Here is a 56,759-nt window from a genome sequence, read left to right as displayed (position 1 = left end):
TCGGCGTAAAGGAAAAACGGCCGAAGCCCATGGCGGAGGCCATCATCAGCGCACCGGCGAAACCGAACGCTGTCAGATGTCTGGCGGAAAGTGGCTTGTCGATGCTCATGCATGGCTTATCGCAACGGGGAGGATAAGGGACAAGCGAGTTATTTTGATCGCGTTATAAGCAGTCGTTATCGGTCAAGCGGTGAGCATCGAGGGTGCCGCGTATTTCCTCTCCCCGCCAGGGAGAAAGTGGCTCGAAGGGTCGGATGAGGGGGCCAGGTTGCCGGATTTCGGAGAGCTTGCCCCCTCATCCCGCTGCCGCGGACTTCTCCCCGCCGGGGAGAAGAAACAAGCGGCACGCGCCCGCTCCGACAGCGAAAACGAGGCGGCTAAGGAGGCGTCGTCAGTCCGCGAGCGTCAGCACCAGCGGTCCGTTCTTGGTCGCGACCACGGTATGCTCATACTGTACCGTCGGCGCGCTTGGATCGCTGTAGAGCGTCCACGGATCATCATCGCCGTCTTCCGCCCAGTAAGCCCCCGTCGAAAGAAATGGCTCGACAGTGAAGACCATGCCTTCCTGCATGATGCGTCGCTCATCCTTGTCCGGCCAGGTCGCCAGTTCCTTCGGCTCCTCGTGCAGCGAACGGCCAATGCCATGGCTCGCCAGATTGGTGATCAGCGTGTAGCGGTTTTTCTTGGCGAAAGCGCCGATGGCATTACCGATATCGGCAAAGGGCCGGCCTGTCTTCACCTGCTGCAGGCCTGTCCACATGGCGCGCTTGCCATCGCGGCACAGCCGCTCGATTTCCTTTTTGACCGGCGGCACGGCGAAAGACGAACCCGTGTCGCCGAAAAAACCGTTCTTCACGGCCGAGACATCGATATTGACGAGGTCGCCCGCCTTGATGATGCGCGCTCCCGGAATGCCGTGGGCCACTTCCTCATTGACGCTGATGCAGGTCGCACCGGGAAACTTGTAGCAGAACTCCGGCGCCGATTCCGCATCGTTATCCTCGAGCACCTTGCGGCCGATGGCATCCAGTTCGGCCGTGGTGATGCCCGGTTCCAGCGCATCCGCCATGGTCTGCATGGCAACGGCGCATATGCGGCCGATATCCTTCAGCATGACCAGTTCTTCGTCGGTGGAGATAACCATATGTCTTTCCGTCATTGTGAATGGCGGGTCTCGTGGCGCCCGCCTTGGTAATCATGAGGCCGTGGCTTTCACCGGATCGGCGCTCCCCGTCAATTCTTTTCTGACGATCGGAGCGACTTTCGTACCATAAAGCTCGATGCCGCGCATGATCTGATCATGTGGCATCAGGCCGATGGCCATCTGCAGCAGGAAGCGATCATTCCTGAATACCCCATGCGCCTTGATGATCTTTTCTGCCACCAGCTCCGGCTCGCCGAGAAAAAGATTGCCTTCCGGGCCACGCGCTGCATCGAAATGGGCGCGGTTGGTCGGCCCCCAGCCGCGCTCGCGGCCGATGCGGTTCATCACCTCCGCCTGCGGACCGTAAAACTGATCGGCCGCCTTGTCGGTGGTATCGGCAATGAAGCCATGCACGTTGATGCTGGTGCGCAGTGTCGTCTTGTCCTGACCGGCCCGCCGGGCAGCCTCGTGGTAGAGATCGAAGAGCGGCGCGAACCGGCGATATTCGCCCCCGATAATGGCGAGCGCTACCGGCAGCCCCATGGCGCCGGCGCGGGCGACCGATTGCGGCGTGCCGCCAACGGCGATCCAGACAGGCAGACGTTCCTGCAGCGGTCGCGGATAAACGCCCCGACCGTTGATGGCCGGGTGCTTGGTGCCCGACCAGGTGACGATTTCCTGTTCGCGCAGCGCCAGCAGCAGATCGAGCTTTTCGGCAAACAGCACGTCGTAATCTTCCAGATCATAACCGAACAGCGGATAGGATTCGATGAAGGAGCCGCGCCCCGCCATGATCTCGGCACGGCCGTTCGACAGGAGATCGACGGTGGAAAACTGCTGGAACACGCGAACGGGATCATCCGAACTCAGCACCGAAACGGCGCTCGTCAGACGTATGTTCTTCGTCGTCACCGCCGCCGCAGCAAGCACGGTGGAGGGCGAGGACACAACATAGTCCGGGCGGTGATGTTCGCCGAGCCCGAACACATCGAGACCTACCTGGTCGGCAAGTTCGATTTCCTCCAGAAGCTCCCTGAGCCGGCGCGCGCCTTCCGGCCCCCGGCCATCGGCGGGGTTCGGGTTGACATCCGCGAAAGTGTAAAGACCGAGTTCCATGAACATACCTCTGTTTGCCTGTCCGAGAGATAGGGACTGAGGCCCCCGCAGACAAACGCATAATATGGAAGTTTAGCTTCGAAAAAATGGATGGGCGCCGCCGGATCCGTGTCCTGTGACCCCGGACAGAAATGGCGATTGCCAGCCTGCCTTCTTGGGCATACGCTGGTTAAATATGTGCGAAGTAATGCAAAAAGGGGAAAGCATGCATCGGACAGTTATCGTGACAGGCTCCACGAGCGGCATCGGCCTTGCCATTGCCCAGAGATTTGCAAGGGAGGGCGCAAATGTCGTGCTGAACGGTTTCGGCGACGAGGACGAGATCGAAAAACTCCGTCTGGTGCTGGAAGCCGAAAGCGGCGGGCGCGTGCTTTACCATCCCGCAGACATGACGAAACCGGACGAGATCGCCGATCTCATCCAGTCGTCGCACGATAAGCTCGGCTCGGTCGACGTGCTCATCAACAATGCCGGCATCCAGCATATCGCGCCCATCGAGGAGTTTCCGACGGAAAAATGGGACTGGATCATCGCCATCAATCTGACCAGTTCCTTCCATACCATGCGCGCCGCGATACCGCTGATGAAGAAGGCTGGCAAAGGCCGCATCATCAACATTTCCTCGGCCCATGGCCTCGTAGCCTCGCCGTTCAAATCGGCCTATGTGGCCGCAAAGCACGGCATCATGGGCCTGACGAAAACGGCGGCGCTGGAGCTTGCGCAGACCGGGGTTACCGTCAACGCCATCTGTCCCGGTTATGTGCTCACCCCGCTGGTGGAAAAACAGATACCTGAGATGGCCAAGGTGCGTGGCATCAGCGAAGAGGCGGTGAAGAACGACGTGATGCTGGAATTGCAGGCGACGAAGCAATTCGTCACCGTCGATGATGTCGCGACCGCGGCCATATTCCTGGCCAGCGACGCCGCCAGCAACATCACCGGCACGCATATTTCCGTCGACGGTGGATGGACAGCACAATAATCGCCAAATTTTCTTTCCGTTATGGAAAGAATGAATTGCCAAAACGGAAATCGATATGCCTGCCGGGGCGTGCATAGATGAACAACAAGAAACCGGCTCGGCGGCCGGACAAAAAGCAAGGCATTGCATGAACGACGCGATCAGCTTCATCCTCAACAGCGAAACGATCTCGCTTAGGGATTTCGGACCGACAGACACGCTTCTCGATTACCTCCGCATCAGCAAGCGGTTGACCGGGACCAAGGAAGGCTGCGCGGAAGGCGACTGCGGCGCGTGCACGGTGCTGGTTGGGCGGCTGCTGGACGGTTCGCTGCGTTATGAAAGCGTCAATGCCTGCATCCGTTTTCTGGGCTCGCTGCACGGCACCCATATCGTGACGGTGGAGCATCTGGCAGCCCGCGACGGCACGTTGCACCCCGTGCAGCAGGCCATGGTGGATTTCCACGGCTCGCAATGCGGTTTCTGCACGCCGGGCTTCATCATGTCGCTTTACGGCCTGTGGCTGACCAGCGAAAACCCCGGCCGCGCCGATATCGAGAAGGCGCTGCAAGGCAATCTCTGTCGGTGCACGGGTTACGAGCCGATCGTGAAGGCCGCCGAAAAAATCGCTGCCGCCCGCCCGAGCGCCCTGTTCGACCCGCTGCAACGGGACCGCACCGATATCATGGCACGGCTTTGGGCGATCCGCGAAAACGAGACGATCACCATCGTCAGCGGCGAAGACCGCACCATAATTCCGGCAACGCTTGCTGATCTTACCGAAATCTACGCCGCGGAGCCGAAAGCGACCATCGTTGCCGGCTCAACCGATGTCGGCCTGTGGGTGACGAAGCAGATGCGGGCGCTGAACCCTGTCATTTTCATCAATAATCTCGGCGACCTGCAGACCATCACGGTGGGCGAAGACGGTATCACGCTCGGCGCGGGCGTCACCTACAGCCAAGCCTTCAAGACCATCGCAGAGCATTTCCCGCCGCTTGCCCGGCTGTTCGATCGTCTCGGCGGCGAGCAGGTGCGCAACATGGGCACCATCGGCGGCAACATCGCCAATGGCTCGCCTATCGGAGATACACCGCCGGCGCTGATCGCGCTTAACGCGACGCTGACTCTGCGTTCTTCCTCGGGAAACCGCAGCCTGCCGCTGGAAAGCTATTTCATCGATTACGGCAAACAGGACCGGCTCAGCGGCGAATTCGTCGAAAAGCTCTTGATTCCGTTCCAGAAGCCGGAAAGCCACTATGCCGTCTACAAAATTTCCAAACGCCGCGACGAGGATATTTCCGCGCTGTGCGGAGCGTTCAATCTGACGCTTGATGCTGAGGGCGCAGTCGAAGACATCCGCATCGCCTTCGGCGGCATGGCCGGTACGCCGAAACGCGCTGCACATCTGGAGGCGGCGCTTCTCGGTAAAGCGTGGTCGCAGGACACGATTGATGCCGCGCGCGATGCGTTGGACGAGGATTTCACCCCGCTGACCGACTGGCGGGCGACCGCCGAATATCGGCAACTGACGGCCAAGAATTTGCTGACACGGTTTTTCCTCGAGACAGCAGGGGAAAAGCAGGAACTTGCCCGCTTCTCGCTGGAGGAGGCTTGAACCATGGACACCACAAGCTTCGACAAGACCAAGACCGAAATCGACGGCCCGATGCACACCTCGCTCCGTCACGATTCCGCCCACAAGCACGTGACGGGCAGCGCCGAATATATCGACGATATTCCCGAACCCGCGGGCCTCATCCACGGCGCGCTGGGCATGGCGGACCGTGCCCACGCGGAAATTGTGTCGATGGACCTCTCCGAGGTCGAAGCCACACCAGGCGTTCTCTGGGTGATGACCGGCAAGGACGTGCCCGGCGAAAATGACATTTCCTCCGGCGGCCGTCACGACGAGCCGCTGCTTGCCGAAACAAAGGTGGAATTCCACGGCCAGCCGATCTTCGCGGTCTTCGCCGAGACGCGCGATATTGCTCGCAAGGCCGCCCGGAAAGCAAAGATCACCTATAAGGATCTGCCGCATTTCACCGACATCGATACAGCGATTGACAATGGCGGCGCGCTCGTTATCGATCCGATGACGCTGAAGCGTGGCGATGCAAAGCTGGAAATGGATGTCGCGCCACGCCGCCTCACCGGCACGATGCGGATCGGCGGACAGGAACATTTTTACCTCGAGGGCCACATCGCCATGGCGGTGCCGGGCGAAGACGATGATGTGGCGGTGTGGAGCTCCACCCAGCATCCGAGCGAAATCCAGCACATCGTCAGCCACATCCTGCAGGTTCCATCCAATGCAGTCACCGTGCAGGTGCGCCGCATGGGCGGCGGTTTCGGCGGCAAGGAAACGCAGGGCAACCAGTTCGCCGCGCTCTGCGCCATCGCCGCCAAGAAGCTGAACCGGGCCGTGAAAATCCGGCCGGACCGCGACGAGGACATGACGGCAACAGGCAAACGCCACGATTTCCGCGTCGATTACGAGCTGGGCTTCGATGACGAGGGCCGCATCCACGCCGTCGATGCCACCTATGCCGCCCGCTGCGGTTTTTCCTCCGATCTATCCGGCCCGGTCACGGACCGCGCGCTGTTCCATGCGGATTCCAGCTATTTCTATCCGCATGTGCACCTCACCTCGCGGCCGCTCAAAACCCACACCGTCTCCAACACCGCCTTTCGCGGTTTCGGCGGCCCGCAGGGCATGCTCGGCGCGGAACGATTTATCGAAGAAATCGCCTATGCCGTCGGCAAGGACCCGCTCGATATCCGCAAGCTGAATTTCTACGGCGAGACCGGTTCCGGCCGCACCACGACGCCCTATCATCAGGAAGTCGAGGACAACATCATCGCCCGCGTTGTCGAGGAGCTGGAGACGTCAAGCGACTATCGCGGACGACGCGAGGCGATCATCGAATTCAACAAAACCAGCCCGGTCATCCGCAAGGGCATTGCGCTCACCCCTGTCAAATTCGGCATCTCCTTCACCATGACCGCCTTCAACCAGGCCGGAGCGCTGGTGCATATCTATAATGACGGCTCCATCCATCTAAACCATGGCGGCACCGAAATGGGCCAGGGCCTTTACACCAAGGTGGCGCAGGTCGTGGCCGATGCCTTCCAGGTGGATATCAACAGGGTGAAAATCACCGCCACCACCACAGGCAAGGTGCCGAACACGTCAGCCACCGCCGCCTCGTCAGGCACCGACCTGAACGGCATGGCCGCTTATGACGCCGCACGCCAGATCCGCGATCGGCTGATCAAATTCGCCGCCGAGAACTGGAACGTGCCGGAAGAGGAAGTCGTCTTCCTGCCGAACCGGGTCCGCATCGGCCTTGAGGAAATCGCCTTTAACGACTTCATCAAAAAGGCCTATTTCGCCCGCGTGCAGCTTTCCGCCGCCGGTTTTTACAAGACGCCGAAAATCCACTGGGATCGCGCCGCCGGCCGTGGCACGCCGTTTTATTATTTCGCCTATGGCGCGGCGTGCTCGGAAGTATCGATCGACACGCTGACCGGCGAATATCTGATGGAACGTACCGATATCCTCCACGATGTCGGCAAGTCGCTCAACCCGGCCATCGATATCGGCCAGATCGAGGGCGCCTTCGTGCAGGGCATGGGCTGGCTGACCACGGAGGAATTGTGGTGGGACGGCAAGGGGCGGCTGCGCACCCACGCGCCTTCCACCTACAAGATCCCGCTCGCCTCCGACCGGCCGAAGAGCTTCAACGTCAGGCTGGCGGAATGGTCGGAAAATGCCGAACCCACCATTGGCCGCTCCAAGGCTGTGGGCGAACCGCCCTTCATGCTGGCCATCTCGGTTCTCGAAGCCCTCTCCATGGCCGTCGCTTCCGTGGCAGATTACAAGGTCTGCCCACGCCTCGACGCGCCAGCGACGCCGGAGCGGGTGCTGATGGCGGTGGAACGGTTGAAAAAGGTTTGAGGGAGGACGTATCCATGCGGCCGAGCCCCCCCATCCGTCCCTTCGGGCCACCTTCTCCCGGTCGGGGAGAAGAAAGATGCCGCATCGCCTCACCCTTCCTGCAAGCACGTAAGATGGACGGAGCCAGTGCTCCGGGTTTCTTCTCACCGCCGGGGAGAAGGTGGCGCGCAGCGCCGGCTGAGGGGGCCAGCCCCAATGCCTGACGCCTCCCTCTCCACTTTCCTCGCCCGCTACACCTCCACAATCCTGGTGGAAATCGAAGCCGTGAAAGGCTCGTCACCGCGCGAGGCCGGCACCTTCATGCTGGTCAGCCAGGAGGCCATCTGGGAAACCATCGGCGGCGGCCAGTTCGAATATATGGCGATAGACCATGCCCGCGCCATGCTGCGCAGCGGTGTTGCCGAAGACCGCATGGATATACCGCTTGGCCCCGAAATCGGCCAATGCTGCGGCGGGCGCACGCTCCTGCGCTTTCGGCTGGTCACGGCGGATATTGCCGCCGCGCTTGAGGCAAGGCAGAAGGGCGAAGCCGAGCAGCAGCCCGCCGTTTTCATTTTTGGTGCTGGCCACGTGGGCAAGGCGCTGGCTGAGGCCCTGTCGCTGCTGCCCCTGACCCTGACCGTGGTCGAAACACGCGAAAACGAACTGCGCGATCTTCCGTCGGCAGCGGCGTCCATACTCACCCCCATGCCGGAAGCATTCGTTCGGAAAATCCCGGCAAATGGGGCCGCGGTCATCGTCACCCACGATCATGCACTCGATTTCATGATCGCGAAGGAGGCGCTCGCCCGCAACGATCTCGCCTATGTCGGCATGATCGGCTCGAAGACCAAACGCGCTACCTTTGCCCATTGGCTGGAGCGGGAAGACGAGCCGCCTTCCCGCCTTGCGAAACTCACCCTGCCCATCGGCGGCAGCGGCGTCAGGGACAAGCGTCCCGCCGTTATAGCGGCCCTTGTGGCAGCCGAGTTGCTTCAAGCATTTTCCGCTGCCGAAACCCGCCGCAGCGGTAATCGATACGGCCATCCTCAAGGCCTAGATCTCGCTTGAGCGCGTCCGGCAGGCTTTCATCCGCCAGATTGTCGGGTTGGAGGCTCTCTAGGGTAAACCGTTCCGCTGTCCGCAGGCCCGCGCGCAGGCGGGACCACGCGCGCAAGAGTGCTGTGCGCATGTTCGTCTCCGTTCAAAAATGTCAGAAGGTCAGTTGATGAATTGCGCTAAAAATGCTCTGATTTCCAAATTAAAACCAATGAAACCTTCGGCAATTGGCATAAAGAGAACTTATCCATGAAAATGTCACGCCAGTTCCCCCTGAATGCCCTGCGGGTGTTCGAAGCCGCCGCAAGACACATGAGCTTCACCAAGGCCGGCGAGGAATTGGGCATGACGCAGACGGCAGTCAGCTATCAGGTGAAACTGCTGGAGGAGAATATCGGAGAGCCGCTCTTCATAAGAAAGGCGCGGCAAGTCTCGCTGACCGAGGCTGGAGAAAAATTAGCGCCGAAAGTTGCGGAAGCCTTTAATACCTTAAAGGAGGCTGTCGATAGCGTGCGCGACGCGCCCGATGCAACGCTGACAATCCACTCAACCGCCACCTTTGCGTCGCGCTGGCTTTCGCGGCATCTGGGCGCTTTCCAGCTTGAACATCCCTCAATCGCGGTGCGGCTTGATACATCGAGCTCACTGATCGATTTTTCCCAATCAGACTGCGATGTCGCCATTCGCTGGAGCAAAGATAACGGTAAAGGGCTGATCTACCATCAACTGCTGCGCGGCGTTTATACGCCGATGCTGCATCCAAGTCTTGCTGACAGCATCGGCGGATTGCACCGCCCGGAAGATCTGCTGCGCCTGCGCATCATTGATCCCGGCGATATCTGGTGGAGCCAGTGGTTTCAGGAAGTGGGCGTTGAAAATCCCGGTCTCGACCGTTATCCCCGCAGCCGCCTCAATGTGCAGGCCTTCGAGGCCGCAGCGGCGATCGCCAGCCAGGGCGTCGCCATGCTCACCCCGGAACTCTATGCCGATGAGATTGCGCTCGGCCGCCTTTATCAACCCTTCGAGCATCTTAGCAGCGAGGGCAAGAACTACTGGCTGGTCTACCCCGAAAACCGCCGGAACATTCGCAAGATAAGGCTGTTCCGCGACTGGATTTTGAAGCGGATCGAGGAAAGCCGGCCGCAGCAGCAGCCTCAATACCCCATATCCGGCGCATAAAAGCATCGCGGCGTATCCTCATCCGGGAACAGACAGAGGTGATATTCCCCGTCTTCGGATCGACGCGCCTGACTCTGGGACCAGTTGAAAACGTGACGTCGCGTGACCATGCGGTGATCACCGGGCGCAAGCGAGACCTCGTAACCATCAGACGTCACCCGAACGCTGCGCGTCGGGATCATCTGGCAGTCGCCAGTTTCGGCATCGCCGTTACAGCAGTAGCTTTCATATTTGAATCCCTTGTGGGATTCATGGGCAAGCGCGGTGGCGCTGAATGCAAAAAGCAGAAAAAGAACCGTCAGAACAAGGCGCATCGGCACGGTCTCCGTTGAAAACAACGGCGGCAGCCGGAAGATCATTGCGTCCCTTAACTTAAAATCTCATATCACTCACACCCGGACACAATGGCACCGGGAACTGCGACACCTGCCCCCTGATCTGCTCCGCCCAGGGTTCGCAGCGCCCGCTTTCGGAAAAACCGCCAGCGAAACATGTCATGGGAGCCCTGCGCATCGGCGCGAGAGTCCACAGCCTGATATTCTAACACATCAGCAGGCTGCACACAGGATCATAGCTGAGTCGCCTTAGCCAGCTAAGCACAAACTCAACGACAGGATAGACCGTTTCCAGCTTTCGAGGGCTTGATCGCCCAGCCGGAACGGACCGGCCCAGGATTGCAGACACAACCGCTTTGCATTGTGAACAATCTCTGCCAGGTCTCTGCTTTTCCCTTCCCTAAAGGCCAAATTTCTCGCAAGGTGCGCTGCACAAGGATCAGGGGAACCGCATGTACGAATACGCCATTGCGTGGGAATGGATGGCCTTTGCCGTCCGCTGGCTCCACGTCATCACCGCCATCGCCTGGATTGGCTCATCCTTTTATTTCATCGCGCTCGATCTCGGGCTGGTCAAACGGCCGCATCTGCCGCCCGGGGCCTATGGCGAGGAGTGGCAGGTGCATGGCGGCGGCTTTTACCACATCCAGAAATATCTGGTCGCCCCTGCCCAGATGCCCGAGCACCTGACATGGTTCAAATGGGAAAGTTACGTCACCTGGCTTTCCGGCTTCGCCATGCTCTGCATCGTTTATTATGGCGGGGCGGACCTGTTCCTCATCGACCATTCCGTACTTGATCTCACCCAGTTCCAGGCCATCGCCCTGTCGCTGGCATCGCTCGCCATCGGCTGGCTGTTTTATGATTTCCTCTGCAAATCGCCGCTCGGCAACAATACCTGGGGCCTGATGATCGTGCTTTATGTCGCGCTGGTGGCGATGGCCTGGGGTTACACGCAGGTCTTCACCGGTCGCGCCGCCTTCCTGCATCTGGGTGCGTTTACCGCCACCATCATGTCGGCGAACGTCTTTTTCATCATCATCCCCAACCAGAAGATCGTCGTCGCAGACCTGATCGCCGGGCGAACGCCGGACCCGAAATATGGCCGCATCGCCAAACAGCGCTCGCTGCACAACAACTACCTGACGCTGCCCGTCATCTTCTTCATGCTGTCGAACCATTATCCGCTGGCTTTTGCCACGCATTTTAACTGGATCATCGCAGCGCTGGTGTTCCTGATGGGCGTCACTATCCGCCACTGGTTCAACACAACCCATGCCCGCAAGGGCAAGCCGACATGGACATGGCTTGCGACCGCCCTCATCTTCATCGTCATCATGTGGCTTTCCACCGTGCCGAAAGTGCTGACCGGCGAACAGGAAGAGAAGGCTGCCACCCTCTCACCCATGCAGCAGCAATTCGTCAGCGATGCCCATTTTACCAAGGCCCGTGACGTCGTTCAGGGTCGCTGTTCCATGTGCCATGCCGCCGAGCCGGCGTGGGAAGGCGTGCCGTTCACGCCGAAATCGGTAAAGCTCGAAACCGACCAACAGATCGCCGCTCACGCGCGCGAAATCTATTTGCAAGCCGGGCGCAGCCATGCCATGCCTCCCGGCAACATCACCGCCATCACCCCGGATGAGCGCAAGGTGCTCACCGCATGGTATGAAAGTGCGGTTTCCGGGGCTGGAAAAGCCGAAGGAAAGACTGAATGAGCCTGGTTCTGCTGCGTGGCCGCCTGCTGAGCTTCCGCCGCGCGCCGCTCGCAATCGACGATACGCAAAGCTATCTCTATATCGAAGATGGCGGCCTGCTTCTCGAAAACGGCAAGATCGCCGCCATCGGCGAATACGGCGATATCCGTAAGACAGCACCCGAAGACGTCGAGGAAAAGGACCACCGCCCGCACCTTATCGTGCCGGGCCTCATCGACATGCACCTGCATTTCCCGCAGATGCAGGTCATCGGCTCCTATGCCGCCAACCTGCTGGAATGGCTGAACACCTATACCTTCCCGGAAGAATGCCGCTTCGTTGAAACCGCGCATGCTCAACGCATCGCCACACACTTCTACGACGAGCTTCTGCGCCACGGCACGACAACGGCCGCCGCCTATTGCTCCGTGCACAAAACCTCCGCCGACGCCTTCTTCGCGGAAGCCATGAAGCGCAACATGCTGATGGTCGGCGGCAAGGTGATGATGGACCGCAATGCCCCGCAGGGCCTGCTGGACACGCCGGAAACCTCTTATGACGAGACACGCCAGGTCATCGCCGACTGGCACGGCAAGGGCCGCAACCACGTCGCCATCACCCCGCGCTTCGCCATCACCTCCACACCGAAGCAGATGGAAGCAGCACAGGCGCTGGCGCAGGAGTTTCCCGATCTCTTCATCCAGACGCATCTGTCTGAAAATCTGGACGAGATCAAATATACCTGCGAGCTTTACCCTGAAGCGACCGACTACACCGACATCTATGTGCGTTACGGCCTGATGGGCAAAAAGACCCTTCTCGGCCATGCCATTCATTTGTCCGATCGCGAGGCGGATGTGCTGTCGGAAACCGGCGCGGTGGCAGTGCATTGCCCCACATCGAACCTCTTCATCGGCTCCGGCCTCTTCCCGATGAAAAAGCTGCAAAGGCGCGAAAAGCCTGTTCGTATCGCGGTTGCCACCGATATCGGCGGCGGATCGAGCTATTCCATGCTGCGCACCATGGACGAGGCGTACAAGATCCAGCAATTGCTGGGCGAACGTCTCAACCCGCTGGAAAGCTGGTATCTGATGACCCGTGGTAATGCAGAAGCGCTCTCCATGGTCGACCGCATCGGCACGTTGGAGGCCGGCACGGATGCCGACATCACGGTGCTGAACGCCTCCTCGACGTCAGCCATGGCCCTGAAGATGGAAGTGGTGAAAAGCCTCACGGAAGAACTCTTCCTGATGCTGACCATGGGCGACGACCGCACAGTGGTAGAGACCTATGTGGCCGGCCAGCCGATGAAGAGCGTGCTGGCATAGTTCGGCTGCGGCCGAAACATAAAGCTGCTAACTGGTTTACATCCGTCACATATTGGATCGAGCGTGTGCCGCCTCTTTCTTCTCCCCCCGGGGAGAAGGTGGCCCGAAGGGTCGGATAAGGGGGCAACGTTGCCGGATTTCGGAGAGCGTGCCCCCTCATCCCGCTGCCGCGGACTTCTCCCCGGCGGGGAGAAGAGACAAGTGGCACTCGCTCGCTCCACATGATTGCCTGACGCCATTTCGGCCGAATGCGAATGACCTCTGGAGTGCCCGGTGCCGAATCTAGACACAACCACCCTGATGATGATCCTCACGACCTTCGTCATTGCCGGCATCGTCAAGGGCGTGACCGGCATGGGGCTGCCGACTGTTGCCATGGGCGTGCTCGGCCTCTTCATGCCCCCGGTCATCGCCGCCGGCCTGCTCATCCTGCCCTCCTTCATCACCAATATCTGGCAATTGCTGGCCGGGCCTGATTTCCGGGCCATCGTGAAGCGGCTGTGGCCGATGATGATCGCTATCACCCTCGGCACCATCATCGGCATCCGGCTGATGACGGCGGGCACCGGCGTCTGGACCACCTCAGCGCTCGGCCTGTGCCTCGCGGTTTACGCAGCCTACAGCCTGCTTGCCAGACCGATCTCAATACCGGCAAGGCTGGAACCAAAACTCTCCCCCATCATGGGGTTGGTGACGGGCCTTCTGACCGGCGGCACCGGAATTTTCGTCGTACCCGCTGTGCCCTATATCCAATCGCTGGGTTTTAGCCGAGACGATCTGGTGCAGGCACTCGGCCTTTCCTTCACCATTTCCACCCTTGCACTTGCCGCCGGTCTCGCTTCTCAGAATGCTTTTCATGTCGAGCATCTGTCGCTTTCCGCACTCGCCGTCCTGCCAGCGCTTCTCGGCATGTGGCTCGGCCAGAAAATCCGCCATATCGTTAGCCCGGCGACATTTCGGCGCTGGTTCCTCATCTGCCTGCTCGTACTTGGCTGCGAACTGTCCCTGCGCGCTTTTTGGTGAAACACCAATGACGATTTCGATGTCGCAACCCTGCTATTCATGTTAAGTGAAGCCATCATTCAAATGTGAAGGCTTTATCCATGGGCAAAATCCTGACCATAGCTGACCTGAAAAACCAGGCGCAGCGCCGTGTGCCGAAAATGTTTTTTGACTATGCCGATAGCGGCGCATGGACGGAAAGCACCTACCGCGCCAATGAGGATGATTTTGCCAAGATAAAGCTGCGCCAGCGCGTGCTGGTGGATATGACCGACCGATCGCTCGCCACCGAAATGGTCGGCGAGAAGGTTTCGATGCCGGTAGCGCTTTCCCCTACGGGCCTTACGGGCATGCAGCATGCCGATGGCGAAATGCTGGCTGCCAAGGCGGCGGAGGAATTCGGCGTGCCTTTCACGCTCTCCACCATGAGCATCTGCTCCATCGAGGATGTGGCCTCCGTCACTTCGAAACCCTTCTGGTTCCAGCTTTATGTGATGAAGGACCGTGACTTCGTCAACAACCTCATTGACCGCGCCAAGGCCGCCGGGTGCTCGGCGCTGGTGCTGACGCTCGACCTGCAGATCCTTGGCCAGCGGCACAAGGATCTGCGCAACGGCCTCTCGGCCCCGCCGAAATTCACCCCGAAACACATCTGGCAGATGGCGACCCGGCCCAAATGGTGCCTGGACATGGCGCGCACCAAGCGCCGCAGCTTTGGTAACATCGTCGGCCACGCCAAGAACGTCTCCGACCTCTCGTCGCTCTCTTCCTGGACGGCCGAGCAGTTCGATCCGCGTTTATCCTGGAAAGACGTTGAATGGATCAAGGAACGCTGGGGCGGCAAACTTATCCTCAAGGGCATTCTTGACGAGGAAGACGCCCGCGCTTCACTCGATACCGGCGCCGATGCCATCATCGTCTCCAACCATGGCGGCCGCCAGCTCGACGGCGCGCACTCCTCCATCGCCATGCTGCCGAAAATCGTCGATGCTGTGGGCGACAGGGTCGAGGTGCACATGGATGGCGGCATCCGCTCCGGTCAGGATGTGCTGAAGGCCGTGGCGCTTGGCGCAAAGGGCACCTATATCGGCCGGCCCTTTCTCTATGGCCTCGGTGCGGATGGCAAGCAGGGCGTGACGACAGCGCTCGAGATCATCCGCAAGGAAATGGATGTCAGCATGGCGCTCTGCGGCAAGCGGCTGATTACCGATGTGGATCGCAGCATTCTGGCGTGATGTCAGAAGGGCAGAACTTCCGGCATGGCAACCACAGCTCGCGGACCTCTCTACGGTCATGCCGGACTAGATCCGGCATCCAGCCGCGGCGCGTCTGCGCCGCGAAAGAGTCTCTCGCGATCAAAGACTTGATCGCGCCGGATCCCGGCTCAAAGCCGGGATGAGGCGGTCGGTATAGCCTTCGCGCTACACCACCCAGCCCCTCAATGCCCCACCGTCTTCGAAAATACATTCACGATCACCACGCCGGTGATGATGAAGCCGAGGCCGATGACGGCGGCAATATCCAGCGTCTGGCGGAACACGAAATATCCGATGCCGGAAATCAGCACGATGCCAAGCCCGCTCCAGATCGCGTAGGCCACGCCGACCGGCAGCGCCCGCAGCGTGAACGACAGAAGATAAAAGGCTGCACCGTAAAACAACGCCATCAGCACTGTCGGCACCAGCCTGGTGAACTGCTGCGATTGCTGCAGGAAGGAGGTGGCGATTACCTCGCAGACAATGGCTGCGACGAGCGCGCCATAAGTGAAGACCGCGGTATTCATCGTCACCTATCCTTCTTCGTCTGGGCGATCATCCGGGCCCGCAGAGCCGCCCTGTCGCCACCCGCTTTGCCATCGTCGGCCAGCAGATCGGCAAACCAGATGCCGTCGGCAGCCAGCCGCACCATCTCCAGTACCACCCCGTCATCCGTTTCTTTATGACGGACAAGACGACCCTCGATCCAGCTGTTCCACATGCGTCGAAGCGACGGTTCGCCGACCATCGAAACCGAGATCGCTGCCCATTGCCGACCCGAATCCCTGCCCCGATCAGAGAAAACCGCGTTTACATAGGCCCGCGTAAAGCTTCCAGAAGCTTCACGATCCTGTGAGATGAGAGCATCGATCTCGTTGTCCAGCGCCGCCAGAAGGTCAGTCATGACGGCTTCGAGCAAGACCTGCTTGGAAGGAAAATGGTGAAACAGCCCGCCCTTGGTCACTCCCGCCGCATCCGCCACCGCCTGCACGGAAAGTGCTGCAACCCCTTGTTCAGCAGCAAGTTTCGCCGCGCAATCGAGTAGATTGCGGCGCACCACCTCAGGCTGCTTCTTGCGTTCATGAGCGTTTGTCATGTCACAAACATACCGGATGGTTGGTTTCTTTTCAAGGAAATTGTGAGGGTAGCTGTCGGGTTGAAATTCATACTTAATTAAGCACGAAAGCGATCTCTAAAGTTTTAGCGGTTTTGTTGCCGGAAAGTGTCAGTAAAACTTTGCCCAGCGCGGCGATCGAACAAAAGGGGTGAACTATGTCGGGAATGATCAAACGGGGAATGGCGGGTGCCTGGATTTTTGCACTCGCCTTCTTTTGCGCGATCCTCTCGCTCCATGCGTCGCCGGCGCAGGCGGGCTATGCCCATTTCATCATGGACGCCAATACCGGCAAGGTTCTGGCCGCCCGCAATGCCGATGTGCTGAACCACCCCGCCTCGCTCACCAAGATGATGACGCTTTACCTGACCTTTGAGGCGCTGCATGCCGGCAAACTTCGCTGGGACCAGAAGATAACCATGTCCAAGAATGGGGCATCGGTCATTCCCTCGAAGCTCTATGTGCGTCAGGGCCAGACCTTCACAGTGCGCGAAGCCGTCTACGGCATGATCGTCAAATCCGCCAATGACATGGCCGAAGGTATGGGCGATCACCTCGGCGGCTCCGAGGCACGGTTCGCCGAAATGATGACCCGCAAGGCCCGCCAGCTCGGCATGACCAAAACGGTCTTCCGCAACGCGTCCGGCCTGCCCAACAAGTCGCAGGTGACGACGGCACGCGACATGGCGAAGCTCGGTCTTGCCTTGCAACGGGATTTTCCCAAAGAATACAGCCTCTTCGCCACGCAATCCTTCAATTTTCGTGGAAAGCGCATCCGTGGCCACAACAATCTGATGTATCGTTATCAGGGGATGGATGGCATCAAGACCGGCTATACCAACGCCTCCGGCTTCAATCTCGTCAGTGCAGTCAATCACAATGGCCGCCGCGTCGTCGGCGTCGTGCTGGGCGGCAAGACCGCGCGCAGCCGCGATGCCCAGATGGCTGCACTTCTCGACAAGGCCGTGCCGCAGGCATCGAGAGGCCGCAACACCGAACAGCTCGTCGCCAGTGCCAATGTCAGCCGCACCTTCGATGTTGCCGCCGCCGTGCCGCCGGCTGCCGTGCCGCTGCCAATGTTCGCCGAGCGCCGGGCAGATCCGGTTGCCATGCAGATTGCCACCGCAAACGCCGATGTGGCGGACATGATGCAGGTCTCGGCCATCCCGCGGCCTGCTCCCGCTGCGGCCCCTTCCGGCCAGCGCAGCCGGTGGGAGGTGCAGATCGCCGCCACCGACAGCGAAGCCGCCGCCCGCTCGCTGCTCGCCAATGCGCGTTCCAATATCGGCAACTATTCCGGCATCGCCCCCTACACCGAAGCCGTGCAGAGCGGATCGGCGACGCTCTACAGAGCCCGCTTCACCGGCTTCGAAGACCAGTCCTCGGCAGTCTCCGCCTGCAAGGCGCTGAAGGCACGCTCTTATGCATGCGTGGTGATGACCAGTGAGGGGTGATCCCTAGCGCTTCAGCCAGCCGTTTTCCAACGCATCGGCCAGATAAGGAATACCGTTGACCCGAGCCATTTCGGACATGGCCAGGTTGTCGTAACGGATATTGCGGAAATAGACCTGCCAGCCGCGTGCGGTTTCTTCGAGAACCGCATAGGTGGCGAGCGGGTGACCGGCTTCAACGTGGTGATCGAAAGGCGTATCGTCCCTCCACCCAGGACAGCCGACGCTGCCCGGATTGACGATCAGCCGGCCATCTGAAAGCTGCACGGTGCGTGGGATATGGGTATGGCCGCAAAGCATCAGCGGCTGCGTGATACCCTCAGCCATGGCTTCGATTTCGGCCAGAGGCCGCAATTTCAGGACACCTTCAGGCGACAGCGTTTCCAGCCAATATTCCAGATCGTCACGGGGCGAACCATGACAGCAATAAGCGACGTCCTTGAACACCATGCTGAACGGAAGAGTTTGTAACCAGTCCCGGTGCGCAGTGCTCAGCTGCGCATGGGCGGGCCTTTCCCAGCTCCCCATCTCCTCCGGCGCACGCTCGATCAGTTCCCGGTCGTGATTGCCGCGGATGCTGGGAATCCAGTTGCCGACCAGCACGTCGCCGGTAAAACCGGCCTCCAGCGGACCGCTGAAACAATCGCCGAGATTGACAATGTCCTCGATACCGAGCCTGGCGATATCCTCAAGCACCGCCTCCAGCGCGGCGCAGTTTCCGTGAATATCGGCAATGGCGGCAAAGATCATCGGCGTCAGCTTCCTCGATAGGTGGAATAGCTATAAGGCGAAAGCAGCAAGGGCACATGGTAATGACCGCTCTCGTCGGCAATGCCGAAACGGATCGGGATAATATCGAGGAAGGCCGGCTTCGGAAGCACGACACCCTTTCCTCGCAGATAATCGCCGGCATGGAAAACCAGCTCATACTCACCGGCCCTGAAACTGTCGCCAACGAGCAGCGGCCCGCCATCGACACGGCCGTCGCCATTTGTCTGCACCGTCTTCAGCTTGTCACGGCGATCACCGGAGAGCCGGTAGAGATCGATCACCAGCCCCTCGGCAGGCGTGCCGTGCGCGGCGTCGAGAACATGGGTTGTCAGACCGGTCATAGGCTGGGCTCCGCGATTACATAGGGCCTGTCGAAAAAATACTCTTCCAGATTGTTGCCCGGCCCGTCACGGTCGGCAACCAGAAAATCCGAAACCGCCTGCAACGGCATCAGCGGATAGTGCCAGACATTGCGGCGGTAATTCACGCCCTGATCGCCCCGCGCCAGAAACACCCGAGGCCGCCCCGGCCGGCCGCCATCGTCTTCGGCAACGACCACGAGGAAGGGCCGGCCGGAAAGCGGCGAAAAACTCTGGCTGCCGAGCGGATGCCGCTCCATCATCTCGATTTCATGCGGAAAGGCGCGCGGCTGCCCGCGGAAGATATTGAGGATCACACGTGCCCCCTCGCCTGCCGCCTCCGGCGCTGCGAGCGCATGATGCCGCTCCGTCTGGCCGCCATTGATGTACCGCATGGAAGAAGGTGTTGTTTCGATCACGTCGCCGAAGGACGCAAACGCCTCCTTAGTAAGAGGTTGTATGTTGAGAAAATCAGTCAAATGTCATTCACCTTGGGCATGCCAGTTTCGGAGAAGGGAGAGGCGCGCCTGCAAATCCGGAATACTCTGCGTTATCGTTTTCCAGACGACCGAGAGTTCTGCTCGGAAGTAATCATGCACGATCAGATTGCGCATACCCTTCATCTTGATCCAGGGGATTTCCGGGTGCTGCTGTAAAAACGCTGGGTAGTGCCTGTCGAGCTTGGCGACCGCCTCGCCAATCAGGGCAAGACCCATCATCACCGCCATCTGCGTGCGCGTGTCGGAAGAAAAAGCGGCCTCATCCATATCCTGAATGAAATCCCGTATCCTGGAAGCAGCAACATCCATCTCCTTCAGATAGAGCAGAAGCCGATCCGTACTCATACCGCTTTGGCTTCCTTCAGAACGCGCGCCCGAATATCCGAATGCAAGCCGCCCGAGGTGACGACATCGACCTCGACACCAAGCATCGTCTTCAGTTCCTCCAGCAAACCGCCGAGATCAAACAGCGTCGTACCCGGCAGCGCGTCCACCAGAATGTCGAGATCGCTGTCCGGCCTGTCCTCGCCGCGGGCGACGGAGCCGAACACGCGGGGATTTGCCGCATTGAAGCGTTTCGTCGCTTCGCGGATCGCTTCCCTGTTCTTTTCCAGCACCTCGGAAGGTCTCATCGTCATCTCCAAACGGCGCGATTCTAGCAGAATGGTCGCAACGCGCCAATCATCCCTCCGGCAGCATTGCGCAAAGACGAAGCCAGGCGATCTTTTCAACCTGCGCCGTGGCGGTCGCGAATTCTTCGGCTGCGCCGTTACCTATGCGTGTCTCGAAGGCCGAGAGTATATCGTGCCTGTTCAGCCCCTTGACCGCGATGATGAAAGGAAAACCGAATTTATCGGTATAGGCGCTGTTCAATTCGGTAAAACGGGCGTGCTCTTCCGGGGTAAGCCTATCGAGCCCGGCACCGGCCTGTTCGTTGCGGCTGTCTGCCGTCAACTCGCCGGCAATTGCCAGCTTCCCGGCAAGATCGGGATGCGCCCGCAAAACGCCAAGCCTTTCCGCCTCGGAAGCCGCGCGAAACTGCGCGCTAAGCGCGGCATGAACCGCCTTCGCCGTCAGTTCCAGGCCGGCCCCACCAGCGTCATAGGCCCGCTCGGCAATGAATGGCGAATGTTCGAACACGCCGCCAAAACGGGTAACGAAGTCCTCACGCGTCAGCATCAAAGCGCCTCCGGCTTGTGATGCTCATGCCAGTGACGGGCGATCTCGATGCGCTGCGGGATCCACACCTTTTCGTGGCCAAGCACATATTCGATGAAGCGGCGAAGTGCCGCTGCGCGACCCGGACGGCCGACAAGACGACAATGCAGGCCGACACTCATCATCTTCGGCGCACCTTCGACACCTTCCTGATAAAGCACGTCGAAAGCGTCCTTCAGATAGGTGAAGAACTGGTCGCCGGAATTGAAGCCCTGCGGCGTGGCAAACCGCATGTCGTTGGTCTCAAGCGTGTAGGGAATGATCAGGAAAGGCTCATCCTTCACACCCTTCACCCAATAGGGCAGATCGTCGGCATAGGAGTCCGACGAATAGAGAAAACCACCCTCCTCCATGACAAGCCGCAGCGTATTGTCCGAGGGCTTGCCCTGATACATGCCATAGGGACGTTCGCCGGTGACCTCCGTGTGCAGACGGACCGCTTCGACGATGTGCTTACGCTCTTCCTCCTCGGAAAAATCCTTGTATTCCAGCCAGCGGTATCCGTGGCTGGCGATTTCCCAACCCGCTTCCTTCATCGCCGCAACCGCTTCCGGGTTGCGGGCCATGGCTGCGGTCACGCCGTAAACGGTGGTGGTGACGCCAAGCCCGGTGAACATGCGCCACAGCCGCCAGAAGCCGGCGCGCGAGCCATATTCATAGATCGATTCCATGTTCAGGTTGCGCTGGCCAGGCCAGGGCTGGGCGCCGACGATTTCCGACAGCAGCGATTCCGACGCCTTGTCATTGTCGAGAATGCAACTCTCGCCGCCCTCTTCGTAATTGATGACGAATTGCACGGCAATGTGCGCACCGCCCGGCCATTTCGGATCGGGAACATTGCGGCCATAGCCCACCAGATTGCGGGAGTAGTTTTCGGAAATCATTCAGCCACCCAGACCATCTCTCCCAATCGGCAACCGATTTCGGAGACACAAACAGAACTTCGAAGATGCCTGATCCAGACGGATGACGCAGCGCACTTCGAATATGCGATGTCGAACGGTAGCATTCGCATCCGGAATGTCGAGATCAATTTTGCCGACATTCCGATGCTTTTTTGTATACGATTATGATGGCGCGCCAGTCAGGCAATCTTGCGGGCGGAAACGCGGCCCATGGGATGAAGCGAGTGCACCCGGAAAGGCGCTCCCGGCTCATCCTCGATGAAGAGCGCAAGGCTGGAAAATTGCAGGGACCGCGACAGCAGCGGCTCGAACACCTTGCGCACGGCCCGCTCGATCCTCTGGCTGCTGGCGGGTTCCACACCGCCGGTCAACGACATCTGGAACCGGAACTCGTCCATCACATGCGGGCTGCCCCAGCGGTGCAGATTGGTGAGCTGCGAGGCCGACAACCGGTCCGGATCCGCACGCTCGATCTCCGCCTCTGTCAGAGGCGCCCGGTAACGGTCGAATTCCTGCACGACGCGGGCCGCGAAAAAATGCAGCACTTCACAGGGCCGTTCGGGGACGAGGCTGAAGACATTGTCATGCCTCGCCACCACAAGTTGCGGCAACGGAAAGGGTTCCTGCCTGCCGGAAAAATACATCAGGTCGCGCAGGAGCGCCGCTTCGGACTGACCCTCGGCAAGGCGGAAAGGAGCCTTGATGGTGCCATGGAAACCATACCGACGCGGCAGGGCCGTGTGATAGGAAATCTCCTGCATGCCAAGATCGATCATACCGGGCGGCTCAACCGCCTGACCGGAATAGGCATCGCGCCCCAGCCACGCAGCGGCTACCTGCGTCAGGGGGTCATTGGGGGAAGGCGTGAAATGAATGGCGTATCGCATGCGCTGTCACCTCGCCGCAAAAGCGGACAAACCTGCCTCGTTGCAGGCCAGCAAATAAGTGATTTGCGTGACAGATTAACGACGTAAGCGGTCTGGTCAGAACTTTCCGATGCCCGCCATGGCTATGTTCACGTGTTCTTGAAGCTCGAAACTCCGCGGCACGTCCGGTGCCTTTCCGCAAACGGCCTGTAGCGCGGTATCGGCAAGAGAATGGGCAAGACCGAAGCTCACCTTGAAGCCGCCCGTCAATGCCACAAGCTTCGGGTGACCGGCAACCGTTCCCACCATGGGGTCTCTGCCCGCAGCCTTCGGCCGCAGCCCGGCCCAGCGTTCGAGAACCGGCGCCCCGCCAAGGCAGGGGACAATCGCAGCCGCATCCGCAAGCAGTTTTTCCAGCTTCTCATCCGTATCGAAGGGGTCGGAAAAACAATCTTCGCTGGTACTGCCGATGGCGACCGTTCCGTCTTCGTGCGGCACGATGTAAAGACCGTTCAGGAACACCACGGGCATGGCCGGATCGACCGCCGCGTCGAGCAGCGCCGCCTGCCCCTTCACCGGCTGCCCGAGCACCAGCCCGGTGTCGAGGCCCAGTGCGTCCCGGATCAGGGGAAAGGATCGATGCCCATTGGCGATCACGGCGTGGCCGAACACGACCTCGTCACCCGAAGACAGCGCCGCCCGGCCTGTCTCCGCGTCAAGCGAAAGGACGCGGCAACCCTTGATCAACCGCACATGCCGCGCCTTGCCGAGAAACGCCGAAAGAAGCGCAATCATTGCACGCGGAGCCACCCGCGCCGCCAGCGTATCGAACACGAAACCCGCTGCGCCAGCCGCGTCATCCACCCAGCCCGCAACCGCTGGGCTGTCACCGACATGCCAATGGAACCGGCGCTCACCCGAGACCCAGTTCTCCTGCGCATCCCTTTCATGCCGCTCGGCGATGGGACGCAGATGCGGCTTCGGCAATGGGATGATCCGGCCAGAGCGGCGATAACCGGCGGAAAGCCCGGTCTCCGCCTCCAGCCCGGCGATCTCTTTTTCCAGCGCCACGAGGGCGTCGAACTGGAACTGCTTCTTGTCCGACCAGCGGTCCGGCATATGAGGCATCAGCGCGCCGAGCAGCCCGCCACTCGCGCCGCCACCGGGATGGTCCGCCTCCACCAGCAACGTCTCGATGCCGAGCCGTTCCGCCTTAACCGCAGCCCATAGACCCATGATACCACCCCCGACGATGAGGAGAGGGAGGGAAGCAGGCAAAGGCGTTCTTGGTGATTGACCCTGTTCGAAAGCGGGATTATCGGCTTTAGCCATGAAAGATTCCAACGACACTATCAGAGAGACTGGCGCACAGGCCGGTTCGGCAACCGGCGAAACCCACACTGCACTCGACTGGCGTGACGGGGATATGCCCTATTCGCTGGCTTTTGACGACCATTTTTATTGCCAGACGGATGGCAGGCTGGAATGTGGCCACGTCTTCCTGTCAGGAAACGGCCTGCCGCAACGCTGGCGGGAACGCGAAGGCGTCTTCCGCATCGGGGAACTGGGCTTCGGCACCGCGCTCAATCTGTGCGAGACATGGCGCCAATGGAAAGAGGTCCGCAACGGCCGCTCCACGTTGCATTTCATCTCCTTCGAACTCTACCCGATGAAGGCGGACGAGATCGGCCGGGCACTTTCCCGCTGGCCGGAGGTGGACGCCGAACGCAGGGCGCTCGCCGCCCTCTGGCCCGCCGAACCGAAGGGGAAGGTAGAGATTGAACTCGATGGTGAAACACGCCTGACGGTGGTCTGCGGCGAGGCGCTCACCGGTATTTCCAACAGTCACGAAACCTTCGATGCCTGGTTCCTGGATGGTTTCGCACCTGCGCGCAACCCGGACATGTGGTCGCTCGAGATCATGCAGGCACTGTTCGCCAGGACGGCGCCGGCAGGCACCTTCGCCACCTATGCCGCCGCAGGCTTCGTCCGCCGCAATCTCATCGCCGCCGGTTTTGATGTGGAACGACGCAAGGGTTTCGCAGGAAAACGGGAAATGCTCTGCGGCACCAGGCCCCCGGTTTGACCAAAACGACATCAGCGACCGGTTGCGTCATCAGATACCCGGCGCGGAATATCTTCACCCAGCCACTGGGCGATCTTGTCCTCGAGAATTTCGGGGCTGATGGGCTTCGACAGATAATCGTCCATGCCGGCCTGCAGGCATAGATCGCGGTCAGCATCCTGCGTATGGGCCGTCACGCCAATGATCGGCACATGCCGGCCTTCGGCGGCCGCAAGTTCGGCCGTCCGGATCGCCTGCGTTGCCTGATGCCCGTTCATGACAGGCATGGAGACATCCATGAGGATGATCGCGGGATTATATTCCTCCCACGCCTGAACGGCCTTTTTCCCATTGCCGACGATCAGGAACCGCAGACCCGTCTGCTGCAAAATCTGCGTGAAAACAATCTGGTTGACGTCATTGTCCTCGGCCACCAGCACATCGATCAGGCTGGGCCGCAGCCGGACGGAAACTGTCGGCACCTCTGCCCGCCGCTTCTTTTCTGAAGCAGGACCTTCCGGCCGGGACGAACCGCCGTCCGAGGCACCTGCGAAAGCTTCCGGCCGCGCGCGTTTTAGCCTAACGTCGCGCACCACGTCGAACAGGGTGGAACGCAACAGCCGCGCCCGCGCGGGCTTCATCAAATGGGCCTGCACGTTGAGATCGGTAAAGAGCGTCTCGTCACCCACGACATCCATGGACGTGAGGAAAATGATGGCGATGTCATCGAAACGGCGATCCGCCCTGATCCGCTCCACCACGTCCAGGCCGTTCATGACAGGCATGTGATAATCAAGAATGATGGCGTCGATCGAAAGACCCACCGCTGCGGCTTCCTGCAGCACTGCAAGGCCCGTGGGCCCACCCTCGACGGCATGGCCGTCTATGCCCCAGCTTTGCAGCTGCTCCGTCAGGATGCGCCGGTTGACATCGTTGTCATCGATGACGAGCACCCGGATATTTTCGATCGCCACCGAAAGAGGTGGGACATCCCTCCGCCTTTCGGTCATCTGAAACGGGATGTTGACCTCGAAACTCGACCCCTTGCCCACTTCGCTGACGACATCGATCTTGCCATTGAACAGTCCGACAAGGCCGACGGTGATCGCCAGGCCGAGCCCGGTTCCTTCGTGACGGCGCGTGGCGGAACTATCGACCTGGCTGAACTTGTCGAAGATCGTCTCCAGCTTGTCGGAGGGAATACCGATCCCGCTGTCTTCGACACGCAGCGACAGGATGGCCTCCGAAGCTTCCGCTGACTGCGCAGAAAGCTCCACCAGCACATGGCCGGTTTCGGTGAACTTGACGGCATTCCCGACGAGGTTTGTAACAATCTGGCGGAAGCGTCCGGCGTCACCGATGACCTTGCCGAAAACCGACGGGTCGATCCGCACCACCAGCTCTATGTTCTTCTCCAGCGCCGCCGAGGACAGGAGCGAAACCACGTCCTCCACGGCTTCCGCCGGATCGAAAGATACACTGCGCAGTTTCATCTGCCCGGCTTCGATCTTGGAGAAATCGAGGATGTCGTTGATGATCGTCAGAAGCGCATTGCCTGACTTGACGATGATGTCGGTGAAAGTCTTCTGGCGCGTATCGAGGTTGGATTTGGCCAGAAGCTCCGCCATGCCAAGCACGCCGTTCATCGGCGTGCGGATTTCATGGCTCATATTGGCCAGAAATTCCGATTTGGCGCGGTCCGCCGCTTCCGCCCGCGAAAGCAGACGTTGCAATTCGCCTTCGCGCATCTTCATCTCGGTCACGTCGGTGACGATCACGAGCCAGTAATTGCCGGAACTGTTGGTGGCTTCCAGGTTGAGCCAGCTCTTGCCGGCGACATGGATTAGCCAGGAGAACGGCCGGTTGGCGGCAATGTTGTCTTTCCAGGCATTAAGCATCGCGGCCGCTTCCTCGGCCGTGCCGAAATCTCCGCGCGCGGCACAATGGGCGAAGAAGCCGGACCAGTCGCGATCCTTTTCCAGCAGCTCGGGCGGCACGTCGAACATCCGCGCCATCGCCTCGTTTGACATGATGATCGTGCCCTGCTCCACCAGCACCAGGCCCTGCGCCATGGCGCGCGTCGCGCCCTGCATATATTCGCCGACGCGCTCCAGCTCGGCCTTCGCCTTGCTGATTTCGGCGTCGCGCATTCGCACATCCGTCACATCGGCATAGGTGCTGAGGATTTTTCCGCCTTCGAGGCGCGTTTTGGAGATGACGGTCACCTTGCCGCTTTTGCTGCGCACCTCGCGGGGGGCAAAGGCCCCATCCTTAAGGAGCCGCTGCGCCCGCTCGCTATAGACCTCGTCGAAAGGCCGATCGCCATAATCATAAAGGCCGCTATCGAAATTCATCCTCATGAATTCGCGATAGTCTTTGCCCACAAGTGTTTTCTCGCCGCCGATTTCGCCCCAGACCTGGTAGAAGAACGGATTGACATATTCGATGACGAGATCGGCGCTGAGAAGCAGCACCCCCACGGGCAGCGCGTGAAGCACCGCCTCGAGTTGGCGATGCAGCGCCTCGGCTTCGGCCTGTGTCGCGATCAGCGCCTTTTCCCGCTCCTGCAGGAGGCTGACATCGGTGACGGAGCCCACGAGGTAATATTCGTCATCCGGTGTCGCAACGCGGCCGAGCCGCGTGATGACGGGAATGGCTCGTCCGTTGCGCTGAGGCATGTTTCCCGTGCGTTCGAGCGCCTCCCCGGTCTGCAAGATCCGTTCGTTTTCCTGCTGGAACTGGGAGCCATTCTGCGGAAACATTTCGGATTCGGTCTTGCCGATATAGTCGGCGAGATTGCCGCCGAGAAATGCGTCATAGGCGGCATTGGCATAGGTCAGCCGCCTGTCCTGATCCCTCAGGAAAACCCCCACCGGCAATTGTTCGAGGGCAGCGCGCAGCAACCAGGTCTCGCGGATCTGGGCGCTGAGAAGGGTCTCGTGCGCCTTGAACTCGGTCACATCGATGCGCAGGCCAACCAGCATGCCGTTTTCCAGCCGCTTGTTGACCATGCGAACCCAGCGGCCATCGGCGAACTGCTCCACCCGTTCGAGATAGGGCAGGGAAAAATCACGCAACTGCTCCCGCATCCAGCCTTCGAACGCAGGGTCGTCTTCTTTGACGCGACGATATCCGCTCGAAAAATAGAGCGCCTCCATCAGCGCCTCGAGCCGGATGCCCGGCTTCAGCTCGACACCAAAACCGCTATAGAACTCCGCGAAACGGGCATTGCAATAAACCAGCCGGTTTTCCGCATCGTAGACGACGATGCCGGCATCGATGAAATCCATGAGGCCGCTGCTGAACAGCAGGTCCGACGCCCCGCCGATATCCGCCGTCCCCGTCAAAACGCCCAACGGCATGTCTTCCACCGTTTCGAACAGGAACAGGCTGCCGTCATCATCGGTGAAGCGCTCGCAGCGAAGCGTGTATGGCAGGGAGGAAACCGAGGCATGGCAGGCGATCACCTCGTCCGTTGCAAAAACGAGTGAACGGCGCTCCCTGTCCTCCCGCTCCGCATCACGGATATCAGCCGAGAGGGAAAGGCTGGTGTGGCCTTCGAACGCCCTGAGGGGACGCCCCATCAACCGTGCGTAGGCGGCGTTGACCACGAGATAGCGCAGCTCGCTGTCCTTGATGCACGCGGGCAGGTTCAGGGCGGCCACAGCCCTGCAAGCCTTTTCCAGCAACCCGCTGCCCTCGGTCAATCGATACTCCACAGCGTGCAGTTTCACTTTTGTCGAATCAAATATTTCTAGATGACTTCGCAAAAACGTTATGTGAGAAAATCTGTTTTTGCTATGCGCCCTGCCCGGCAATACACTTTTTTAACCATAATTATTCGCTGCGACTCAACTCTTCGGCCAGCTGGCGGCGGCGTTCCGCATGGCTGCCATGCGCCGTCCGGCAGCCATGTCATGAAACTATCGCTTGACTTTGGCGAGTAAAACGCCCACATGCCGTTCAAGCTTTCACCTTCGGCAGCCGCGTGAGCTGCAGCGTATGTTGAGAAGACTTGGTCCGAGAGAGACTTGGCCCGCATGAAGGAAAAGCGCAGAGAATACAGAAGACGGCATGTGCCGCACTGATGCGCAGAAAGTTATTCCAACCCACAAGTTCCCAATTCACGCGGGGTTCTTGACGCCGAAACCGCCGGACAGCAGCCCTGTTCCGGACGATTGGTTTTTGGCGCCCCGAAAGGCATTATATTGACCAGTTTTAGCGAACTCGGCCTCTCCGAAAAGATTGTTGCCAGCGTTACCCAGCTTGGCTACACGACCCCGACCCCCATTCAGGCAAAAGCCATCCCGCTGCTGCTCGAAGGCCGCGACCTGATCGGCCTCGCACAGACCGGAACCGGCAAGACCGCCGCTTTCGGCCTGCCGATCATCGAAATGCTGATGAAGCAGGCGGACCGCCCGGCAAACCGCACCTGCCGCACGCTCATCCTTGCCCCGACCCGCGAGCTGGTGAACCAGATCGGCGAAAACCTGCGCGCTTTCGTGAAGAAGACGCCGCTGCGCATCAACCAGGTGGTTGGCGGCGCATCGATCAACAAGCAGCAGCTCCAGCTCGAAAAGGGCACGGACATTCTGGTGGCAACCCCCGGCCGCCTGCTTGACCTCATCGCCCGCAACGCCATCTCGCTCTCCAAGGTCACCTATCTGGTGCTGGACGAAGCAGACCAGATGCTCGACCTCGGCTTCATCCACGATCTGCGCAAGATCTCGAAGATGGTGCCCGCCAAGCGCCAGACGCTGCTCTTCTCCGCCACCATGCCGAAGGCGATCGCCGATCTGGCCCACAGCTACCTGACCGATCCGCTGAAGGTCGAAGTGACCCCGCCCGGCAAGGCAGCCGACAAGGTGGAGCAATATGTCCACTTCGTCGCCGGCAAGAACGACAAGACCGAGCTTCTGAAGAAGTCGCTCAACGAGAACCCGGATGGCCGCGCCATCGTGTTCCTGCGCACAAAGCACGGTGCGGAGAAGCTCTACAAGCATCTCGAACATATCGGCTTCAAGGTCGCCTCCATCCACGGCAACAAGAGCCAGGGCCAGCGCGAGCGCGCCCTGAAGGGCTTCAAGGACGGCGAGATCAAGGTTCTGGTCGCAACCGACGTCGCGGCCCGCGGCATCGATATCCCGGCCGTGACGCACGTCTTCAACTATGACCTGCCGGAAGTACCGGACGCTTATGTCCACCGCATCGGCCGTACCGCCCGTGCCGGCCGCGACGGCATCGCCATTGCTTTCTGCGCACCGGACGAAACCCGCCTGTTGCACGACATCGAAAAGCTGATGAAGATCGATATTCCGGTTGCCTCTGGTGAACGCCCGGCCGGTCTTGCCAGCCCGACGCGCCCCAACAACAACCGCGGCGGACGCAATAACAATGGCGGCCAGCAGCGCGGCCCGCGCGAAGGCGGACGCCACAACGGCGAATCCCGCCCGTCTCGCCACCACGCGCCGCGCGATGCGGACAATGATCTTGAAGTCACCTCCGACTTCAAGCGCGTGAAGCAGGCCGAAGGCGACGCAGGCCGCCCGGCTGGCCCGCGCAAGCATCGTCGTCCGGCCCGCAAGCCCGGCGGCAGCGGCGCCAACCGCCACGCCCCTGCCGGCGGCAACGGCCAGGAAAAACGCGCTTCCGGTAACGGCCATCGCGGCCGCAACCGTTAAGTCGTTCTGAATGGATTGAGGACGCCGCGGCATTGCCGGGCGTTTCTTCTCCCCGCCGGGGAGAAGATGGCCCGAAGGGTCGGATGAGACGGTAAAGTTGCCGTATCTCATCACCCTTGCCCCCTCATCCCGCTGCCGCGACCTTCTCCCCGGCGGGGAGAAGAAACAAGCGGCACGCGCTCGCCAATAATCAAGCCCCGCAGCCACACTCGGTAGCGGGGCTTTTCTTCGCCTTCAGTTCCCCTGCGCGACCGGACGACGCCGTGACGGCAGGGTCATCGCCAGCACGCCCGCAATCACGCAGACGAGCCCACCCCACATGGCGGGCGTCGGCATTTCCCCCAGAAACGCCATGCCGAAGGCGACCCCGACCGGCACCCTGAGATAGGCCTGCGAGGTGGTCCCGACCGAACCGAGCGTCTGCATCAGCCGGAAATAGATCATGAAGGCGAGCGCGGTCGAAAACACACTGAGGCACAACAGCGCCGCCAGTGATGCCGCCGAAGGCGACAAGGTCCAGGGTCGGTCGACAATCAGGCTCACGGGCAGCAGCAGGACAGCACCGCAGATAAGCGAGCCGGCGGCCGGCATGATCGGATCGAGCCCTTTGAAATTTTTACTGAAAATGGCCGCGCAGGCATAAGAAAATGCCGCTGTCAGCACGGCGAGCTGGCTCCATATCGCCTCGCCCGCCCCATCAAGTGCCTCCATGCCGATAATGAGGCAAACGCCCGTCATGCCGGCAATCGTGCCGAACAGCTTGCGCCCGCTGACTGCCTCATGCCGGATCACGAGCGCCGTGAGAAGAAAGGTAAAGATCGGCGTCGTGGCATTGAGAATGACGGCGAGGCCGGCATCGATGCTCTGTTCGGCCCAGGCGATCAGCGTGAAGGGGAGAACGCTGTTGATACAGGCCTGAATGAAGAACAGCCGCCATGTCGCTAAATCCGTGGGCAAACGCAACCCGCGCAGCCGGATCACCGCGAAGAGCAGCAGACCGGCGATCATCGTGCGCGATGCGATGAAGGTAAGGGGCGGAATGGTCTCCACCCCGATCTTGATGAAAGTGTAGGATGCGGCCCACAGCGTGGACAACAGGGCCAGAAGCAGCAATTCGCGGGCGATGGGGTTCTCAGAGGACACGGATCGATTTCCAACTAGATTGAGGGTGACCCGTTCTTAACCGGAAAACAGACGCCTATGCTTCGGCCGCGGCCGAAGTATCGACCCTGCTCTAAAAAGAAGCCCCGCGCGGCGTTGGCCACGCGGGGCTTCGGCAAAACAAATCGATGTCCGGTCAGGCAGATCAGGCCCGGCGCTCATCCACCGAGAAAGCGCCCGGACCGGCCACGAACAGATAGAGGAAGATGAAGCAGAACAGGATGGCGGCATCACCCCCGTTGAGTGCCGGGAAGAAGCTCTTCGGCCCATGCGCGATGAAATAGGCAACCGCCATCTGGCCGGACAGGATGAATGCGACCGGACGCGTGAAAAGGCCGATCAGCACGAGAATGCCGCCGACGAATTCCAGAATCGCCGCCACCAGCAGCATCGTCGGCAGGGAGCCTTCCATCTGCGATGCCGGAAAACCGAACAGCTTCTGCGTTCCATGCGAAATGAAAAGCAGCGCCGTCATGATGCGCAGCGCCCCGAGTGCCTGTGGGCGATAGCGGGAGAGAGAATCGAAAATTGCCATGTTGATGTGTCCCCGTTGAAGTGGTGAAGCGCCGATAAGAGCGCGATGGCACGTTTATGGATACACCTCCGAAATAGCGGAAATCACGTTTCCGATATTGCAGAACTACCTAAAATACTCAAAACGCCATTTTCTACAAATAGTTGATTTCACCATAGAAAATTGACTTTCTTACAGAAAAATCAACTCAGGGCTTCAGACATTTTTTCGATCGCAACAGGCGGAAAAACCGTCCCGCCTCACGCCTGCAGCACCACCACCTTCGAACCGACAGGCACGCGGCTATAGAGGTCGATGATGTCGTGGTTCAGCATGCGGATGCAGCCGCTCGACATGGCGTGGCCGATGGACTGCGGCTGGTTGGTGCCATGCAGGCGGAACATGGTGTCGTTGCCGCCGCGATAAAGATAGAGCGCGCGGGCGCCAAGCGGATTGTTCGGGCCGCCGGGCATGCCGGCTGCGAATTTCAGATTGCGCGGATCGCGGCGCATCATGTTCGCGGTTGGTGTCCAGGATGGCCATTCCGCCTTGCGACCGATATAGGCGTCACCCTTCAGGGCAAGACCCTGGCGGCCTACACCGACGCCGTAGCGCATTGCGCGACCGTCGCCGAGAACATAATAAAGCCGCCGCGCCGGCGTATCCACAACCACCGTTCCAGCCGGATGGCGCGTATCATAGGCCACCTCCTGCCGGCGCAGTTCGGGCTTCACCTTATCGAGATGCATGGCGGGAAGCGGGAATTTTTCCTCCGGCTTCGCCGCGTAATCCAGCCTGTGCTGGCCGATGCCGGTGTTTGCGCAGCCAGCCAGAAACAGCGGCAATCCAAACAGAACACCACGACGTGAAATAGACATGTAACCCCCGCCAAATCATGTGATTAACGAGAGGTATAATTTTATGGTTAATAAACCCCTAATATGAGGTTGCAGTAATTAACCAGCCGCAACCGATGCGGCAGGTTTGCGATTGGCGAGATAAACGCCTGTCACCGCCAGAACCGTACCCGCAATCATCGCAGGCGTCAGCGTCTCGCCGAAAAGCAGGGCGGCTTCCACCGCGGCAAGCGGCGGCACGAGATAGATCAGCGAAGCGGCGCGTGAAACCTGGCCGCGCCGGATCAGATAAAGAAGCAGCGCCACGGCCCCGATGGAAATCGCGCCGACAGACCAGGCGAGCGTGGCGGCAAGGCCGAGGCTCCAGTCCACATGCCCATCTTCCAGCAGAAGCGCGAAGGGAACCGTTACCAGCAGTGCGCCGACATATTGCAGCGTTGCCACCGCCATGATGTTGCCGCCATGCACGTACTTCTTCTGGTAGAGCGTGCCATAGGTGACCGAGGTCATGCCCAGCACATTCACCGCCACGGCGTAAAGCGGCACCGACAGCCCGACAGCACCCGCGGCCATGACCTTCGGCAGCACCGCGATGGCGATGCCGGCAAAGCCGATGAGCAGGCCGGCGCGCTGCAGCGGCGAAATCCTTTCGCCGATCATGAAACGGGCGGCCACCGCCGTCATCAGCGGCTGCAGGCCGGCGATAATGCCGCCGATCGCCGCCGGCACGCCCTGCCCTATCGCCCACCAGATCATGCCGAGATAAAGACCGTGCAGGAAGACGCCTGACAGGATCGCCCGGAAGATATCGACACGACTTTCGGGCCACTGGATGGACGAAAAGCGGCAGATCGCCCACAGCAAAACGCCCGCCAGAAGATAGCGCAGACAGAGGAAGGTCAGCGGCCCGGTATAATAGACCGCATATTTGGCGGTGACCCAGCCCGTCGACCAGAGAAAGACGAAGATGGCCGGAGCCAAACGGTCGAGCGACATGGGCGCATCCTCTGTGTAGCATGGTGTCCGCTACCGGTGCGGAACAGTCGGCGAATTGATATTTCTGCGGCTTCACGCAAACCGGCGAATAGTCGAGCCGGGTGTTCAGCATGGCGGTATCCGCATCCCGGCAAAAGGTCAAAGGCGTTTTGGTGATCACATCTTTCAGATTTTCTGATGCGACGCCGGACATTCATCAACCGAAAGCGAGCGAACAAAATTTATGCATTCGCCCACGGCGCAAACAGCGCCACCGCCCGCTTACACCGCTCGTCGCCCCGCAACCAATTTGCCGATGCCGCATTTATAGGCGGAAGCCGAAAAAACGCTTCTTTTTTAAAACTCTAGAGCGACAAAAAATCTTCTCGGGGAGGCCTGCATAGTTCTTGCATTGCATTTGTCGTTGTATTCATATGGCAAAAAAGGGGACATCGAAGTTGGCATTTGACGAAATGATAAATGCGGACAACACGCCGCGAAGCCCATATGAAAACTATAACGAATGGTACAGCCGGCAGGACAGGGCACACCTGATCCAGAAATCAAAAGACGCGGAAAACATCTTCAGAAAAACCGGCATTACTTTCGCAGTCTATGGCCACGCCGATAGTTCAGAAAAACTGATACCCTTCGATATTATCCCGCGCATCATCTCCGGCCGTGAGTGGCGCAAACTGGCCCAGGGCATCGAACAGCGTGTTCTCGCCCTCAATGCTTTCCTCGACGATATCTACCACAAACAGGAAATCATCCGCGCCGGGCGCATCCCCCGTGAGATCATCGAAAAGAACGAAGCCTTCCTGCCGGAAATGATCGGCTTCACGCCGCCCGGCGGGGTCTACACCCATATCGTCGGCACGGATATCGTCCGCACCGGCGAAGACCAGTTCTATGTTCTGGAAGACAATGCCCGCACGCCGTCAGGTGTCAGCTACATGCTGGAAAACCGCGAAACGATGATGCAGATGTTCCCGGAACTTTTCCATGAAAACCGCGTTCGACGGGTGGAGGATTACCCCTATCTGCTGCGCCAGTCGCTTGCCTCGCTCGCCCCTCCGGGCTGCACCGGCAAGCCGCGCGTCGCGGTGCTGACCCCCGGCATCTATAATTCCGCCTATTACGAGCACTCGTTCCTCGCCGACATGATGGGTGTGGAACTGGTGGAAGGTTCCGACCTTCGCGTCATGGACGGCAAGGTGAAGATGCGCACGACGCGCGGTTATGAGGCCATCGACGTTCTCTACCGCCGCGTCGACGACGACTTCCTCGACCCGCTGACTTTTCGGCCGGATTCGGCGCTTGGCGTTCCCGGCATCATGGATGTCTATCGCGCCGGCAACATCACCATCGCCAACGCCCCTGGCACCGGCATTTCCGACGACAAGGCGATCTATTCCTACATGCCCGAGATCGTCGAATTTTATACCGGCCGCAAGCCGCTCCTGGAAAACGTGCCGACCTGGCGCTGTTCCGAGCCGGACAGCCTGAAATACGTTCTCGACAACCTTGCCGATCTCGTCGTCAAGGAGGTCCACGGTTCAGGCGGTTACGGCATGCTGGTCGGCCCCACCGCATCGAAAAAGGAACGGGCGCTGTTTGCCGAAAAGCTGAGAGCACGCCCCTCCAACTATATTGCACAGCCGACGCTGTCGCTCTCCACCGTGCCGATCATGGTCAAGAACGGCATCGCGCCGCGCCATGTCGATCTGCGTCCTTATGTCCTTGTTTCGGACAAGGTGCAGATCATTCCCGGCGGCCTGACCCGCGTTGCGCTCAAGCAGGGCTCGCTGGTGGTCAATTCCAGCCAGGGCGGCGGCACCAAGGATACGTGGGTACTGGAGGATTAAGCCATGCTGGGCAGAACGGCAAACGGGCTCTACTGGATGTTCCGGTATATCGAGCGCGCTGAAAACATCGCCCGGCTCATCGATGCGGGCCTGCGCGTTTCACTGACGCGCTCAGGCAGCGGCGACGAGGATTGGGACGGCGTGCTGCAAAGCGCGGGCGTGCATGAGGAATTCCTCGAAACACGCGAAAAGGTGACGGCGGCAAATGCTATCGATTATCTTCTCCGCGAGAAATCGAACCCATCCAGCGTCATGTCCTGCATCGAAGCGGGGCGCAACAATGCCCGCATGGTGCGCACGGCGTTGACGCGCGAGACATGGGAAGCGACCAACGAATTCTGGATCGAGCTGAAGAACATCCTCGGCCGCAAGCTCAACCATGCGGAACTGCCGCAGACCATCGACGTGATCAAACACCGCGCCGGTCTGGTGCGCGGCGCCTTCCATGGTTCAATGCTGCGCAACGATCTCTATAATTTCTCCCGTATCGGCACCTTCATCGAACGCGCCGACAATACGGCGCGCATTCTCGACGTCAAATATTACGTGCTGCTGCCAGCTGTGGCGCATGTCGGCTCATCGCTCGACAATGCGCAGTGGGAATCCATTCTGCGCTCGGTTTCGGCCCACCGTTCCTATGGCTGGGTCTATGATGCGGAATACAAACCGGCCAACATCGCCGACTTCCTCATTCTCAATGGACGCATGCCGCGTTCGCTTGCCTATTGTTACGAGAAGATCGCCAGCAACCTCAATTACATCGCCGAGGACTACAGCGAGCGGCACAAGGCACACGATACGGCGGAAAGCATCCGCGACAGCCTGCGCGCGACCACCATCGCCCGGGTCATGGACGAGGGCCTGCACGAGTTTCTGGAAAGATTCGTCCATCGCAACGGGCAACTGGGACAGGAAATCACGGAAGGCTACCGCTTCTATCAATGAGCGCGTAGACGGGGACAGCTTATGCGTCTGAAAATCACCCATACGACGGAATATGTCTATGACGAGCCGATGCCCTATGCCTTGCAGCGGCTGCGCCTGACACCGCAGACCGGCCCGAGCCAGACGGTGGAGGACTGGGATGTCTCGGTCGATGGCGCGACCGTGGAAGTGACCTATGACGACCATTTCGGCAATCGCGTCGCGCTGGTGGAAACGGAAGGCCCACAGCAGCGGGTCAAAGTGGTGGCGAGCGGCACGGTGAACACGCAGGACAAGGCCGGCGTGTTCGGTCACCACATCGGCAACGCGCCGCTCTGGCTCTTCCTGCGGGAAACGCCACGCACCAAACCCGGAAAGCTGGTACGCGAACTGGTGAAGGTGAGCGTCGGCGAGAGCGAGCTTGCCCGCCTCCACAATCTCATGGAAAACATTCACGGCAAGGTGGAGTATGTTCCCGGCTCCACCGACATCGAAACCACGGCCGAAGCGGCACTGGAGGCTGGCAGGGGCGTCTGTCAGGACCACGCCCATATTCTCATTTCCGCTGCCCGGCAGATGGGCCTGCCTGCCCGTTATGTATCCGGTTATCTGATGATGGAGGCGGTGGAGGAACAAACCGCTACCCACGCCTGGGCCGAGGTGCATCTGCAGGGCCTTGGATGGGTCGGCTTCGACGCCGCCAACAATATCTGCCCCGATGACCGTTATGTCCGCATCGCATCCGGTCTCTGCTATCGCGATTGCGCGCCTATATCTGGCATGCGCATCGGCCCGGCCGGTGAGACGCTGAGCGTTTCAGTTACCGTGCAGCAATCGCAGAGCCAGAGCCAGTCCCAGAGCTGAGATCATGGCCGCCAGAGACGACGATACGATCGGTTTCTATACTGACAACGCAACCGCCTATACCACCCGCGGACAGGCGGCGGACCGCCCGCATCTCAAGACATTCCTGTCGCAGTTGGAAAAAGGCGCCAGCATTCTCGAGCTAGGATGCGGCGGCGGGCAGGACAGCGAATATATGCTGGCAGCCGGTTTCGACGTGCATCCCACCGATGGAACGCCCGATATAGCGAAGGCTGCGGAAGCCCGACTCGGCATTCCTGTCAGGACATTGCTGTTCGAAAATATCGATGAGGTCGGGCGCTATCACGGCGTCTGGGCCAATGCCTGCCTGCTGCACGTGCCACGCCCTGCCCTGCGCGGCATCATCGGCCGCATCCACACGGCACTGAAACAGGGCGGCGTCTTTTATGCGAGCTTCAAGGCCGGAGAGGCTGAAGGACGCGATACGTTCGGCCGCTATTACAATTATCCGTCCAGGTCATGGCTGGAGGAGCTTTACGGGCACTATGACTGGACGGGCGTAGAGATCGAAGCCCGGCAGGGAAGCGGTTACGACAAGCTGCCGACAGACTGGCTGCATGTCATGGCCAAAAAGCACTGACCAACCGCGACAGGTTGACGGTTGCAAAAAGGCGCAGCACCCGTTTTAATCGCCGTTCTCAATTGAAAGCATGATCCGGTTTATCCTTTTGGGACAAAACCGGCCGGGAGACGGCATTGTACAGCATTTCCGACTATCGCGACTGCCAGTCGCATGGACCCATCATAGCAGAAAGGGTCTGGACGGCGTGGTGGCAAGATAGCGGCCTCAAGGTGGGCGATGTCCTCGAGCACCTGAAAGAGATGACAAATCCTCACGCCCTCCCCACCGGTTTCGTCGCCCATGATGGCGACGCCTATGTCGGCTCCGCTTTTCTCATTCATTGCGATCTCGAGGAGCGCCCGCACTATCTTCCCTGGGTCGCGGCCCTGTGGGTGGAAGAAGACCGCCGACGCTCTGGCGTGGCGCGCGCGCTGATGCAGGCCGCGACAAAGAGTGCCGCCGACCTCGGTCACGAGATCTGCTACCTCTGCTGCGAGGCAGGTCTTGAGGACTATTACCTCAACTGCGGCTGGACCGTCCTCGAACGGGGCGTCGGCAAGCACGATCTTACGGTGCTGACCTACAAGACATGACGCCGCCCGCCGCTTACCCATCATTCCTCACCACATCTCGACCATAGGAGGCACCATGCAACCGCCAACAGCCATCATGGAAACCGCGATCTATGTGAATGATCTCGAAGCCGCCGAGGCTTTTTACTGCGATGTCTTCGGTCTGGAGATCATCCGCAAGGTGCCCGGAAGCTTCGTCTTTTTCAGGTGCGGGCGGCAGGTACTGCTGGTTTTCGACCCCGAGAAGTCGCGCAAGGCCGATCCCGATAATCCCATCCCTCGCCATGGCACGGCAGGTGAAGGCCACTTCTGCTTTTACGCAAGGGACAAATCGGAGGTAGACGGCTGGAAAGCGCACTTCGAAACGCTCGGGATTCCTATCGAGCACTATCACCGCTGGCCGAATGATAGCTATTCCGTCTATATCCGCGACCCCTCCGGGAACTCGGTGGAAGTGGGAGAAGGCAAGCTCTGGGGATTTGAACAGGGCTGACCGCAAAGAAACAGGACGCCACCGTGAAGAACATCTATGTCGTAACTCATCCTCAGTCGGTCCACCATATCGAGAACCGGGTCGGCGGCTGGTATGATACCGGACTGACGCCGCACGGCAGGACCGATGCCAGGGCGGCGGCTGCCAGACTGGCGACGCTGGTCGGTGGTGAGCCTGTGGAAATCTTCAGCTCCGACCTGCTTCGCGCCTCGCAGACCGCAGAAATCATCGCGGAACGCTTCGGGCAGCCAATGGAGATCATGAGTGACCTCAGAGAAATGAGCTACGGTGAGGCCGAAGGCATGTCGCAGCAATGGCTTGATGAGCGTCAAATCCCGGCACCGCACCATAATCGCCTTGACCATCGTGGCGGTATTGCCGATGGCGAGACGAGACGCGAATTTGCTGAAAGGGTGTATCGAGCCGTAAACATGATCATCGCGCGGCACTGCGCCACGCAGATAATCGTGACCCATGGCTTCGCCCTGACCTTCGTCATCGCGGCATGGATCAAGATGCCGATCGACAGCGCCGGTTATGTCAGCTTTCCGGCGCGCTCCGGCAGCATAACGCATTTGAAGGAAGACGATTACTGGCAGAACCGCGCCGTCGTTTCACTGGCGGATGTTTCGCATCTGACTAACGGTGATGGCTGACAAGAGCCCGCTTGAAAATCGTCCTCGCAAAGGGACGATTGGACACAAAACCTAAACTCTAGCGTCATCCTCGGGCTTGACCCGAGGATGACGTAGAGAGGTGGGAATACTCCGAGACCACACCTCAACCCTTTACGTGCTACTTTCGCAGATCAAATCTGCCGAACCACGATCTCTTCTTCCGCATCGACCGCCAGCGGGTTCTTCAGCGGCAGGCCGAAACCGGCGGCTTCGATTTCGAAGACGTCGCCCGCTTCCGGCTTGATACCTTCGGCGAAGGAAAGCGTTGCCGTGCCGAACATGTGCACATGCACATCGCCAGGCGCACGGAACAGGCCGTATTTGAAGTGGTGATATTCGAGGTTCGCGAAGGTATGGGACATGTTGTCTTCACCCGATACGAACGGCTTTTCGAAAATGACCTTATCGCCGCGGCGGATGCGCGAGGTGCCGCGAATATCGGACGGCGGAGCGCCGACGCGAATTTCCGGACCGAAGCTTGCCGGGCGCAGCTTGGAATGGGCGAGGTAGAGATAGTTGATCCGCTCGGTGACGTGATCGGAAAACTCGTTCGAGACGGCAAAGCCGATACGCACGGCTTCGCCCTTGTCGGAAATCACGTAGATGCCTGCCATCTCAGGCTCTTCGCCGCCATCCAGCGCAAACGAAGGCGAGGTGAGCGCCGCACCGGGCGCTGCCGCCACATGGCCGTTGCCCTTGTAGAACCACTCGGGCTGAACGCCCTTTTCACCGGCCTTCGGCTTGCCGTTTTCCAGACCCATGCGGAACATCTTCATGGAGTCCGTCAGGCTTTCCTCGGCGGCTTCCGTGGTTTTCTTGTGCATGCTGTCGCGGGTCGCGGCCGAACCGAGATGGGTAAGGCCGGTGCCGGTCAGATGCAGATGAGCCGGATCGGGATGGGTGATCGGCGGCAGGAAGCGACCTTCGGCATAAGCCTTTTCAAGATCGACGGCATCGCCCAGACCATGCGCGGAAATGACATCTGCAAGGTTCTTGCCGCCATTGGCGGCTTCCATGGCAAGCGCATAAACGGACTCTGCGCCCTTGACTGCGCGTGCCTCTCCGCCTTCTTCGCGAACCGCTACGGTGATGTTGCCGCTGGCATCTTTAATCTGTGAAATGAGCACGGGATTTCCTTCCTCCGGCGCAGTGCGCCTTTATCTCTTCTACGCGGCGCCTTGCGCCTGCATCTTATGAAAGTGGCCGGAAACCGGCCACTTTTTGGACTGCGATAGGGGTGAGCCGATCAGCCCTTGTTCTTGTTGTAGACGTCGAAGAACACGGCGGCGAGCAGCACGAGGCCCTTGACCATCTGCTGGAAGTCGATGCCGAGACCGACGATCGACATGCCGTTGTTCATGACACCCATGATGAAGGCGCCAATGACCGCACCGGTGATCTTGCCAACGCCGCCGGATGCCGAAGCACCGCCGATGAAGCAGGCCGCGATCACGTCAAGCTCGAAGCCCACGCCGGCCTTCGGCGTTGCCGAGTTCAGGCGGGTCGCGATGATCATGCCGGCGAGACCAGCCAGAACGCCCATGTTGACGAAGGTCAGGAAGCTCAGGCGTTCGGTGTTGATACCCGAAAGCTTGGTCGCCTTTTCATTGCCGCCCATGGCGTAAATGCGACGGCCGATGGTCGTGCGACGCGTTACGAAGCTGTAGAGCGCAACGAGAGCAAGCATCACGATCAGCACGTTCGGCAGGCCGCGATAGGTGGAAAGCTGGTAGCCAAGGAACAGGATCGCCGCCGAAATCAGCAGGTTCTGGGCGATGAAGAAACCGAAAGGCTCGACATCGATGCCATGCTTCACATTCACGACACGGCGACGCCATGCGAGATAGAACAGCACGACGGTAATCAGCACCGTCAGGATCATCGAGGTGGTGTTGAGACCTTCAATGCCGCCGATATCGGGCAGGAAGCCGGTGCTGATGATCTGGAAATCGGTCGGGAACGGACCGATGTTCTTGCCGCCGAGCACGAAGAGCGTCAGGCCGCGGAACACCAGCATGCCCGCCAGCGTCACGATAAAGGACGGAATGCGGTGATAGGCGATCCAGTAACCCTGGGCCGCACCGATGATGCCGCCGATGACGAGACAAATCAGTGCCGCCAGAAAGGGGTTCATGCCCCATTGCACGGTCAGTATGGCCGCGATCGCGCCGACGAAGGCGACGATGGAACCGACCGAAAGGTCGATATGCCCGGCCACGATGACAAGCAGCATGCCCAGCGCCATGATGACGATGAACGAGTTCTGCAGGATGAGGTTGGTCAGGTTCACGGGGCGGAACAGGATGCCGCCGGTGTAGAACTGGAAGAAAACCATGATGGCGACGAGCGCGATCAGCATGCCATATTCGCGGATATTGGAGCGAATATAGGATGTGACCGAGACGACGTTACTTTCTTCGTTTGTTGTGTTTGCCGAACTCATGAGTTCTTCTCCCCTGAGCGCATGATAGCGCGCATGATGCTTTCCTGGCTCGCCTCTCCCTTCGGCAATTCAGCGACGATGCGGCCTTCGTTCATGACGTAGATGCGGTCGCAATTGCCGAGCAGTTCGGGCATTTCCGATGAGATCATCAGAACGCCTTTACCATCGGCAGCGAGCTGGTTGATGATGGTGTAGATTTCATATTTCGCGCCGACATCGATACCGCGGGTCGGTTCGTCGAGGATCAGCACGTCGGGATTGGAGAACAGCCACTTGGAGAGCACAACCTTCTGCTGGTTGCCGCCCGAAAGGTTGACCGTTTCCTGAAAGATGCCCGACGAGCGGATGCGCAGGCGCGTGCGGAAATCGCTCGCCACCTTCATTTCCTTGATGTCGTCGATGATGCTGGCATTCGAGACGCCGGCAAGATTGGCGAGTGTGGTGTTGTGCAGGATGTTGTCGTTGAGCACGAGACCGAGATGTTTGCGGTCTTCCGTGACATAGGCAAGACCGGCATCGATTGCCTTGCGCACGGTGCTGACGTCAACTGGCTTGCCGTTGATCAGCACTTCACCGGTGATCTTGTGGCCATAGGACTTGCCGAACACGCTCATCGCAAATTCGGTGCGCCCTGCCCCCATCAGGCCGGCAATACCGACGACTTCGCCCTTGCGCACGGTGACGTTGATATCATGCAGAACCTGGCGGTCGCGGTGCTGCTGGTGATAGGCGTTCCAGTTCTTCACTTCGAGGATGGTTTCGCCGATCGGCACGTCGCGCGGCGGATAACGATCTTCGAGATCGCGGCCCACCATGTTGCGGATGATGACGTCCTCGCTGATTTCTTCCTTGTGACAGTCGAGCGTCTTCACCGTCATGCCGTCGCGCAGCACGGTGATCTGGTCGGCCACCTTGCGCACTTCATTCAGCTTGTGGGTGATGATGATCGAGGTCATGCCCTGCTTGCGGAATTCCATCAGCAGGTTCAACAGCGCCTCGGAATCGCTTTCGTTCAGCGAAGCGGTCGGCTCATCAAGGATAAGCAGCTTCACGCTTTTCGACAGCGCCTTGGCGATTTCGACCAGCTGCTGCTTGCCGACGCCAATATCGGTGATCAGCGTCTCCGGTGATTCCTTCAGGCCCACTTTCTTCAGAAGTTCGCGGGTACGGTTGAAGGTCTCCTGCCAGCTGATCACGCCGTTCGAGGCGACCTCGTTGCCAAGGAAGATGTTTTCCGCAATCGACAGGAGCGGCACGAGCGCCAGTTCCTGGTGAATGATGATGATACCAATATCTTCACTGTCGTTGATGGCGCGAAAGTTTCGCACGGCGCCTTCATAGTGGATTTCGCCCTCATAGGTGCCGGCGGGGTAAACACCGGAAAGGACCTTCATCAAGGTCGACTTTCCCGCGCCGTTCTCACCGACGAGTGCGTGGATCTCACCTTCCTTAACCTTGAGGTTGACGTTCTCAAGCGCTTTCACGCCCGGAAACGTCTTGGTGATGTTCCGCATTTCGAGAATGGTATTGGCCATATCGCAATCCAGCGCCCGATTAATTCCGGCGTTTTTATTTTTATGGAAAAACGGGGATGACGCCAAGCCATCCCCGCATGTGTATCAGGCTTATTTCAGCTGGTCTTCCTTGTAGTAACCGCCATCGACGAGAACCTGCTTGTAGTTCTCCTTGGTTACTGCAACCGGCTTCAGCAGGTAGGACGGAACAACCTTGACGCCATTTTCATAGGTCTTGGTGTCGTTCACTTCAGGCTCCTTGCCCTGCATAACGGCATTCACCATGTTCACGGTAACCTTCGCGAGTTCGCGGGTGTCCTTGAAGATGGTGGAATACTGTTCGCCGGCAATGATCGACTTCACGGACGGGATTTCAGCGTCCTGACCGGAAACGACCGGCAGCGGCTGATCCTTCGTGCCATAACCAACGCCCTTCAGCGAGGAGATGATGCCGATGGAAAGACCGTCATAAGGCGACAGAACGGCATCAACCTTGGCGTCGGTGTAGTAGGCCGAGAGAAGGTTGTCCATGCGGGCCTGGGCCGTTGCCGGATCCCAGCGCAGCGTGCCGACCTTGTCCATGCCGGTCTGGCCGGACTTCACGACGAGCTTGCCGCTGTCGATGTAAGGCTGGAGAACAGACATAGCGCCGTCGTAGAAGAAGAAGGCGTTGTTATCATCAGGGGAGCCGCCGAAGAGTTCGATGTTGAACGGACCCTTGCCATCCTTCAGACCAAGCTTGTCGACGATCGAAGTCGCCTGCAGAACGCCAACCTGGAAGTTGTCGAAGGTGGCGTAGTAGCTGACGTCGCCGCTGTTGCGGATCAGGCGGTCATAAGCGATGACCTTGATGCCCTGCTCGCCGGCCTGCTTCAGCACGTCCGACAGCGTGGTGCCGTCGATCGAGGCGATCACGAGGACCTTGACGCCCTTGGTGACCATGTTTTCGATCTGGGAAAGCTGGTTCGGAATATCGTCGTCGGCATACTGCAGGTCGGTCGTGTAACCAGCTTCCTGAAGCTGCTTGACGATGTTGTTGCCGTCATCGATCCAGCGCGCGGAAGACTTGGTCGGCATGGCGATGCCAACAGCGCCCTTGTCCTGTGCGAAAGCCGGCACTGCGAAAGACGCAGCACCGATGGCACAAGCTGCCATCAGCGAAATAATGGACTTCATTAACTCTCTCCCTTGAGCCCTTCTCTGGACCCGCATGTTGCGGTGCACCAGGAAATTCATGCCGTCAGAGGAAGAAGCCGCGCCCTGCTCGCTCCCTTTTCGCAATTGCGAAATGGAACAGCTGCCGCTCCTCCCCGGCATTCCGCAAATTGTTCTGAATCCATATAACTGTCAAATAGAATAAATCAGTTTCCATATATCAATTATGATATATTAAATCGATACAAAAACCGATGAGGGGTATAAAATCGCGAATGAGCAACCAGAAAGTGTATGAGCAGGCGCAAACAACGGATGCCCTTTTTGTCTTTGAAGACAACCCGTTGCTGCGGGCCGGATTGAAGATGAGCCACCTGCGCATGCTGGTCATGATCGAGGAGCACGGGCAGGTCAGCGCGGCTGCCGCCGCCATGAACATGACGCAGCCGGCGGCCTCGCGCATGCTCTCGGAAATGGAAGCGATCGTCAAATCGCCGCTCTGTCAGAGAGCATCGCGCGGTGTGGTTCTGACGAAGTTCGGCGAGGCGCTGGCGCGACGGGCGCGCACCATATTGCTGGAGCTGCGTGAGGCGAGTCGCGAACTCAATCAGATGAAGTCCGGCAGCGGCGGATCCGTTTTCATCGGCGCGGTGACCGCGCCCGCCATCAGCCTCGTGGTTCCCGCCATAAGACGGGCCATGGACACCTATCCCGGCATTGAAATCAATGTTCAGGTGGAGAGCAGCAACGTGCTGGCGCGGGAATTGCTGGCTGCGCGCCACGATTTCATCATCGGCCGCATACCGGATGACTTTGATCCAGGCCTGTTCTCCATCCACGAAATCGGCATTGAGCGCGCCTGTCTGGTGGTGCGCGAAGGTCACCCGCTTCTGGGCGGCGATCCCGTCACCCTGCAGGATCTTTCCGGTTACGACTGGGTGTTCCAGCCCCCTGGCGCGCTTTTGCGGCGCACCATGGAGGATGTCTTTCTTACCCACGGCGTCGCCATGCCGCGCAACGTCATCAACACGCCATCCGTGGTTCTCACGCTTGCGCTTGTCTGCAACACCGATGCCATTGCGCCGATTGCGCAGGACATGGCCGAATTCGTGGCCGGCCAGCGGGCCGATATCGGCCGGACCCGCATATTGCCGACGGATTTCGAACTGGTCGTCAAGCCCTACAGCATCATCACCACCAAGGGGCGCGTCCTGCCGCCCAGCGCCCGCCTGCTTTACGATCTGGTGCTGGATGAAAGCCGCAAGCTGACTGCCCAGTGACGGCGGCAAGCCAGACGCCACCTTCATCCACTACAAGGGCCGGATATCGTGACCGGCGAAGGAACAGCCGTATGCTCTTCGGACAATCCGTTTTCCAGTCTGTCGTCGAAAGACTGAAGCAGGAGAAAGAAGACGAAGGCGCAGAGCCGCCCCCGCCCGCGGATAACCGCATTGCCGGCTTCAGCTCAGGCTTCGTTGTCGATACGCATATCGAAGCGCCGGCGGCTGCGAACGGCAATCTCGACGCTTATCTCGCCTTCCTGGAAGACCCCGCGCCACCGGCGGAACCCCAGCCGGAACCGGAGAGCGAACCGGAACCGATGCCGGCCCACCTCGAAAAGACCTCACTTGCCGATGTTTCGGCGGAACTGGCGATCCAGGAGACCGACACTGCGGCAACGCTCGCGGAAAAGCGCCGCGCCTTCGCCCGCCTCAATCATCCCGACCGGGTGAAACCGCAGTTCCGGCACAATGCGACACTGCGCATGACGGCAGCCAATCTCCTGATCGACCAGGCGCTCCGCATGCTTCGGATGCGAGAGCATTTCCGGTAAGAGGCGGGCAGCTCAAGACAGGCGATGAACGGAAAATCGCGACGCGTCAGCCGGCATCGTCCTTATCGGTGGGTGGATTTTCGGCGGCGGGCGCAACCGCCCCGTCCCCACCCTTGTCGCCGTCGGTTGCGGGTTTGAATTTTACCAACAGTTCATAGGCCGCATAGACGCCTATGCCGCCCACGACGGTTCCCCAGAAAAACTCGCGATTGACGAATTCGATGACAGCCCATGCCGCACAGAAACCGACGATGAGCAACCGCACCCACAGGGGACGATAAAGCGGATGACTCGTATCGATATTCAGCATGGTGTTTCCGTCTCTGGCTTTTCCGGTCAGTCGCTCGCTGCCGCGCGGGCACCGCATGGCACGGGATTTCCATGCGTCTTGACCGTTTCGCAGACAAATTGCAACGCAAATCGGACCGAGGGATATCAGGCTGCCGTAATGGAGATTACCTGATAACCGGGGGTAACGTGCGACCACGGATGAAATCCGCCGCCCCTTCCGCCCAGCATTGCCGATCTGAGCATGGGGAAACACAGGCGCCGGACGTCAGTCGCGCAGGCGGCCGAGCAGCGCCAGCAATTGGTCGCGGGCCTTCTTGCCGCCGATACGGTCGATCAGCTTTTCCTCGCGGTCGCGCCAGACATCGGAAAGGCGGTCGAGAAGACGACTACCCTCGGCCGTCATGTCGAGGAAATGAACGCGCCTGTCCTCTTCCGACCTGCGGCGGACGAGCAGACCTTTCTCTTCCATGCTGTCGACGATGGCAACGAAATTAGCCCGCTGGATGCCGAGCGCCTCGGCAACATCGCTTTGTTTAAGACCCGGATTTCCGCCGACGATGACGAGAACGGAAAAATCGGCCGGCCGCAATCCCTGCTCCGCCAGCACATCGGAAAAACCGTTTGCCACGGCAAGTTGCGAGTGCCGCAAATGATAGCTGATCGCAGTCGTCAGCAAACCGTAATCGATCGCCGTCGTTTGCGCGCTGCCGCTTTCGACCTTTTCCGTCCGCGGCCCGTTGCTATGTGCCAATCGCAAAGCCATCCGATCCCCCGCCTGATTCGTCCTTTACCCTGCCGAAATCATAACTGACAAAGTCACGAAACTGTATCCTAAATAAATGTAGATGATACTAATATTGCATAAGAATTTGACAGTTAATGGTCGGAAACCCAATGCTGCCCGCCATCTGGCGACAAAATCTGCGACGAAAGCATGACTATTTACCCGCCAATTTTGAGGGGCCGGAACAGCGGGGCCACCCTTCTCTGGCAGGCATACGGGCATTCCGGTCCACGACGGATGAACATGCTGAAACTGCATGCGGAACCCGTGACAAGCTACTACTTATAAGTGAAATCGATTTCCGCGAGACCTGGGACGCCAAACGACGCAGCCCCGCGCGCAAAGTCGCCAAAAACCCGCAAGCCCCCACTTCCGGCCCTCTTCACCCTGCGGTCTCGAAAACTGGCAAGGTTTCGCAAATCTTGGATTTTTAGTCATTGATGCGGAAAGAAAGCTAGGGTATGAACCAACCGCTGCACGCGATTCAAGCGTGACCGCTGCACCCGTAGCTCAGCTGGATAGAGTGTTGGATTCCGATTCCAAAGGTCGCAGGTTCGAATCCTGCCGGGTGCGCCACTGAACTTACTGATTTCATTGATTTTTTAGCCTTCTCTTGTCCTATCCAATGAAGGCAATAAGTTAGCTCAGTCCTAGCTCAGTAGCGCGTCCCGTTTCGAATTCGTCAATGTTTTCAATATAGCGTTTCCGTGCTCGGGCTCGGAACCAGCGCAGTTTAAGCGCAGTGCTCCGACCGAAGTAACTCCGTTGGAGCTTGTATTCATGTTGCAGCGTCACCAAGAACCGACAAACGCCCCTTTCACCCTGTTCCAGCGCGAAGGCACCCGTAATTGGTCGATGCGCTATTCGCTGGGCGGCAAGCAGATCAAAAAGTCTCTTGGCATTGCTGATCACGGCCTTGCGATGCAGCGGGCACACGAAATTTATCACGAACAGAAGTATCGGCATAAGCAGGGCCTGTCGCTGACCCAGCACGCCTTTAACGACGTGGCGGAAGAATTCATCGAGAAAATCTGCGCGGAAGCAGAGCGTGGCGAGCGCAGTCACTATCACCCTACATTTTGGCCGCCGATCATCCGGCGTTTTCCAGTCGGCTATTTCGGCGATAAGGCTATCGACCTCATCACCCCAGCAGACGTTGCGCGCTATCTCGAATGGCGAAAGACTTATTGGACTAAAGGACCGGGCTCGCAGATCGAAAAGATCAGGTGCGAACGTGAGGATGGTCGCGTCTTCACGCGCCCTGCCCCGCGTAAGATTGCAGCCTTGACCACAATGAAAGGCGAAATGGTCATCATCCGCGAGCTTTTCCGACAGGCTGCCCTATGGGGTTATTGCAAACCCATGGAACTTCCAACGGTAGAAACGCGCAAAAGACCTGACAACAGAAGGCCAGGCTTCAAGCCGGAGGAATACGAAAAGCTGATCGCCAAAAGCATCGAACGCATCAACGAGCATCACACGTCGCTCAAGGTCATCAGGGCGAAAGACGGACGTGTGTGGACGCAGAAAGCAGTCACAGAGAACATTCGATCCGATAGGGTTCGCCTGCACGCCTATATTGAGCTGATGGCAAATTCAGGTCTGCGGCCCACAGAAGCGAAGAACCTGACCTGGGGCGACATCTCGCTATATCGAGAAACGAGAAAACTGCCGCTCCATAAACAAGATGCGCGTCTTGCCGTGCGGGGCAAGGGTAAGCATGGAAGCGCTGTGCCGCTCTATGGCGCGGTGTCGGCATTAGAAATGCTTTGGAATTTGTTTGAACATGATCTCGGACGCGAACCACAGGACAATGATCCGGTATTCGCCGATGAGAAGGGCAAGTCCATTCTTTCTTTCAAGAAGAGCCTCAACGCACTATTGATCGCGGCTGGACTGGAAAAGGATAATCGGGGAGTACGCCGTACTTCGTATTCGTTCAGGCATTTTTACATCTCGCAGATGCTGGCCCAAAATGTTTCGGTCCATCATGTAGCTCGAAACACCCGAACATCTTTGGCGATGATCGACAAGCACTACGCTCAGGTCAATACCGAGCAGATCAAGGACTTCCTGCGCCCCGGCCAAGAGGATTTCGCAAAAGAGCCGGTTCTGCTGGATGATGACGGTCAGGATGAGATCAGGCTTCTCGAAAAGAGGATCGAAGAGCTGAGGCATGGTGGTAAAGGAAGCTCGACCGAGCAAAAGATTGCCGAGCGCTATGCTCAGAAACGAGCGGGCTGATGCTGGATATTGAGAGTGGATGCGGGCTAAGCAAAAGGCGTGAACACTTCGATGAGCTTTCCATCATGTAATCTGTAAGCGGCAATGCCGTTCCCCACCACGACGACCGCCGACAGGTCATCGCTATCGAAACAAATATCCGAGATCAATTCGGCGACTGCCGCATGCGCCTCTGCCCGCAAGACGTATCGCGCGTTGGCATCAAGCGCTGTCTCCCACGCCCTTCGCAGTGCGGTCAGTTGATCACGGCTGCCAGCAGCGTTGCGACTGCGTGTAGAGAGCCGCTGACGATCTTGCTGGCGATCCCGCAACTCAAGCTCAGCCGCGTGTCGCTCGCGTTGACGATGCCGCAGCAACCTGATCAGGCTTTCCAGTGATTGCCCATCATCCTCGATGGCAGCAGCAAGCCTCTGTTCCTTGCGCTGTAATTCTTCGATCCTGATTGTCAGACCTGCAATGGCCTCGTCAATTTTTGTCGCAGCGTCATCGGTGCTTTGCCGTTGCAGAACGGTGGCAAAATCCAGTTCCTTGACATGGTCAAGAACGGCAGCTTCGAGCGGTTCATAGCGGAAATGCCTATTGCCGTCTGTGCATTGATGGCCGCGGACGTAATTGCTGCATACGAGATATCGACCGTTTTCATTTCCTTTGACCCGACTGAACTTGATCGTCATCGGCCCGCCGCAATGGGCGCAGTGACATAGCCCGGTAAAGAGGTTCGCAAAGCTCTCACCCTTACGGCCCGGTCTGCCGGGATTGCTCCGCATGGCCTGAACCCGCAGGAACAGATCCTTGTTGATCGCCGCCGGGAAATAACCCTCTATCGGATCGCCATCCGGCACACGTTTGCCATCCTGCATGCGATGCGGCTGGAATGTGCCGATAACATCATGACGGCGAAGCAGCGACTTGATGATGCTCTGGTACCAACCGTCCCTGCTCTTGAACGCTGGAACGCCATCCGCATTAAGGCTGCGCGCAATCGCAGTCGCGCCCATCCCTCTTGATGCCATCTCGTAAATCACCTTCACCCCCGCTGCGTGATCGTTGAGAGTGAAGCTGTAAGAGTTTGACCCTGTCCGCACCGCATCGATCCATGCCGGTGTGACACTGGTGATATGGCCTTTTCCCTCTCTGGCCCGTTCGCGCTTTCGTTTGTTCGCCGCCCGCACTCGTTCGCTCTTGGTCTGGCTTTCCTCATGTCCACGCGACATCACCGCAAGACCAATGATAAGCTTGGTCCAATCGCCATTGAGTGTGTCACGGCTGTAAATCTGTCGATCTTCACCGAGCGTGGCTATGGTTATACCGGCATTGATGATCGCCATGAACAGCGTCAGAGCATCCGGCACGGCTTCACGCGAGAGCCTGTCGAGGCTTTCGATCAGCAGGTAACTGCCCCTCGGCACTTCTCCGCTTTCGACCATCGCCAGAAACCGGCCAAGCGCACCGTGTTTGAAGTTCTTGCCCTTCCACGCGCTGACACCCAGATCCTGCAAGCTGTCGTCCAGAAGCAGAGAGTGTTCGTCCGCAAAGGCCCGCGACCGCTCAAGCTGCCTACGCAAGCTGTCGCCGCGAAGCTGCTTGGTGGTGCTCATGCGGACGTAGGAATAAGCGCGGATCGGAAGCGCGCTGTTATCTCTGCTCATCTCATCAGCCTCCTGATGTTGCGTGTCGCTAACATGGCGGTGCTGGAGGGGCGAGCGAGGGCGTAAGCGCAATCAGCTAAAACAGCGTGCGCGTCTGGCTTGCGGGATGAGATTGTAGGAGCGCGGCGCAAATCACCGCAGGTTTCATAGCGATTAGTGCATCCAGCATAGTTAACAGAAGGTTAATTCCGGGGGAGCGCAAACGTATATGCAAGGACGATGGTGTGGCTGGCGGGCATAGGGTCCGAGGCGATAATGACCAGCATCCTAACGAACCATTCCGCCATTGCAGCACTGCAAACACTGCGAGCCATCGGCTCCAGTCTAACCGATACACAGCGGCAAGTCAGCACCGGCCTACGTGTCTGCCAAGCATCGGATAACGTCGCCTACTGGTCGATCTCCACCACGATGCGTTCGGATAACAAAGCATTGTCGGCGGTGAGTGATGCTCTCGGCCTTGGTGCCGCCAATGTCGATGTCGCCTATGCAGGAATAGAAAACACCATAGATCTTCTTGGAGAGTTTCGGGCCAAGCTTGTCTCGGCACAGGAAACGAGCATCGATAAGAGCAAAATTCAAAACGAACTCGACCAGCTTAAAAAGCAGTTCACCTCTATCGCGACATCGGCAAGCTTCAACGGCGTCAACTGGCTCGACACCAGCTCCCCCGATGACCTGATGACACGCTCATCTTACCCGACCAGTCTTGTTTCTTCCTTCATACGCTCTTCCGACGGCACAGTGCGCGTCGGCACGACCGAGGTCGATCTTGCTGATATCAGCCTGTTCAATGTCGGTGGCGGCGGCGCGCTGCAAAAGGATATTCGCTCGCTGGGCGATATTGGTGGCTTTAGGTCTGCGAATTTAAACGGAAACTCTTTCGCCGGAGGGCAATTCTTCAAAATGACGGGACCGGTTACGCTCGGCTCCGCTGACAGTATCAGCTTCAATTTGATGATTGACGGAAGCTCATCGCAAACCGTTACAATCACAAAAGCGACGATAGACACGGCACTGGGCAGTACGAACGGGTTCATCAGCAACATCGATGATTACACGCGCGTCCTAAATCAGTCATTCGTTGAGGCAGGAATTTCTTCACTCGTCGGCTCAAGCAAAACAATCCTGACCGGCCCGCCTAATCAGGCGGCAATTGGCATACTCAGCCGGGAAAACACCGGTGCGGATGCCTCAACGATCTCGGTAACTGGTGTGAATGACACCACGGGCGGTAACGCGGGCGGTCTTCAGGAAACGCCACTCGCAAGCTCTGCCGGTGGCTATGCAAGTGACCAATTCACTTTCACGGCCCCCTTTGAAGTCTATCATAACGTTAGCTTTTCATTCAATGTAAGCGTCAACACCGCGCCCAGCACGACCGTAACAGTAGACCGCCAAATTGTTGACAATACGCTTGGTACAGTGGACGGCAAAATCAGCTCACCGGCTGATCTCGCAGACATTTTAAACGCTGCGATGTCGGGTGTAGGGCTAACGGCAACGGAAAACAGTGGCCGTATCGTCATTGATGTAGATCCGGCAGTTCACCCGGAAATGGGAGCCCGATCCAAGCTCAAAATCAGCAACGTCGCGGACAACCTTGGACCCGCGGCGAATTTCGATATCCTTGATGTCGATATCACAAATCCGTCCGATAGCCTCGACAATTATCTATCAGGCGTCGATGCCATGCTGAAACGTGTTATCACCGGCGGTGCCACGCTCGGCGCGCTCACGACACGTATCGACATGCAACAGGATTTTGCCGGAAAGCTCATGGACGCCATCGATCAAGGCGTCAGCCGTCTTGTCGATATCGACATGGAGGAGGCATCGGCAAGGCTATCTGCTCAGCAAATCCAGCAGCAGCTCGCCGTTCAAAGTCTCCAGATCGCGAATGGCAATGCGGAATTGATGTTACAGTTGTACAGATGAACAGCATATATGAATTCAATGTCGCAGCTTATTCGCGATTTCACGTCAAACCTATTGACGACGATAATTTTTTCGAGCACATTTGAGGTCGAAAAAATTATCGAGGGTCACATGGTCGCTACTCATCTTTATGTCAAAGAAGTCGAAATCAATACGCGTCTTGTGGCGTTTGATGTAACCCGCGAAGAGTTGGTAAACGTCGTTAGGGAAGTTGTAGGTGCTCGTGCTGACGCGGTCGATGATGATCCAGTAACGGCAGCGGGCTTGTTTGCCTACATTCATGGCACTCGAAATACCCGCTCGCTATTTCGCTCCAAAGGCTGGCGGCATGACCGCAAAGAGAACATCGAAGCGGTTAGGCATTTCGAGCGAAATCTTAAGGTAGTTTACCAGAGCGTTGACGTAGCATGTGACGAGAAACATATTCCGCAGGCAATTTCTGGAAAAGGCAGCGGCGCGGAACGGGCTATTGATCAAGCTCAAGGAAGCCTTTTCTCTGACCGCGATCTTGACGCGGTTACGTTTCAGCCTGTAACGGCTCCCCCGTCAGGTGTTTGGTTTTTTTGCGTGTCCGTCAATGGTGAAGATGTCCGTGCAGAACTCTCGAAAGCTGCTGGGGTCCTGAACGGAAATTTCAGACGGTTTGAAGAACGCATTTTCATTATCCGTAAGGGTGAATGGGAGAAGGTTCGAGTGAAGAAAGACAATGAGCCAGACGGAACTGAGTTCGAGCCCGTAATCCGCCGCAAGTAGGAAAATGTTCAATTTCACAAGGTTGGAACTTGCTAGACAGCGAAGGCGAGTGACAGCGAAGGCGTTGGCAGAGTTGGCTAACATCTCTCCTGTTACCTTGTCTCGCATCGTCAACGCTGAGCAAAATCCCGACGACAGCACCGTGGACGCACTAGCGAGGGCTCTGAAATACCCCCGTGAGTTCTTCTTTCTTGATGACGTTAATCCTATTGACGTTCAGGCAGCTAGTTTTCGTAGCTTGACGTCAATGAGTGCAAGAGAGCGTGATGCAGCTCTTTCGGCAGGCGTATTGGCGTTTGCCGTGCTGGAATGGGTTAAGCAGAAATATGATCTGCCGTCTATCGATCTTATTGATCTTAGTCATGAGCGAGATCCCGGCAAAGCCGCACGTCTTTTAAGACAACACTGGGCGATTGGTGAAAAGCCGATCACCAATATGATCAAGTTGCTTGAAACCAAAGGTGTCCGCGTTTTCTCGTTAGCTGAAGAAACAAAAAAGGTTGATGCGTTTTCCTGCTGGAGAGACGACGAAGCTTTCGTCTTTTTGAACACGTTCAAATCGGCGGAACGAAGCCGTTTTGATGCGGCTCACGAACTGGGGCATCTGGTGATGCACAGACATGGTGGACCTCAAGGGCGTGAGGCTGAAAATGAGGCCAATGCTTTTGCCTCAGCGTTTCTCATGCCTCATGACGACCTAGTTTCTCATATTCCCTACGTTAGCAGTGTGGATCAAATACTAAAGGCTAAAAAGCGATGGGGTGTTGCCGCCGTTGCTCTTGCTTATCGCCTTAACAAGCTTGGACGGTTGACTGAGTGGCAGTACATCCAGATCAACCGACGATACCGGACAATTGAACCGGAAGGGTTGCCGCATGAGAAATCTGCGGTATGGGAAATGGTGCTCAAAGATCTTTGGAAACAGGGCGTATCGAAGAACCATATCGCGCGTGATCTTCTTATACCTACCGAAGAGATTGAAGATTTACTATTTGGGTTGACGGTTGACCCATCACCGCCACTACGCAACCATAGTAAAGAAAGGTTACGTCTGCTTTAAGTCGAAATCATTACTCGCCCTTTTGGCAAACGGCTGTATCCCGGGGACAGTTCAACGGTTTCCGGGAAGGATCACAGCATGTCTCATTTGAAAGCGCTCAAGCTCACCTCTGCCGTTCCGGTTCGCGCAACTGTCGATCCAGTACAGCGGGCGCGGGAAAAAATGATTGCGGCACTGGCAGAGCAGAAGCAGATGGCAGAGGCGAAGATCGCCGGTCAGGTGTTTGCGCCCACGCATATGGTTCGTCGCAAGAACGCCGAGGGGCAGCGCGTGGAGGTGGAAACGCTCAAGCGTGTGCGTCAGGGCTGGTTTAGCGATGGCAATGGCAAGGTGTTTTTTGCTATCCGCTATGCTGGCAAACCAATCGAGTTCACCAAGGATAAGAACGCCGTTGAGGCGGGTGAGCTTTCGGCACTGCCGAAGATCATCGACACCTTGATCGAGGCCGTTCGTGGTGGAGAGCTTGACGTGCAACTCACTGCTGCTGCTGCCGAGCGCGGCAAGCTTTTGCGCAAGTCCGCATAACCGTACGAATATCGCAGGTAACAATCCGAAAGGCATGGGATCATATGATCCCATGCCTTTCGTGTATCTGGTGTGCGGAGAACCGTCGTCATAGAAAGCCGTGGAAGCGCGCCCGGTTCACGACGCTACGCAGTGCTGTTTCCGCGCATTGCCGCATTCCTTGATATGTCTGTGCTTCTGCATGATGTGCGACCGAGTAAGCTCAAGCGTTAAGCAGGCACTTTACGCGCGGATCCCTGTCTCGGCATTCTCCACTCGCCCTTTTGCACCAACGGCTTTTTGTTTCGCCGAAACGGAGGCGAGATATGGATGCAGATACAGCGCAACAATGGCCATCAAGGCGAGAACGATAACGGCAGGATACCGACACAAACCCAAATCGATCTTGCACCGCTGTTCGCAACTGATCTTCATATCGGGTCAAAGTGGCTCTATAAGGTCAAGCGTAAAGGGACGGCGCTCAATCTTCGCTATGACATTGACGGTGTTCTTCACCAGCGCAGCTATCTGTCGGCGCTGTCATGGCGGGCGATCATGCTGTTTGCCTTGAGCGACGGCAAAACCGTGACTGTTCACGAAATGGATCAGCCGGGACGATATCGACAACTCTTTCCGAAATCCCTGCTGCGCCGCCTTCAATGGCACGCAAGACCGAACGCGAATTTCCCGCCTGTCGCCAGACTATACGACCCCGAGGGCAGCACCGTCATGCTGCTGACGCGGAGCCGACTTTGCGGCCACGCTGTCGATGTGCTGCATAACCTCACCGATGGCGGGCCGGTGTTTCAGCCTCTATGGATTTCCGACATCATTGCCTTGCGTCCCATGCTCGGAATTGAGCTTGTCCGGGACGAGACATTTGCGCCGACAATGCCGATCAGCGCATACATCGAAGCCGCCGCGATGAGCGGTAGGATTGTAGACGAGCCGGAGGTTTGCAGTTTGTCTATCACTCACATCACACCTTTGCTTAATGCTCCACCGACATTGAGGGCTGTTCACAGTGTCTTCGACGCGGCGTGCCGTGAAAATCCGAGCATGACGAAGCTGCGAGGTCGAACGATCTATGAGGACTACTCATTTCTCGCGAGTATCGAAAAAGTTCTTTGAGCAAACTTTTATGGCTGCGTCATATCT

General features: G+C 58.6%; 55 protein-coding genes and 1 tRNA gene (2 of these 56 cut by a window edge). 28 read left to right on the top strand and 28 right to left on the bottom strand.

Features of this window, described 5'->3' with window-relative positions; genetic code table 11:
• From K7A42_RS22385 to K7A42_RS22375, 3 genes are all read right to left on the bottom strand, one after another.
• Positions 1–109, bottom strand: the beginning of a protein-coding gene (locus tag K7A42_RS22385; RefSeq protein ID WP_282455906.1) for an MFS transporter. The gene continues 1,082 nt to the left of window position 1, outside the view; 109 of the gene's 1,191 nt are visible here — the first part of the coding sequence; its start codon is at positions 107–109; its stop codon lies off the left edge, out of view.
• Between the two features lie 282 nt (positions 110–391).
• Entirely contained in the window at positions 392–1,144 is a 753-nt protein-coding gene (gene map, locus K7A42_RS22380) for a type I methionyl aminopeptidase (protein ID WP_004443083.1), read from the bottom strand.
• 51 nt (positions 1,145–1,195) lie between these two features.
• Positions 1,196–2,260: an LLM class flavin-dependent oxidoreductase gene (locus tag K7A42_RS22375; RefSeq protein ID WP_282455905.1), complete on the bottom strand. Its 1,065-nt coding sequence runs from the start codon at positions 2,258–2,260 to the stop codon at positions 1,196–1,198.
• A 205-nt stretch (positions 2,261–2,465) separates the two neighbouring features.
• Here K7A42_RS22375 and K7A42_RS22370 point away from each other — a divergent pair, with 205 nt between their 5' ends.
• From K7A42_RS22370 to K7A42_RS22350, 5 genes are all read left to right on the top strand, one after another.
• The gene (locus K7A42_RS22370; RefSeq protein ID WP_004443086.1) at positions 2,466–3,242 is read left to right on the top strand and encodes a 3-hydroxybutyrate dehydrogenase; all 777 of its coding nucleotides are present in this window, start codon (positions 2,466–2,468) and stop codon (positions 3,240–3,242) included.
• A gap of 127 nt (positions 3,243–3,369) precedes the next feature.
• Complete coding sequence (gene xdhA, locus K7A42_RS22365) at positions 3,370–4,839, top strand: xanthine dehydrogenase small subunit (RefSeq protein WP_037089723.1); 1,470 nt, start codon at positions 3,370–3,372, stop codon at positions 4,837–4,839.
• A 3-nt stretch (positions 4,840–4,842) separates the two neighbouring features.
• Positions 4,843–7,182, top strand: coding sequence for a xanthine dehydrogenase molybdopterin binding subunit (gene xdhB, locus K7A42_RS22360; protein ID WP_282455904.1), 2,340 nt, complete (start codon positions 4,843–4,845; stop codon positions 7,180–7,182).
• A 195-nt stretch (positions 7,183–7,377) separates the two neighbouring features.
• On the top strand, positions 7,378–8,232 hold the full coding sequence (gene xdhC / locus K7A42_RS22355; protein WP_282455903.1) for a xanthine dehydrogenase accessory protein XdhC: 855 nt from the start codon (positions 7,378–7,380) through the stop codon (positions 8,230–8,232).
• A 237-nt stretch (positions 8,233–8,469) separates the two neighbouring features.
• Complete coding sequence (locus K7A42_RS22350) at positions 8,470–9,399, top strand: LysR substrate-binding domain-containing protein (RefSeq protein WP_037089720.1); 930 nt, start codon at positions 8,470–8,472, stop codon at positions 9,397–9,399.
• Here the strand turns inward: K7A42_RS22350 and K7A42_RS22345 are convergent.
• A complete protein-coding gene (locus K7A42_RS22345) occupies positions 9,375–9,713 on the bottom strand; it encodes a hypothetical protein (RefSeq protein ID WP_006699610.1) in 339 nt (112 codons plus the stop codon). The genes K7A42_RS22350 and K7A42_RS22345 overlap by 25 nt on opposite strands.
• 473 nt (positions 9,714–10,186) lie before the next feature.
• Here K7A42_RS22345 and puuD point away from each other — a divergent pair, with 473 nt between their 5' ends.
• From puuD to K7A42_RS22325, 4 genes are all read left to right on the top strand, one after another.
• Complete coding sequence (gene puuD / locus K7A42_RS22340) at positions 10,187–11,449, top strand: urate hydroxylase PuuD (protein WP_037089719.1); 1,263 nt, start codon at positions 10,187–10,189, stop codon at positions 11,447–11,449.
• Positions 11,446–12,756: a guanine deaminase gene (gene guaD / locus K7A42_RS22335; protein WP_113381253.1), complete on the top strand. Its 1,311-nt coding sequence runs from the start codon at positions 11,446–11,448 to the stop codon at positions 12,754–12,756. The genes puuD and guaD overlap by 4 nt, the downstream gene beginning before the upstream one ends.
• A gap of 303 nt (positions 12,757–13,059) precedes the next feature.
• Positions 13,060–13,779, top strand: a complete 720-nt coding sequence (locus K7A42_RS22330) for a sulfite exporter TauE/SafE family protein (protein WP_282456031.1) — start codon at positions 13,060–13,062, stop codon at positions 13,777–13,779.
• An 80-nt stretch (positions 13,780–13,859) separates the two neighbouring features.
• The gene (locus K7A42_RS22325) at positions 13,860–14,993 is read left to right on the top strand and encodes an alpha-hydroxy acid oxidase (protein WP_004443103.1); all 1,134 of its coding nucleotides are present in this window, start codon (positions 13,860–13,862) and stop codon (positions 14,991–14,993) included.
• Positions 14,994–15,196: 203 nt separating this feature from the next.
• Here K7A42_RS22325 and K7A42_RS22320 read toward each other — a convergent pair whose 3' ends face one another.
• Both K7A42_RS22320 and K7A42_RS22315 read right to left on the bottom strand, forming a co-directional pair.
• Positions 15,197–15,541 (bottom strand): DMT family transporter, encoded by a 345-nt coding sequence (locus K7A42_RS22320; protein WP_004443106.1) that lies wholly within the window; start codon positions 15,539–15,541, stop codon positions 15,197–15,199.
• A gap of 2 nt (positions 15,542–15,543) precedes the next feature.
• The gene (locus K7A42_RS22315; RefSeq protein WP_282455902.1) at positions 15,544–16,110 is read right to left on the bottom strand and encodes a TetR/AcrR family transcriptional regulator; all 567 of its coding nucleotides are present in this window, start codon (positions 16,108–16,110) and stop codon (positions 15,544–15,546) included.
• A gap of 200 nt (positions 16,111–16,310) precedes the next feature.
• Between K7A42_RS22315 and K7A42_RS22310 the strand changes: the two genes are divergently transcribed.
• Positions 16,311–17,582: a D-alanyl-D-alanine carboxypeptidase gene (locus tag K7A42_RS22310; protein WP_034498739.1), complete on the top strand. Its 1,272-nt coding sequence runs from the start codon at positions 16,311–16,313 to the stop codon at positions 17,580–17,582.
• A 3-nt stretch (positions 17,583–17,585) separates the two neighbouring features.
• Here K7A42_RS22310 and K7A42_RS22305 read toward each other — a convergent pair whose 3' ends face one another.
• The 9 genes from K7A42_RS22305 to K7A42_RS22265 all read right to left on the bottom strand — a co-directional run bounded on the left by K7A42_RS22305 (position 17,586) and on the right by K7A42_RS22265 (position 23,530).
• Complete coding sequence (locus tag K7A42_RS22305) at positions 17,586–18,329, bottom strand: metallophosphoesterase family protein (protein WP_282455901.1); 744 nt, start codon at positions 18,327–18,329, stop codon at positions 17,586–17,588.
• A 5-nt stretch (positions 18,330–18,334) separates the two neighbouring features.
• Positions 18,335–18,691, bottom strand: coding sequence for a hydroxyisourate hydrolase (gene uraH / locus K7A42_RS22300; RefSeq protein WP_037089711.1), 357 nt, complete (start codon positions 18,689–18,691; stop codon positions 18,335–18,337).
• Positions 18,688–19,188: an ureidoglycolate lyase gene (locus K7A42_RS22295; protein WP_004443111.1), complete on the bottom strand. Its 501-nt coding sequence runs from the start codon at positions 19,186–19,188 to the stop codon at positions 18,688–18,690. Before K7A42_RS22295 ends, uraH begins: the two co-directional genes overlap by 4 nt.
• 3 nt (positions 19,189–19,191) lie before the next feature.
• On the bottom strand, positions 19,192–19,554 hold the full coding sequence (locus K7A42_RS22290; RefSeq protein WP_006699600.1) for a DUF86 domain-containing protein: 363 nt from the start codon (positions 19,552–19,554) through the stop codon (positions 19,192–19,194).
• Positions 19,551–19,841, bottom strand: coding sequence for a nucleotidyltransferase family protein (locus tag K7A42_RS22285; RefSeq protein WP_004443113.1), 291 nt, complete (start codon positions 19,839–19,841; stop codon positions 19,551–19,553). Before K7A42_RS22285 ends, K7A42_RS22290 begins: the two co-directional genes overlap by 4 nt.
• Positions 19,842–19,890: 49 nt before the next feature.
• Positions 19,891–20,388, bottom strand: coding sequence for a 2-oxo-4-hydroxy-4-carboxy-5-ureidoimidazoline decarboxylase (gene uraD, locus K7A42_RS22280; protein WP_006699599.1), 498 nt, complete (start codon positions 20,386–20,388; stop codon positions 19,891–19,893).
• A complete protein-coding gene (gene puuE / locus K7A42_RS22275) occupies positions 20,388–21,311 on the bottom strand; it encodes an allantoinase PuuE (RefSeq protein WP_174150260.1) in 924 nt (307 codons plus the stop codon). The genes uraD and puuE overlap by 1 nt, the downstream gene beginning before the upstream one ends.
• A gap of 200 nt (positions 21,312–21,511) precedes the next feature.
• Entirely contained in the window at positions 21,512–22,219 is a 708-nt protein-coding gene (locus tag K7A42_RS22270) for a DUF1045 domain-containing protein (RefSeq protein WP_004443119.1), read from the bottom strand.
• 96 nt (positions 22,220–22,315) lie between these two features.
• Positions 22,316–23,530 (bottom strand): NAD(P)/FAD-dependent oxidoreductase, encoded by a 1,215-nt coding sequence (locus K7A42_RS22265; protein ID WP_282455900.1) that lies wholly within the window; start codon positions 23,528–23,530, stop codon positions 22,316–22,318.
• Here K7A42_RS22265 and mnmD point away from each other — a divergent pair.
• On the top strand, positions 23,529–24,284 hold the full coding sequence (gene mnmD / locus K7A42_RS22260) for a tRNA (5-methylaminomethyl-2-thiouridine)(34)-methyltransferase MnmD (RefSeq protein WP_113381263.1): 756 nt from the start codon (positions 23,529–23,531) through the stop codon (positions 24,282–24,284). The genes K7A42_RS22265 and mnmD overlap by 2 nt on opposite strands.
• 11 nt (positions 24,285–24,295) lie before the next feature.
• On the opposite strand, the gene K7A42_RS22255 is transcribed toward mnmD, so the two are convergent.
• A complete protein-coding gene (locus K7A42_RS22255; RefSeq protein ID WP_282455899.1) occupies positions 24,296–27,970 on the bottom strand; it encodes a response regulator in 3,675 nt (1,224 codons plus the stop codon).
• 501 nt (positions 27,971–28,471) lie between these two features.
• On the opposite strand from K7A42_RS22255, the gene K7A42_RS22250 reads away from it, so the two are divergent.
• The gene (locus K7A42_RS22250; RefSeq protein ID WP_004443127.1) at positions 28,472–29,944 is read left to right on the top strand and encodes a DEAD/DEAH box helicase; all 1,473 of its coding nucleotides are present in this window, start codon (positions 28,472–28,474) and stop codon (positions 29,942–29,944) included.
• Between the two features lie 234 nt (positions 29,945–30,178).
• Here the strand turns inward: K7A42_RS22250 and K7A42_RS22245 are convergent, their stop codons facing one another.
• The 4 genes from K7A42_RS22245 to K7A42_RS22230 all read right to left on the bottom strand — a co-directional run bounded on the left by K7A42_RS22245 (position 30,179) and on the right by K7A42_RS22230 (position 33,472).
• Positions 30,179–31,087: a DMT family transporter gene (locus K7A42_RS22245; protein ID WP_034498732.1), complete on the bottom strand. Its 909-nt coding sequence runs from the start codon at positions 31,085–31,087 to the stop codon at positions 30,179–30,181.
• Positions 31,088–31,250: 163 nt separating this feature from the next.
• Positions 31,251–31,640 carry a DoxX family protein gene (locus tag K7A42_RS22240; RefSeq protein WP_004443130.1) on the bottom strand — a complete coding sequence of 130 codons (390 nt, stop codon included), beginning with the start codon at positions 31,638–31,640 and terminating at the stop codon, positions 31,251–31,253.
• Positions 31,641–31,879: 239 nt separating this feature from the next.
• Positions 31,880–32,497, bottom strand: coding sequence for a L,D-transpeptidase (locus K7A42_RS22235; RefSeq protein WP_004443131.1), 618 nt, complete (start codon positions 32,495–32,497; stop codon positions 31,880–31,882).
• A gap of 78 nt (positions 32,498–32,575) precedes the next feature.
• Positions 32,576–33,472 (bottom strand): DMT family transporter, encoded by an 897-nt coding sequence (locus K7A42_RS22230; RefSeq protein WP_004443133.1) that lies wholly within the window; start codon positions 33,470–33,472, stop codon positions 32,576–32,578.
• Positions 33,473–33,909: 437 nt separating this feature from the next.
• Between K7A42_RS22230 and K7A42_RS22225 the strand changes: the two genes are divergently transcribed.
• From K7A42_RS22225 to K7A42_RS22195, 7 genes are all read left to right on the top strand, one after another.
• Positions 33,910–35,319 (top strand): circularly permuted type 2 ATP-grasp protein, encoded by a 1,410-nt coding sequence (locus tag K7A42_RS22225; protein ID WP_022556767.1) that lies wholly within the window; start codon positions 33,910–33,912, stop codon positions 35,317–35,319.
• Between the two features lie 3 nt (positions 35,320–35,322).
• Positions 35,323–36,264, top strand: a complete 942-nt coding sequence (locus K7A42_RS22220) for an alpha-E domain-containing protein (protein WP_004443135.1) — start codon at positions 35,323–35,325, stop codon at positions 36,262–36,264.
• A 21-nt stretch (positions 36,265–36,285) separates the two neighbouring features.
• Positions 36,286–37,107: a transglutaminase family protein gene (locus K7A42_RS22215; RefSeq protein WP_004443136.1), complete on the top strand. Its 822-nt coding sequence runs from the start codon at positions 36,286–36,288 to the stop codon at positions 37,105–37,107.
• Between the two features lie 4 nt (positions 37,108–37,111).
• Positions 37,112–37,708: a class I SAM-dependent methyltransferase gene (locus K7A42_RS22210; protein WP_282455898.1), complete on the top strand. Its 597-nt coding sequence runs from the start codon at positions 37,112–37,114 to the stop codon at positions 37,706–37,708.
• A 116-nt stretch (positions 37,709–37,824) separates the two neighbouring features.
• On the top strand, positions 37,825–38,283 hold the full coding sequence (locus K7A42_RS22205; protein ID WP_077987347.1) for a GNAT family N-acetyltransferase: 459 nt from the start codon (positions 37,825–37,827) through the stop codon (positions 38,281–38,283).
• A 55-nt stretch (positions 38,284–38,338) separates the two neighbouring features.
• Positions 38,339–38,755 (top strand): VOC family protein, encoded by a 417-nt coding sequence (locus K7A42_RS22200; protein WP_037089696.1) that lies wholly within the window; start codon positions 38,339–38,341, stop codon positions 38,753–38,755.
• A 23-nt stretch (positions 38,756–38,778) separates the two neighbouring features.
• Positions 38,779–39,411 carry a histidine phosphatase family protein gene (locus K7A42_RS22195; RefSeq protein ID WP_278066957.1) on the top strand — a complete coding sequence of 211 codons (633 nt, stop codon included), beginning with the start codon at positions 38,779–38,781 and terminating at the stop codon, positions 39,409–39,411.
• A gap of 152 nt (positions 39,412–39,563) precedes the next feature.
• Here K7A42_RS22195 and araD1 read toward each other — a convergent pair whose 3' ends face one another.
• The 4 genes from araD1 to chvE all read right to left on the bottom strand — a co-directional run bounded on the left by araD1 (position 39,564) and on the right by chvE (position 44,565).
• A complete protein-coding gene (araD1, locus tag K7A42_RS22190) occupies positions 39,564–40,559 on the bottom strand; it encodes a 2-keto-3-deoxy-L-arabinonate dehydratase AraD1 (protein WP_112556929.1) in 996 nt (331 codons plus the stop codon).
• A gap of 119 nt (positions 40,560–40,678) precedes the next feature.
• Positions 40,679–41,875, bottom strand: a complete 1,197-nt coding sequence (gguB, locus tag K7A42_RS22185; protein ID WP_004443145.1) for a sugar ABC transporter permease GguB — start codon at positions 41,873–41,875, stop codon at positions 40,679–40,681.
• Positions 41,872–43,410, bottom strand: a complete 1,539-nt coding sequence (gene gguA, locus K7A42_RS22180; RefSeq protein WP_022556773.1) for a sugar ABC transporter ATP-binding protein GguA — start codon at positions 43,408–43,410, stop codon at positions 41,872–41,874. The genes gguB and gguA overlap by 4 nt, the downstream gene beginning before the upstream one ends.
• 90 nt (positions 43,411–43,500) lie before the next feature.
• Entirely contained in the window at positions 43,501–44,565 is a 1,065-nt protein-coding gene (gene chvE, locus K7A42_RS22175) for a sugar ABC transporter substrate-binding protein ChvE (protein WP_004443148.1), read from the bottom strand.
• Positions 44,566–44,819: 254 nt separating this feature from the next.
• Between chvE and K7A42_RS22170 the strand changes: the two genes are divergently transcribed.
• Positions 44,820–45,824 (top strand): LysR family transcriptional regulator, encoded by a 1,005-nt coding sequence (locus K7A42_RS22170; protein ID WP_004443150.1) that lies wholly within the window; start codon positions 44,820–44,822, stop codon positions 45,822–45,824.
• 71 nt (positions 45,825–45,895) lie between these two features.
• Positions 45,896–46,378 (top strand): hypothetical protein, encoded by a 483-nt coding sequence (locus tag K7A42_RS22165; RefSeq protein ID WP_004443152.1) that lies wholly within the window; start codon positions 45,896–45,898, stop codon positions 46,376–46,378.
• 46 nt (positions 46,379–46,424) lie between these two features.
• Here the strand turns inward: K7A42_RS22165 and K7A42_RS22160 are convergent, their stop codons facing one another.
• Positions 46,425–46,688, bottom strand: a complete 264-nt coding sequence (locus K7A42_RS22160) for a hypothetical protein (protein ID WP_282455897.1) — start codon at positions 46,686–46,688, stop codon at positions 46,425–46,427.
• A 246-nt stretch (positions 46,689–46,934) separates the two neighbouring features.
• On the bottom strand, positions 46,935–47,432 hold the full coding sequence (locus K7A42_RS22155) for a MarR family winged helix-turn-helix transcriptional regulator (RefSeq protein ID WP_322784310.1): 498 nt from the start codon (positions 47,430–47,432) through the stop codon (positions 46,935–46,937).
• Between the two features lie 520 nt (positions 47,433–47,952).
• Between K7A42_RS22155 and K7A42_RS22150 the strand changes: the two genes are divergently transcribed.
• Positions 47,953–48,029 (top strand) — tRNA-Arg (locus tag K7A42_RS22150).
• A 204-nt stretch (positions 48,030–48,233) separates the two neighbouring features.
• On the top strand, positions 48,234–49,697 hold the full coding sequence (locus K7A42_RS22145; RefSeq protein WP_282455895.1) for a tyrosine-type recombinase/integrase: 1,464 nt from the start codon (positions 48,234–48,236) through the stop codon (positions 49,695–49,697).
• A gap of 26 nt (positions 49,698–49,723) precedes the next feature.
• Here the strand turns inward: K7A42_RS22145 and K7A42_RS22140 are convergent, their stop codons facing one another.
• A complete protein-coding gene (locus tag K7A42_RS22140) occupies positions 49,724–51,346 on the bottom strand; it encodes a recombinase family protein (protein WP_282455894.1) in 1,623 nt (540 codons plus the stop codon).
• Between the two features lie 255 nt (positions 51,347–51,601).
• Between K7A42_RS22140 and K7A42_RS22135 the strand changes: the two genes are divergently transcribed.
• The 5 genes from K7A42_RS22135 (at position 51,602) to K7A42_RS22115 (ending at position 56,732) form a co-directional block, all read left to right on the top strand.
• Positions 51,602–53,284, top strand: coding sequence for a flagellin (locus K7A42_RS22135; RefSeq protein ID WP_282455893.1), 1,683 nt, complete (start codon positions 51,602–51,604; stop codon positions 53,282–53,284).
• An 18-nt stretch (positions 53,285–53,302) separates the two neighbouring features.
• Positions 53,303–54,037: a hypothetical protein gene (locus K7A42_RS22130; protein WP_282455892.1), complete on the top strand. Its 735-nt coding sequence runs from the start codon at positions 53,303–53,305 to the stop codon at positions 54,035–54,037.
• Between the two features lie 4 nt (positions 54,038–54,041).
• Complete coding sequence (locus K7A42_RS22125; RefSeq protein ID WP_282455891.1) at positions 54,042–55,097, top strand: helix-turn-helix domain-containing protein; 1,056 nt, start codon at positions 54,042–54,044, stop codon at positions 55,095–55,097.
• Between the two features lie 78 nt (positions 55,098–55,175).
• Positions 55,176–55,622 carry a DUF6641 family protein gene (locus tag K7A42_RS22120; protein WP_282455890.1) on the top strand — a complete coding sequence of 149 codons (447 nt, stop codon included), beginning with the start codon at positions 55,176–55,178 and terminating at the stop codon, positions 55,620–55,622.
• Between the two features lie 309 nt (positions 55,623–55,931).
• Positions 55,932–56,732, top strand: a complete 801-nt coding sequence (locus tag K7A42_RS22115) for a DUF2958 domain-containing protein (protein ID WP_282455889.1) — start codon at positions 55,932–55,934, stop codon at positions 56,730–56,732.
• A gap of 8 nt (positions 56,733–56,740) precedes the next feature.
• On the opposite strand, the gene K7A42_RS22110 is transcribed toward K7A42_RS22115, so the two are convergent.
• On the bottom strand, positions 56,741–56,759 hold the final stretch of the coding sequence (locus K7A42_RS22110) for a hypothetical protein (protein ID WP_282455888.1). The gene runs 1,316 nt beyond the window's last position; only the last 19 of its 1,335 coding nucleotides appear in the window; its start codon lies off the right edge, out of view — the gene reads right to left on this strand; it ends in the stop codon at positions 56,741–56,743.

Source organism: Agrobacterium sp. InxBP2 (assembly GCF_026191755.1).
In the GTDB taxonomy this organism is placed as follows: domain Bacteria; phylum Pseudomonadota; class Alphaproteobacteria; order Rhizobiales; family Rhizobiaceae; genus Agrobacterium; species Agrobacterium pusense.
This window is presented reverse-complemented; position numbering and strand designations above follow the sequence as displayed.

What these genes read in the sequence shown, in the direction of transcription:
- map (WP_004443083.1), bottom strand. Translation starts at nt 1,144, where the DNA reads ATGGTTATCTCCACCGACGAAGAACTGGTCATGCTGAAGGATATCGGC.
- K7A42_RS22375 (WP_282455905.1), bottom strand. Translation starts at nt 2,260, where the DNA reads ATGGAACTCGGTCTTTACACTTTCGCGGATGTCAACCCGAACCCCGCC.
- K7A42_RS22370 (WP_004443086.1), top strand. Translation starts at nt 2,466, where the DNA reads ATGCATCGGACAGTTATCGTGACAGGCTCCACGAGCGGCATCGGCCTT.
- xdhA (WP_037089723.1), top strand. Translation starts at nt 3,370, where the DNA reads ATGAACGACGCGATCAGCTTCATCCTCAACAGCGAAACGATCTCGCTT.
- xdhB (WP_282455904.1), top strand. Translation starts at nt 4,843, where the DNA reads ATGGACACCACAAGCTTCGACAAGACCAAGACCGAAATCGACGGCCCG.
- xdhC (WP_282455903.1), top strand. Translation starts at nt 7,378, where the DNA reads ATGCCTGACGCCTCCCTCTCCACTTTCCTCGCCCGCTACACCTCCACA.
- K7A42_RS22350 (WP_037089720.1), top strand. Translation starts at nt 8,470, where the DNA reads ATGAAAATGTCACGCCAGTTCCCCCTGAATGCCCTGCGGGTGTTCGAA.
- K7A42_RS22345 (WP_006699610.1), bottom strand. Translation starts at nt 9,713, where the DNA reads ATGCGCCTTGTTCTGACGGTTCTTTTTCTGCTTTTTGCATTCAGCGCC.
- puuD (WP_037089719.1), top strand. Translation starts at nt 10,187, where the DNA reads ATGTACGAATACGCCATTGCGTGGGAATGGATGGCCTTTGCCGTCCGC.
- guaD (WP_113381253.1), top strand. Translation starts at nt 11,446, where the DNA reads ATGAGCCTGGTTCTGCTGCGTGGCCGCCTGCTGAGCTTCCGCCGCGCG.
- K7A42_RS22330 (WP_282456031.1), top strand. Translation starts at nt 13,060, where the DNA reads ATGATCCTCACGACCTTCGTCATTGCCGGCATCGTCAAGGGCGTGACC.
- K7A42_RS22325 (WP_004443103.1), top strand. Translation starts at nt 13,860, where the DNA reads ATGGGCAAAATCCTGACCATAGCTGACCTGAAAAACCAGGCGCAGCGC.
- K7A42_RS22320 (WP_004443106.1), bottom strand. Translation starts at nt 15,541, where the DNA reads ATGAATACCGCGGTCTTCACTTATGGCGCGCTCGTCGCAGCCATTGTC.
- K7A42_RS22315 (WP_282455902.1), bottom strand. Translation starts at nt 16,110, where the DNA reads ATGACAAACGCTCATGAACGCAAGAAGCAGCCTGAGGTGGTGCGCCGC.
- K7A42_RS22310 (WP_034498739.1), top strand. Translation starts at nt 16,311, where the DNA reads ATGGCGGGTGCCTGGATTTTTGCACTCGCCTTCTTTTGCGCGATCCTC.
- K7A42_RS22305 (WP_282455901.1), bottom strand. Translation starts at nt 18,329, where the DNA reads ATGATCTTTGCCGCCATTGCCGATATTCACGGAAACTGCGCCGCGCTG.
- uraH (WP_037089711.1), bottom strand. Translation starts at nt 18,691, where the DNA reads ATGACCGGTCTGACAACCCATGTTCTCGACGCCGCGCACGGCACGCCT.
- K7A42_RS22290 (WP_006699600.1), bottom strand. Translation starts at nt 19,554, where the DNA reads ATGAGTACGGATCGGCTTCTGCTCTATCTGAAGGAGATGGATGTTGCT.
- K7A42_RS22285 (WP_004443113.1), bottom strand. Translation starts at nt 19,841, where the DNA reads ATGAGACCTTCCGAGGTGCTGGAAAAGAACAGGGAAGCGATCCGCGAA.
- uraD (WP_006699599.1), bottom strand. Translation starts at nt 20,388, where the DNA reads ATGCTGACGCGTGAGGACTTCGTTACCCGTTTTGGCGGCGTGTTCGAA.
- puuE (WP_174150260.1), bottom strand. Translation starts at nt 21,311, where the DNA reads ATGATTTCCGAAAACTACTCCCGCAATCTGGTGGGCTATGGCCGCAAT.
- K7A42_RS22270 (WP_004443119.1), bottom strand. Translation starts at nt 22,219, where the DNA reads ATGCGATACGCCATTCATTTCACGCCTTCCCCCAATGACCCCCTGACG.
- mnmD (WP_113381263.1), top strand. Translation starts at nt 23,529, where the DNA reads ATGAAAGATTCCAACGACACTATCAGAGAGACTGGCGCACAGGCCGGT.
- K7A42_RS22265 (WP_282455900.1), bottom strand. Translation starts at nt 23,530, where the DNA reads ATGGCTAAAGCCGATAATCCCGCTTTCGAACAGGGTCAATCACCAAGA.
- K7A42_RS22240 (WP_004443130.1), bottom strand. Translation starts at nt 31,640, where the DNA reads ATGGCAATTTTCGATTCTCTCTCCCGCTATCGCCCACAGGCACTCGGG.
- K7A42_RS22235 (WP_004443131.1), bottom strand. Translation starts at nt 32,497, where the DNA reads ATGTCTATTTCACGTCGTGGTGTTCTGTTTGGATTGCCGCTGTTTCTG.
- K7A42_RS22230 (WP_004443133.1), bottom strand. Translation starts at nt 33,472, where the DNA reads ATGTCGCTCGACCGTTTGGCTCCGGCCATCTTCGTCTTTCTCTGGTCG.
- K7A42_RS22220 (WP_004443135.1), top strand. Translation starts at nt 35,323, where the DNA reads ATGCTGGGCAGAACGGCAAACGGGCTCTACTGGATGTTCCGGTATATC.
- K7A42_RS22215 (WP_004443136.1), top strand. Translation starts at nt 36,286, where the DNA reads ATGCGTCTGAAAATCACCCATACGACGGAATATGTCTATGACGAGCCG.
- K7A42_RS22210 (WP_282455898.1), top strand. Translation starts at nt 37,112, where the DNA reads ATGGCCGCCAGAGACGACGATACGATCGGTTTCTATACTGACAACGCA.
- K7A42_RS22200 (WP_037089696.1), top strand. Translation starts at nt 38,339, where the DNA reads ATGCAACCGCCAACAGCCATCATGGAAACCGCGATCTATGTGAATGAT.
- gguB (WP_004443145.1), bottom strand. Translation starts at nt 41,875, where the DNA reads ATGAGTTCGGCAAACACAACAAACGAAGAAAGTAACGTCGTCTCGGTC.
- gguA (WP_022556773.1), bottom strand. Translation starts at nt 43,410, where the DNA reads ATGGCCAATACCATTCTCGAAATGCGGAACATCACCAAGACGTTTCCG.
- chvE (WP_004443148.1), bottom strand. Translation starts at nt 44,565, where the DNA reads ATGAAGTCCATTATTTCGCTGATGGCAGCTTGTGCCATCGGTGCTGCG.
- K7A42_RS22170 (WP_004443150.1), top strand. Translation starts at nt 44,820, where the DNA reads ATGAGCAACCAGAAAGTGTATGAGCAGGCGCAAACAACGGATGCCCTT.
- K7A42_RS22165 (WP_004443152.1), top strand. Translation starts at nt 45,896, where the DNA reads ATGCTCTTCGGACAATCCGTTTTCCAGTCTGTCGTCGAAAGACTGAAG.
- K7A42_RS22160 (WP_282455897.1), bottom strand. Translation starts at nt 46,688, where the DNA reads ATGCTGAATATCGATACGAGTCATCCGCTTTATCGTCCCCTGTGGGTG.
- K7A42_RS22155 (WP_322784310.1), bottom strand. Translation starts at nt 47,432, where the DNA reads ATGGCTTTGCGATTGGCACATAGCAACGGGCCGCGGACGGAAAAGGTC.
- K7A42_RS22145 (WP_282455895.1), top strand. Translation starts at nt 48,234, where the DNA reads ATGTTGCAGCGTCACCAAGAACCGACAAACGCCCCTTTCACCCTGTTC.
- K7A42_RS22140 (WP_282455894.1), bottom strand. Translation starts at nt 51,346, where the DNA reads ATGAGCAGAGATAACAGCGCGCTTCCGATCCGCGCTTATTCCTACGTC.
- K7A42_RS22135 (WP_282455893.1), top strand. Translation starts at nt 51,602, where the DNA reads ATGACCAGCATCCTAACGAACCATTCCGCCATTGCAGCACTGCAAACA.
- K7A42_RS22130 (WP_282455892.1), top strand. Translation starts at nt 53,303, where the DNA reads ATGTCGCAGCTTATTCGCGATTTCACGTCAAACCTATTGACGACGATA.
- K7A42_RS22125 (WP_282455891.1), top strand. Translation starts at nt 54,042, where the DNA reads ATGTTCAATTTCACAAGGTTGGAACTTGCTAGACAGCGAAGGCGAGTG.
- K7A42_RS22120 (WP_282455890.1), top strand. Translation starts at nt 55,176, where the DNA reads ATGTCTCATTTGAAAGCGCTCAAGCTCACCTCTGCCGTTCCGGTTCGC.
- K7A42_RS22115 (WP_282455889.1), top strand. Translation starts at nt 55,932, where the DNA reads ATGCAGATACAGCGCAACAATGGCCATCAAGGCGAGAACGATAACGGC.